Source organism: Ensifer sp., from assembly GCF_031989085.1.
GTDB lineage: Bacteria > Pseudomonadota > Alphaproteobacteria > Rhizobiales > Rhizobiaceae > Ensifer.
Genome location: NZ_DALZXU010000008.1, coordinates 1 through 57,671, shown reverse-complemented (window position 1 = coordinate 57,671; position 57,671 = coordinate 1). Strand labels below are relative to the sequence as shown.

The following is a 57,671-nucleotide window of genomic DNA, read 5'->3' as shown; positions in this document are numbered from 1 at the left end:
TCAACAGACGCCGGCGGAATGCTGGATCCAGCCTATCGGCTTCTGTCAGCCTGCCGAACAGATCTTGCCCGAACACGTCATCAGTCGCGTACACCTATCGCCTGCCTTCAACGCGACGAAGTAGCCGTGCTGAAGGCAAGATGCTGAAATTCGACCATCCAACCAAGACGCATGTGACGGCGCTCCTGCATCACCCGTTGGCGGCAGATCCACCCGAAACAATCCCAAATCGCGGCACGTCTCTGCGCCAATCCCCGGTCGGCCCTCGGCGTAAATCAACACCACGACCTCTGTTTTGACTTGCAAGAATTGCTTTAGTTACACTAAAGTTTCCTCGGGCTAGCAAAATTCGGACATACAAGATGAGCTTCAACGATCGGGAGGTGCCGCAGAAGGGATCCCCTCTTTTTCCACCTGCCGTTTCACTCGGGCGTGCACTTCGACAGCGGCGCAAGGAAATCGGCAAGACGATGAGGCAGGTTGCGCGCGAGGCGGGCCTTAGCGAGGGTTTTGTCAGTCAGGTAGAGCGCGGTCTTTCGACGCCCTCTCTGATCTCGCTTTGCAACCTCGCTTCCAGTCTGGAGGCGAGTGTCGAGGCCTTTCTGCCGCAAGTGCCGCAGCGGTCCCATTCCGTGGTCTCGCATGCGAGCGAGCGCCACAACTACAGTATCGAGGCGGAAGAGCGGGTGTACCAACTGCTGCAGCGCGGTTTTCCCGGTGCACTTCTCAACAGCTGTATCACGCACATGCCTCCCGGATACGTCTCGGATGTGACGCGCCACGAGGGCGAAGACTTCCTCTATGTCATCGAGGGCGAGATGCTCTACGAGGTCGGCGACCGCAAGTATCAGCTCACGGCAGGGGACACGCTGCACTTTCCCGCATCCTTGCCGCACCGTGCGCGCAATGTCGGGCACGGCGAGGCGCGGGAACTTTGGGTCGGCACGACGCGGATCATACCGGAGCGGTGATGGGGGCGCGGCAGCCACATCAGTTCTCCCAGAAATTATCATGAGACCGATTGACAAACGCCCTCAATAAACTTTAGCGTGACTAAAGTTTCGAGGTGGAGTGGTGGAGGCCGCTCCGACGGGAAGCCGCTTCGCCGGTGCGGTGTCTGTGTCACAGGACCGGGCCGGAAAGCGGACTAGCATTTCAAACAACGCAACGCGGGGGCAGGCGGTGAAAGGTGAAACCCTTCACGCCTGAAGGAGGAAAAATGCGCGTGAAAAAATTGATAAACGGCGCGGCGCTCGTGCTGGCGTTGGCAACTGGCCAGGCTCTGGCCGAAACGCCGAAGAACACGCTCGTCGTGGCCGATGCCATCGACGACATCATCACGCTTGATCCGGGCGAGGTCTCGGAGGTTGGCGGCGTGCTTGCGGCAAATCAGATCTACCAGCCGCTTCTGACGGCAGCGACCGACGATTCCAGCAAGATCATCGGCGTGCTCGCCGAAAGCTGGACGGCGTCGCCGGACGGCAAGACCCATACCTTCAAGATGCGTCCGGGACTGAAATTCGCCTCAGGCAATCCGGTGACGGCGAGGGACGCGGAATATTCGCTGCGGCGCGTCGTGCAGATGAAGTCGCGCTCTGCCTTCATCCTCACCCAGTTCGGCTTCACGCCGGAGAACGTCAAGGATCGCATCAAGGCGACCGACGACATGACGCTGGTCATCGAGATCGGTGACACCTATGCGCCGTCGTTCCTTTATTACTGCCTGTCTTCCTATGTCGGCGGCATCGTCGATTCCAAGCTGGTGCAGGAGCACGAGGTCAATGGCGACTTCGGCAATGCCTGGCTGAAGGTTGAGAACTCCGCCGGTTCCGGTCCGTATGTGCTGTCCCGCTGGGAGCCCAAGCAGTCAATCATGTTGACCCGCAATCCCAATTATACCGGCGAGACCGGTGGCCTGGAGCGGATCTTCCTCCAGCACATTCCCGAAAGCGCCGCACAGCGCCTGTTGCTCGAAAAGGGCGACATCGACATCGCCAACAAACTCGGGCCGGATGATTTCGGCGCAATCGAGGAGAACCCGGACGTCGGCTTCGTCGACGGTCGTTCCGGAACCATCTATTACATGGGCCTGAACGTCAGGAACGAGCACCTGGCCAAGCCCAAGGTCGTGCAGGCGCTGAAGTATCTGGTCGACTACCAGGGCATCGCTGACACGATTTCGCGTGGCACGGTGGAAGTCCACCAGACGCTGGTGCCGAAGGGTTTCCTCGGCGAAATCGACTACAATCCGTACAAGCTCGATATCGAGAAGGCGAAGGCGCTGTTGGGCGAGGCCGGAATTTCGGGTGAGCTCACGCTGGACACCGTTGTCTGGAACACGCCGCCCTACACTGACTTCGCCCAGGCGATCCAGGCGACGATGGCGCAGGCCGGCGTCAAGCTGAACCTTGAAGTGGTCGACGGTCAGCAGTGGCTGGAGCGCTATCGCTCGTCAAACCTCGACATCTGGCTCGGCCTGTGGGGGCCGGACTATCCCGACCCGCATTCCAACGTCAAGGCCTTTGCCGTGAACAAGCAGGATGCGCCGGACGGTTCCGCCGGCCTTGCCGATCGATTTGGCTGGGCGGCCGGAAGCCTGTCGCAGGATGCGATGGCGGCCGTGCGCGAGCAGGATACGGACAAGCGACGGGCGATGTATGAAACCTTGCAGAAGGCACACACCGACACTTCGCCCTTCCTCTACATGTTCCAGCAGGTCAGAAAGGTCGGCGTGCGCAGTTCGATCAAGGGGGTCGTACTCGGGCAGACCTTCGCCGACGACCGGTACTGGAACGTAACCAAGTAACCGTCCGAACCCATGTTTCGGCCGCGAACGGTGCTCCGGCGCCGGTCGCGGCCGAGGTCAATCGCGGTCAAGCCAACGGAGTGGTTCGTGCCGGCAGTTCTCATCAACCGGGTTCTCGGTGTCACCGGCCGGATCCTCACGCTTCTCCTCACCGTGGGCATCACGCTCATTGGCCTGGTGGCACTCACCTTTTGCATCGGCCGCGTTGTGCCGATCGATCCGGTCCTGTCGGTGGTCGGACAGAAGGCAAGCGAGGAGGTCTACCAGCGCGTCTTCCTCGAAATGGGCCTCGACAAGCCGCTCTGGCAGCAGTTTGTCGTCTATGCCGGAAAGCTCGTTCGGGGCGATTTTGGCACCTCTTTCGTCACCAACCGGCCCGTGCTCTCGGACCTTGCCGGCTTCTTTCCCGCGACGTTGGAGCTTGCGACGCTCGGCCTTCTGGCCGGCACGCTCATCGGCGTGCCGGCGGGCGTGGCCGCTGCCTATTGGCACGACAAATGGCCCGACTACGTGATCCGCTTTGTCGGCCTCATCGGCTATTCCGTGCCGATCTTCTGGCTTGGACTGGTCGGTCTCTTCGTCTTTTATTCCCGGCTCGACTGGGTGGCCGGTCCTGGCCAGGTCGACGTCTTCTATCAGGGCATCGTCAAACCGTTGACCGGCTCGCTGTTGATCGACTCGCTTCTATCTGGCGAGTGGGAGGTCTTCGGCAATGCCTTGAGCCATATCGTGCTGCCGGCAGCGCTGCTCGGCTACTACAGCCTCGCCTACATCTCGCGCATGACGCGTTCGATGATGCTCGACCAGCTGTCGCGGGAATATGTGTTGACGGCCCGCCTCAAGGGGGCGACCGAATATCGCGCGGTGATGCTGCATGCTCTGCGAAATGCCGCCATCCCGCTCGTCACGGTGATCGCCCTTTCCTACGGCGGCCTGCTGGAAGGCTCCGTGCTCGTCGAGACGGTCTTCGCCTGGCCGGGTATCGGCAACTACATAGCCTCATCGCTCTTCAGGGCCGACATCAACGCCGTGCTCGGCGGCACGGTGCTGGTCGGCGCCGTGTTCATCCTGCTCAACATGGTCTCGGACGTCGTCTACCAGATGCTCGATCCGCGCTCCAACCTTCGTCGCCGGTAGGAGGCCGCCATAACCGCCATCAATCTCACCCATGCCGAGACCCGCCGCCAGCTTCGGCGTGCGCGCCTCGGTGAATTCACCACGTTCGCCCGCCGTTTCGCCGGTAATCCGCTTGGCATGATCGGCCTTGTCATCCTCGGTGTGCTGCTGGCGAGCGCAGTCTTCGCGCCCCTTCTTGCGACCCATGATCCCTACCTGCCAGATCTCGTGCACCGCCTTTCGCCGCCGAGTTTTGAGAACTGGCTCGGCACGGACGAGCTGGGTCGTGATATCTTCTCCCGCATCCTCTATGGCGCCCGGCTGACCCTGCTCATCGTGGGGCTGGTGGTGGCGACATCCGCGCCGATCGGCCTCATCATCGGCGCGGTGGCGGGAACGTCTGGCGGCTGGGTCGATGCGGTGTTCATGCGCATCACCGACGTTTTCCTTGCCGTTCCGAAACTGCTGCTGGCGCTTGCTTTCGTGGCGGCTCTCGGGCCCGGAATCGTCAATGCGGCGCTGGCGATCACGCTCACCGCCTGGCCGCCCTATGCGCGGCTCGCGCGGGCCGAAGCACTGATCGTGCGCGATAGTGACTATGTCAACGCCGTCAGGCTGGCCGGCGGCTCAGAGTTCCGCATCGTCTTGCGCCATATCATGCCGATGTGCCTCTCCTCGGTGATCGTGCGCATGACGCTCGACATGGCGGGCATTATCCTGACAGCCGCCGGCCTCGGCTTCATCGGCCTCGGCGCGCAGCCGCCGCTGCCCGAATGGGGCGCAATGATCTCGACCGGCCGCAAATTCATCTTCGATCAATGGTGGGTGGCAACGATGCCTGGACTTGCGATCTTCATCGTTAGCCTCGGCTTCAACCTTCTGGGCGATGCCATGCGCGACCTGCTCGACCCGCACTTGAGGAGGCGCGCATGAGCCAGACGCTTGTCACCGTGGAAAACCTGCGCATCGCCTTTGCCGGCGAGGGCGGCACGATGATCGAGGCGGTCAATGGCGTCTCCTTCGAAGTCGGCCGGGAAAAGCTCGGCATCGTCGGCGAAAGCGGCTCGGGAAAGAGCCTCTCCAGTCGCGCCCTGATGGGCGTTCTGCCGGAGCATGCGCGCGTCTCGGCCGATGTCATGTCCTTTGCCGGCATAGACCTGCTTTCGGCCTCCCCGCGGGTGCGCCGGCAGCTGCGTGGCAATCGCATGGGCATGATCCTGCAGGATCCGAAATTCTCGCTCAACCCGGTGATGCGCGTCGGCAAGCAGATCGCCGAGGCGATCCGGCTCGGTGCCCGATCGCTGCCGTCAGCAAAAGTGCGCCAGAAAGTGCTCGAGGTGTTGGAGGCGGTGCATATCCGAGCGCCGGAACGGGTCTACGACCTCTATCCACACGAACTCTCTGGCGGCATGGGCCAGCGGGTGATGATCGCCATGATGGTGGTGCGCGAGCCCGAACTGCTGATCGCCGACGAACCCACGTCCGCCCTCGACGTCACGGTGCAGGTGCAGGTGCTCGAGATCATGGATGAACTGGTCAGGCGCCGTGGCATGGGCCTTGTCTTCATCAGCCACGACCTCAACCTCGTCTCGCGCTTCTGCGACCGGGTACTGGTCATGTATGCCGGCCGGATCGTCGAGACGCTGGATGCGCGACGCATGCACGAGGCGGTACATCCCTATACGCGGGGGCTGCTCGCCTGCCTGCCAGCCATCGATGGGCCGCTGACACCACTGCCAACTCTCGCGCGCGACGCGAGCTGGGGAGAGGCCCGCCTATGATCCGCATCGAAAATCTCAGCGTCCATTTCGGCAGCGCCGTGGCGGTGCACAACGTCAGCCTCTCGGTGGAAAGCGGCGAGAGCTTCGGTCTCGTCGGTGAAAGCGGCTCGGGCAAATCCACCGTCTTGCGCACGGTCATGGGTCTCAATCGCCAATGGACCGGTGATATCCACATCGGCGATATTGATCTGCGCAAGGGAATGCGGCGCGACCTCGTGCGCGTGGCGCAGATGGTGTTCCAGGACCCCTATGCCTCGCTGCATCCCCGCTACACGATCGGCCAGGCCATCGCCGAGCCGATGCTGATCAATCGCATGTCGGATGTGGATGCCCGCACGGTCGAGCTTCTGGAGATGATCGGGCTGACGGCAGCACACCGGTTTCGCTTCCCGCACGAATTGTCCGGAGGCCAACGCCAGCGCGTGGCGATAGCCCGCGCCCTGTCGCTGTCGCCTAAGGTGCTCCTGCTCGACGAGCCGACCTCGGCGCTGGACGTCTCGGTACAGGCCGAAATCCTCAATCTCCTCAACCGCCTTCGTCGAGAGCTTAACCTGACCTTTGTCATCGTCAGCCACGACCTCGCCGTCATCTCCTATATGTGCGATCGATTGATGGTGATGCAGAACGCCCGCGCAGTCGAAACACTGACGCGCGCACAATTGCGCGCCGGCGACATGCAGCACGACTATACCCGCACGCTCTTCCGGGCGAGCCATCGCGATCGCGCGGGCGCTGATGCTTCGGCCGAAGCTGTTCGTCATGGATGAGACCACGACGACGCTTCCCCAACGCTAGTCCAGAATGGGTTGATGCGGATCCGGACGTTGGCAGCGGACGGGATTGCCGTAGTGGTGATCGAAGAAAGAGCGAGAGAGGCCACGATAGAACCGGCAAGCGGCATTTGCGCCAAATGCATTGCCTTTCTGCGATTGGCTCCGCATACGATGCACTGCGGCTCATTTTTCGCTGGTGCAGGCGTTGGGCTGATCGAACGACCTGACTGCGCTCCGGGTTGTTCAGGTCTTCTTGCCTCGTTTCGACAAAAAGGTAAGCGTCTCCACCGAATAGAGAGCGCCATTGCGAGGCCGATGGCGCGGAGACCGCGCCGGACCATCCCGGCCTATCCTGCAACTGTTCACTCCACCCTGAGAATACGATGGTTGGCGTCTATGTCCGGTCGTCGAAGCCAGCCGTGTGATCGCGCCCCCGTCGGTCGTCTCAACCAGATCAAAGCCTCGCCAGACTCGTGAAAATTCTCATCGCCTATGTCGGCGGTTTCTCCGTTGACGAAGAGTGGTTTAGCTACTACAAAAATATATAGACTATAAGTTTATAGTGGATACAGCATGTGGAGATGCTGAGTGGGCCGACTGGGCGGAGGAATCGAGCGCGTCGGGCGGTCCGCAGGAAAGCGTAGTCCAAGAGGTTGGAACGTGTGTCCGTGATCGGCACAATTGGGGGGAGTGAGTGATGTCATCGACGAAAGTGTTGGAAGGAGCCGGCCAGAGCCCGGAATTCGAGGGTGCGGCGAGCGACGGGACCGGGCACACGCTGCGGCGGCGGCTCCAGGTTTCGCATGTGGTGTGCCTGGCGATGGCCGATGCCTCGCCCGCAATGGCCGTCCTGCTGCTGACGGCCGGCGTTTTCCAGGTTGGTGGGACGTTCGGGGTCGGGGCGATGCTGATCCTCAGCGTCGTCGTGGTCCTGATCGCCATGTGCCTCGGCGAACTGGCATCGGCCTATCCGTCGACCGGCGGCTCCTATTCGATGGTCCGCAGCGCCTTGCCGGAGCCGCTCGCCTGGATCACGCTCTTCAATTTCGTAACGCAGGGGATCGTCATCCCGGCGTCGCTGCTCCTCGGGATTCCGATCTTCCTGAAGAACATGCTGCCATGGATCACCGTTCCAAATGAGGTCATCGCATTCGTGCTGCTGGCGATCTCTGGCGCCATCGCGATCACCAAGGTCGAAATCGGCGCGAAGGTGAACATCGCCATTCTTTTCGTGCAGCTCATCGTCGTCGGGCTCATCGTGCTGGCGGCCATCGTCGCCCCCGTCCAGAACCCGATCGACGTGGTGTTCCATCCGGTGGTTCTGGAAAACGGCCAGCTCGTGCCCCTGACCCTCGGCATCGCGCTGGCGACGCTCGCCCCCGCCTTCAACGTGCTCAACGGTTATGATGCCGTCTGCGGCTTCGTCGAGGAGCTCGTCGGAGGTGCGCGTGACGTCGGCCGAGCCGTTGTCTATGCGGCAATCCTGGCCTCGATCCTCATCACCATCCCGCTCTTTGCAGGCGTCATTGCGGCGCCCGACCTGGTCGCCTTCCTGCAGTCGGACGCGCCGATCGTGTCCGCGGTGGAAAGCGCGCTCGGCCCTTGGGCAAGCACGATCGTCAACATCGGTGTCATTGCAGCGCTCTTCAACGCTGCTCTCACGCTCCAGATGTACTTTGCCCGCGGCGTCTTTGCATCGGCGCGAGACGGCCTCTGGCCGCCGGCGGTCGGCAACAAGCTTGCCGAGCTCAACCGCTTCCGTTCGCCGGGCTGGGGCGTTGCCGCTCTGCTCGTGCCTTCGGCCTTCCTGATCATGATGTCGAGCCTCGACTGGCTCATCATGTTCGCCGGCACCATGATCGCGACGGTGTACTTCTTCGTCGGGATCGCCGCCTTCTGGAGCCGCATCACTCAGAAGGATGTCCATCGGCCCTTCCGGATGCCGTTCTGGCCGCTTCCGCCCATCATCGTCGTCGCCTTTACCGGCTATGCCCTTGTCTCCCAGACCACTGACTTCCTGATCGGTGAGCTGGTGCTCGCCGGTGCCGCCGTCGGGCTTTGGGCGTTGTCGAAGCTCTGGCGCAAGGAGGCCTGAGCAACATACATCGCAAGCCGCCGACAGTTTGACCCGCCGCACATCTCGTTGCGGCGGGTTTTTGTTAGCCTGATTGTGTAGGGGGAGGCGTGGAGGCAGGCCTGCTGACAAGCGCAGGAGCGGATGTCAGCACTCGGGCAGATTGACGGCGAGGCCGCCGATCGACGTTTCCTTGTACTTGTCTGCCATGTCCTGCCCGGTCTGGCGCATCGTTTCGATGCAGTTGTCGAGCGGCATGAAATGCTGGCCGTCGCCGCGAAGCGCAAGACTTGCAGCCGAAACGGCCTTGATGGCGCCAAGGCCGTTTCGTTCGATGCATGGCACCTGCACGAGCCCCGCGACCGGATCGCAGGTCATGCCGAGGTGATGTTCGAGCGCGATTTCCGCGGCGTTCTCCACCTGCTCGTTGGTTCCGCCCAGTGCCGCGCACAGCCCTGCAGCGGCCATGGCGGAGGCCGAACCGACCTCGGCCTGACAACCGCACTCCGCCCCGGAAATGGAAGCGCGGTGCTTGATCAGCCCGCCGATGGCGGCTGCAGTCAGAAGAAACTGGCGCGCGCGGGCGGCACTGGCTCCGATACAATGGTCGCGATAGTAGCGCAGCACGGCGGGTACGACGCCGGCCGCGCCATTGGTCGGCGCCGTCACGACGCGCCCGCCGGCCGCGTTCTCCTCGTTGACGGCCATTGCGTAGACCAGCAGCCAGTCGGTGGCCGCATGCGGCTGGACCTGGTTGCTTCCCCTTTCGCTCAGCAATTGCTGGTGCAGGCCGCGGGCGCGGCGTCGGACCGATAATCCCCCGGGAAGTATTCCGTCGTGGCGAAGACCCCGATCAAGGCAGGCGTTCATTGCCGCCTGCAAACGCTCGAGCCCCGGCTCAAGCTCGGGACCGTGGCGGGCGCGCTCGTTTGCCTCTTTCATCGCGGCGATCGAAAGGCCTGTGCCTTTCCCCATCCGCAACATTTCGACCGCGGAGGTGAAGGGATAGGGTACGTCTGCGGGCACGCTGTCGCGTGACGATGACTGTCCGGAAAGTTCGTCTTCGCTGACGACGAAACCGCCGCCGATGGAGTAGAAGACCTGCCGCAACAGGATCTCGCCGGAAGGATAGAACGCGGTGAAGACCATGCCATTGGCATGGCCCGGCAGCGGCGGTCCATAGTCGAAGACGAGATCGTGATCCGGGTCGAAGGCAACAGGGCCGCCTGCGGGCACGGTTATCGTCCTGTTGACCCGCAGCTGCGCAACCATGGCTTCAGCCTGGTCGGGATCGAGCGTTTCCGGCAGGCATCCCATGAGCCCGAGAAACACCGCACGGTCGGTTGCATGGCCCTTGCCGGTAAAGGCGAGGGAGCCGTGCAGAGACACGGCGAGCCGCGTACAGCCTGCCCGGTCGGGAAGGGTCGTGAGCGCGGTAAGGAAACGAGAGGCGGCAACCATCGGCCCCATCGTGTGCGACGAGGATGGACCGATGCCGATCTTGAAGATGTCGAAAACGGATAGAAACATGGGGGTTCCCTGACAGGATCGCCCCCGGCGGTGTGCCGGGGGCGATCGTTTCATTCGGCGGCTTCAGCGTAGCTTTCGAGCGGCGGGCAACTGCAGATCAGGTTGCGATCGCCGTGGACATTGTCGATCCGGTTGACCGGCGGCCAGTATTTGTCCGCCCGGAAGGCGCCAGCCGGGAAGCAGGCAGCCTCGCGGCTATAGGGCCGGTTCCATTCTCCGACGAGGTCCTCGACGGTGTGCGGCGCACGCTTCAGGGGATTGTCCTCAGCATCGAGCGTGCCTGCCGCAATCGCGTCCACTTCTGCGGCAATGCCCAGCATGGCGGAAATGAAGCGGTCGAGTTCGGCCTTGGGTTCGCTTTCCGTCGGTTCCACCATCAACGTGCCGGCAACGGGCCAGCTCATGGTCGGTGCATGGAAGCCGCAATCGACCAGGCGCTTGGCGATGTCGTCCACGTTCACGCCGGCGCGCTCCTTCAGCACCCGGGTGTCGAGAATGCACTCGTGCGCGACGTGGCCTGAGGCCGAGCTGTAGAGGATCGGGTAGGCGGCAGCCAGCCGTCGGGCGATGTAGTTGGCGTTGAGGATCGCGGTCTTGGTCGCCTGGGTCAGGCCTTCGCCACCCATCAACAGGCAATAGGCCCAGGAGATGAGCAGGACCGAGGCCGAGCCGAATGTGGCCGACGAGACGGCGAAGTCTCCCGACGCCGGATTTCCCGGCAGATGCGGGACGAGATGGGCCTTGACGCCGATCGGTCCCATGCCGGGCCCGCCGCCGCCATGCGGGATCGCGAAGGTCTTGTGCAGATTGAGATGGCTGACGTCCCCGCCAATGTCGCCTGGCCGGGCAAGCCCGACCATCGCGTTCATGTTGGCGCCGTCGATATAGACCTGTCCGCCATGGGCATGGGTAATGTCGCAGATCTCACGCACCGTGGTCTCGAAAACGCCGTGGGTCGAAGGATAGGTGATCATGCAGGCGGCAAGGTTTGCGGAATGGGCCTGCGCCTTGGCACGGAAATCAGCGACGTCGATGTTGCCGTCGGGCGCAACGCCGACGACGACCACCTTCATGCCGGCCATCTGCGCCGAAGCCGGATTGGTGCCGTGCGCGGACGTCGGGATCAGGCAGACGTCGCGGTGAGCATCGCCGCGCGCCTCGTGGTAGCGACGGATCGCAAGCAGCCCCGCATATTCGCCCTGCGCACCCGAATTGGGCTGCATGGAAAAGCCGTCATAACCGGTGATCTGGCACAGCTTCGCTTCGAGGTCGGCCAGCATCTCGGCATAGCCTTCAGCCTGGTCGGCGGGGGCGTAGGGATGCAGGTTTGCGAATTCCGGCCAGCTCAGCGCCATCATTTCGGCCGTGGCGTTGAGCTTCATCGTGCAGGAGCCGAGCGGGATCATGGCCCGGTCGAGCGCCAGATCCCGGTCGGCGAGGCGGCGCATGTACCGCGTCATTTCCGCTTCCGCGCGGTTCATGTGGAAGACCGGGTGGGTCATGAAGCTCGACGTGCGCAACAGCGTCTCGGGCAAGCGGTACTCGTGGGCCAGTACGTCATCCGCCATCCCGCCGCCGAAGGCGCGCCAGATCGCTTCGGTGTGGCTGCGCCGCGTCGTCTCGTCGAATGCAATGCCGATCCGCGTGTCGCCGATCGCCCTGAGGTTGATGCCTTCGCGCAGCGCCGATGCCATGATGGCATCGCGGCGCGGGCCGCATTCAACCGAGACGGTGTCGAAGAAGGTCGCCGGTTCGATGCCGAAGCCGAGCGTTTCAAGCCCCTTGACCAGTCTTGCCATCTTGCGGTGGATGCGCTCGGCGACGGCGCGCAGTCCGTCCGGGCCGTGAAAGACGCCGTACATCGATGCCATCACCGCGAGCAGCGCCTGGGCGGTGCAGACATTCGACGTCGCCTTCTCGCGGCGGATATGCTGCTCGCGCGTCTGGAGCGACAGCCGATAGGCGCGATTGCCGCGGGCGTCGATCGAAACGCCGACGATGCGACCCGGCATCGATCGGGTCAGGTTGGCGCGCACGGCCATATAGGCCGCATGCGGTCCGCCATAGCCCATCGGCACGCCGAAGCGTTGGCTGGATCCGATGGCGATATCCGCGCCCATTTCGCCGGGTGGTTTGAGCAATGTCAGCGCCAGAGGATCGGCAGCGACGGCGGCCAGGGCCCCTGCCTGTTTCAAGGCAGCGATCGGGCCGGTGAAATCCTGAACATGGCCGTAGGTGCCGGGATACTGGAACAGGGCGCCGAAAACGCGCGACGGATCAAGATCCTTGAAGGGATCGCCGACGATCACCTCCCAGCCGAGCGGGTTGGCGCGGGTCGTGACCACGGCGATGGTTTGCGGGTGGCAATGATGGTCGATGAAAAAGGCGCGCGCCTTCGTGCGCGATGCACGTTCGCACAGCGCCATCGCCTCGGCGGCGGCAGTGCCCTCGTCGAGCAGCGAGGCATTGGCGACGTCGAGCCCGGTCAGGTCGGCCATCATGGTCTGGTAGTTGAGCAGAGCTTCGAGCCTGCCCTGACTGATTTCCGGCTGGTAGGGTGTGTAGGCCGTATACCAGGCCGGGTTTTCGAATATGTTGCGCTGAATGGCCGGCGGCGTGACCGTTCCATGGTAGCCCTGGCCAATGAAGCTGGCATTGGGCGTGTTCTTGGAGGCCACGTTGCGCAGGCGTTCCAGAACGCCGCGCTCGGAGAGCGCCTTGCCCCAGGCGAGCGGGCGCGCCTGCCGGATGTCCGCGGGCACGACCGCGTCGATGAAGGTGTCGAGGCTTTCGGCCCCGACCGTTTGCAGCATCTCTGCCATTTCCTGCGGGGACGGGCCGATGTGGCGGCGGTTTGCGAAGTCGTAGGGCGCGTAGCCTGTCGGTTTGTAGCTCATCCCTATCTCCTCAACCGACCAGCGCCAGATAGGCCGCTTCATCCATCAGCGCCGCCGCGTCATCTGCATTGGCAAGTCGCAGCTTGAAGAACCAGCCGTCGCCCTGAGGCGACCTGTTGATCAGCGAGGGATCGGCGAGGATTTCCTCGTTGACCGCAACGATCTCGCCGGCCAGCGGGCAGTAGACGTCGGATGCGGCCTTGACGGACTCCACGGTCGATGCGGCTCCGCCCTTGTCCAGTACCGCGCCGACTTCGGGCAACTCGACGAAAACGAGGTCGCCCAGTTGTTCGGCGGCATGCCGGGTGATGCCGACGGTCGCGACATCGCCCTCCATGGCGAGCCATTCATGGTCTTCGGTAAATTTCAGCATGTCAGGGTTCCTCAGCTACGCTTGTAGCGTTGGGTGATGAAGGGTAACGGAGAGACGAAGACGGCAAGGCGCTTGCCGCGGACCTCGGCAAAGAGGGGCGTGTCTGTTCCGGAATGATCGGTAGCGACAAATCCCATAGCCACCGGTGCGTTGACGGAGGGACCGAAGCCACCGGAGGTGACCCGTCCGACCGGCTCACCGCCGCTTTCGTCTGCAAAAAGGACTGCGCCCTCGCGGATCGGTGCGCGCCCGTCAGGCCGCAGCCCGACCCGGCGTCGCGCAGCGCCCGTCTCCAGTTCCGGCAGGATTATGTCGGCGCCGGGAAAGCCGCCGGCGCGCGCTCCACCCGTTCGCCTCACCTTCTGGATCGCCCATTCGAGCGCGCCCTGCGCCGGGGTGGTGGCCGCGTCGATGTCATGGCCGTAGAGACACAGGCCCGATTCGAGCCGCAGGCTGTCGCGTGCGCCGAGCCCGACGGGACGAACCCGCATGTCGGCGAGAAGCGCCTCGGCGAGCGCCACGGCGTGGCTGGCGGCGACCGATATCTCGTAGCCGTCCTCGCCGGTGTATCCTGCGCGTGCCACGATGCAGGACACGCCCAGAAGCGTGACATCGGCCACGTCCATGAAACGCATGTCCGCCACTTCAGGCGCAAGAACCGAAAGAACAGCCTCGGCGTCAGGGCCCTGCAGCGCGATCAGGGCGCGATCGGTCAATTCCTCGATCTCGCAATCATCGGAGAGGTGCGCACACAGATGGGCAATGTCCTCGACCTTGCAGGCGGCGTTGACGACGAGGAACAGATGGTCGCCACGGTTGGCGATCATCAGGTCGTCGAGGATCCCGCCATCCTGCGCGGTGAAGAGCCCGTAGCGCTGGCGTCCCGGCTTGAGCCCGAGGATGTCGACGGGCACCAGCCGTTCGAGCGCCAAGGCGGCGTCCTCGACCCTGCCGGCCTTCGGGCGCAGAATGACCTGCCCCATATGGCTGACGTCGAATAGGCCGGCCGCCGCGCGGCAGTGCAAATGTTCCTTCAGGACCCCGTCGGGGAACTGGACCGGCATCTCGTATCCGGCGAAGGACACCATCCGGCCGCCATGCGCGATGTTGAAGGCGGTGAGCGGCGTTTGCCGCAAGTCTTCTGTCAAGGTCATCAAAAGGCTCCGAAAGAGGGAAAACGCGGGGCCGCCGAGCACGCAAGACACGTGCACCGACGGCGCAACGTCACGTCTGGCGTTGGGTGGCCACGGCTGCGTGGCAGGCGTCCTTCACCGCTTCGCCCATTCCCGGATGGGCGTGGGACGTCATGGCGAGATCGTGCAATGTCACGCCGAGGCGAAGCGCCAGAACGAGCTCCTGCAGCAACTCGCCGGCGCCATGTCCGAGGATGTGCGCGCCGAGGAGCCTGCCGGTCTCGGCGCAGCCGATTACCTTGACGAAGCCGTCGGTTGCCCCGATCGCACGGGCGCGGCCATTGGCAAGAAAGCTGGATTTGCCGACAAGGATGGAGCGACCGGCAGCGGCGTCTTCCGTCAGGCCGACGGCTGCGATCTCCGGGGCGGTATAGACCACGCCCGGAACGAGGCCGTAGTCGGGAGCGTCATGCGGATCGCCCGCAAGCGCTGCGATGCAGGCGGCTGCGTCCTCTTCCGCCCTGTGCGCCAGCATCGGTCCGGGCACCGCATCGCCGATGGCGAGAATGCCGGGGATGCTGGTGCGGAACTGCGCGTCGACAGCGATGAAACCTTTGGTGTCAAGTTTCACGCCGAGGCTTTCGAGCCCAAGACCACCTGTGCGCGGTCGCCGGCCGATCGCCACCAGAACGGCGTCGGCCTCCAGAATTTCAACCGCGCCGGAAGAGCGGTTCTCGATCTCGACCCTGGCCGTCGCGCCGGCGGCCGCAACCGTTTTGACGGCAGCGTTCAGCTTGAATCCAATGCCGTGGCGGGAGAAAATCCGCTGCGCAGCCTTGGCGATCTCGCCGTCGATGCCAGGCAGGATGCGGTCGACATACTCGACGACCGTGACCTGAGAGCCAAGGCGCGACCAGATCTGGCCGATCTCGAGGCCGATCACGCCTGCCCCGACGATCACCAGTCGATCCGGTACGCTCTCGAGCGACAGGGCGCCGGTTGACGAGAGGACGCGCTTTTCGTCGAAGGCAACGCCGGGCAAGGCGGCCGGTTCGGAGCCCGTGGCAATCAGGATGTGATGGGTCGCGATTTCACGCTCGCCCACCGTGACCCGCCCCGGGCCTGTGATGTTTGCCCGCCCATGGATGAACTCGACACCGGCCTTCTTGAACAGGAAGGCGATGCCTTTGTTGAGGTCGGAAATCACCCGCTCCTTGCGCGCCATCATGCGCGCCAGGTCAAAGCTTGCGGTGGCGGTTTCAATGCCGTGATCGGCGAGCGACTTCAGTTCGGCCCAGTGTTCGCTCGACGACAACAGTGCCTTGGAGGGAATGCAGCCGACATTCAGGCAGGTGCCGCCCGGGGTCGCGCGTTCGTCGATGCAGGCCACCCGCATGCCGGCAGCGGCGGCGCGCAGGGCCGCGACATAGCCGCCGGGTCCGGCGCCGATGACGACGAGGTCGAAATCAGACATCCGCCTTGCCTCCATAGATCGGAAACGCGAGGCAGAGCGCTGCGACCTTCTCGTGAACCGTGGCCTCGACGGCAGCGTTCGTGCCGGCGCGCAGACTGTCGAGGACGTCGCCGATCAGATGGCCGATCCGGCGAAATTCCTCAGGTCCGAAACCGCGCGAGCAGCCGGCCGCGGTGCCGAGGCGGATGCCTGATGTCACCGTCGGTTTTTCCGGATCGCCGGGCACGCCGTTCTTGTTGCAGGTGATGCCGGCGCGCTCGAGCGCATCGGCCGCCTCGTTGCCCTTCAGGCCGAGTGGGCGCAGATCCACCAGCATCAGGTGATTGTCTGTGCCGCCGGAGACGATCGCCGCGCCGCGCTCGACCAGAACCTCGGCGAGAGCCTTGGCGCTTGCGACGACCCGCCCTGCATAGTCAGTGAAATCCGGCTGCAGGGCTTCGGCGAAGGCGACGGCCTTGGCGGCGATCACATGCATCAGCGGGCCGCCCTGCAGGCCGGGAAAGACCGCCGCATTGATCTTCTTGGCGATTGCCTCGTCATTGGTCAGGATGATGCCGCCGCGCGGCCCGCGCAGCGTCTTGTGCGTGGTCGACGTCACCACATGGGCGTGCGGCATCGGGCTCGGATGGTGGCCGGTGGCGACGAGGCCCGCGATATGGGCCATGTCGACCATCAGCATGGCGCCGACGCTGTCGGCGATCGCCCTGAAACGGGCAAAGTCGATGATGCGGGAATAGGCCGAGGCGCCCGCGATGATCAGCTTGGGGCGTTCTGCCTCCGCCAGCGATGCAACCTCGTCATAGTCGATCCGGCCTTCCGGCGTCAGACCGTAGGTGATCGCACGAAACCACTTGCCGGAAAGCGCTGGACGGGCGCCATGGGTCAGGTGGCCGCCGGCATCCAGCGACATGCCGAGGATGGTGTCGCCCGGCTGCAGCAACGCCAGCATCACCGCGCCGTTTGCCTGCGCGCCCGAATGCGGCTGCACGTTGGCAAATGCGGCGCCGAAGAGCTGCTTGACGCGATCGATGGCAAGCTGCTCGACCACATCGACCTCGCCGCAGCCGCCGTAGTAACGCTTGCCCGGATAACCCTCGGCATATTTGTTGGTCAGGACCGAACCCTGCGCTGCCATCACCCGAAGGCTCGCGTGGTTTTCCGAGGCAATCAGTTCGATCTCGTTTTCCTGGCGACGCCCCTCGGCCTGAATGGCCTGCCAGAGGGCCGGGTCGAAAGCGGAAAGTGGGGCGTTGGCGTCTGTCATGTCTTGTCCTCCGATTGATAACGGGCAGCGCAGGCCGACCGCTCGTTTTCAAGAGGATATTGAATTCCGATCATTGTTGAACTTCATAGTTCTCATGTTAGCATGAGGCATACTTATGCTAGGATCGATGATGCAGAATATTCCGACTGAGTTGATGCGCAGCTTCGTCAAGGCGATCGACGGAGGCAGTTTTACGCGCGCCGCGCAGATGGTGGGGCGCACCCAGTCCGCAGTGAGCCTGCAGATCAAACGGCTGGAGGACGTCGTCGGGGTGCGGCTGTTCCAGCGCGACGCGCATAATCTGAAACTGACGGTTCAGGGCCGAACCTTCGCGCAATATGCACGGCGGATACTGGCCCTGAACGATGAGGTCCTGGCCCTGATGCAAAGCCCTGAAGTCTCCGGACGGGTCCGGCTCGGCGCGCCGAGCGAATATACCGACTCGCTTCTGCCGCACCTGCTCGGGCGTTTCGCCCAGGCCCACCCCAATGTCATGCTCGAAGTGACCAGTGATCTCAGCAAGAACCTTCTGACGCGTCAGAAGAACGGCGAGTTCGATCTGGTCGTTGCCTTGCACGACGACGCACAGGCAGGCGGTGGCAAACCCGTTCATACGGAGCCGTTGATCTGGTTTACCAGCGCGGATCACTTCGGGCACATGCAAAGCCCTCTGCCGCTGGTGCTGGCGCCGCCGCCCTGTGTCTACCGCCGGCGCATGCTGCAGCAGCTGAACCGGGAGACGAAGCCCTGCCGGATCGCCTATCTCAGTTCCAGCCACAGCGCCGTGCTTGCCGCCGTCAGGGCCGGGCTAGGCGTTACCGCGATGGCCAAGAGCACCCTTCCGGGTGACGTGCGGCTGCTCGGAGCGGCCGACGGCCTGGAATCGCTCGGTCATCTGGAAGTGCGCCTGCACCGCCTGCCGACTGCTGAGTCCACCGAGGCAATCGACTACCTCGAGACCTATATCGCCGAGCATCTGGGGCAGGCCGGAGATGCCGGTTCAATTCCCGCCTGAACCGTCCTGCAATTCACTGGGAAAAGAGGCTTTTCAGCGCCTTGAGGTCGGTGCGCAGGCGCTGGTCGATATCCTCGTCATTGCGATTGTCGTCGGCGATGAACTGGAAGAACCGGATATTCTGCAGTGAAAAAAGGCAATCGGCGAGGGCTGCGCTATCGACCGTCTGCGGGATCAGCCCGCGCGACTGGAACTCTTCGACCATGACGCGCATCAGGTCGACGAGAACGCGATCCAGTTCGAGATAGGTCCGACCGAAGTCGCTGCTGCCTTCCTGGATGCTGGCCGAAAGAACCTCCCGCCACGTCGATTTCGCCAGATAGCTCATGGCATGGCGGCGCAGGATCTGGCCGAAGGTGGCAACCGCGTCGATCACGTCGGTCGGCTTGCGCGCGATCATGGTTTTCAATTGCTGGATGAGCAACTGGTCGCTTTCGCTGACGAGTGCGAGGAGAAGGCCCGCCTTGCTGTCGAAATAGTTGTAGACGGTGACGGCAGAGACATCCGCGTCCTTGGCGATCAGTTCGATCGTGGTCGGGGCATAACCGTCTGTCTGGAACCGCACCTTGGCGACTTCCAGAATGCGTTCACGGCGGTCCGCCTTCTGTCGTTCTCTCAATCCCATCGAATTCATTTCGCCTGCCTTTTCCTCCCGTCCATGGCTTGTGCCTCCAATTTCCTTAATGCGCAACAAAAATGATGTTGACAAGAATTTATAGTCACATAAACTTTTTATGCTCTACAAAATTATGGGGAACCGAAATGAGCATTTCCAGACGTTCTTTCTGCTTGCTGGCAACGGCGACGGTTGTGGCGGGCTTTAGCCTGTCGGCGCCGGCCCTTGCCGATAATCTCAAGGTTGCAATCGTCCTGCCGGGCGTGAAGACGGACAAGTCGTTCAATCAGGCAGGTTATGAAGGGGTGGAACACGCGGCCAAGGAACTCGGCCTCGAGTTCGCCTACAGCGAAAAGGTCGCCCAGCCGGACCAGCCTGAAGCGCTCGCCGACTATGCGCGGCGCGGCTATTCCGTGGTGATAGGCCATGGCGGCGAATTCCAGGATTCGGTCGCCAAGGTTGCATCCCGCTTTCCCGATACCAGGTTCGTCGTCGTCAATGGTACGGAGCCGGGCGGCAACGTCGCGATCATGAGCTTCGATTTCCCGGCGCTCGGCTATGTCATGGGCTATGTCGCGGGCAAGGTGTCCGAGACCGGAAAGGGCGGTTACATCGGCGCTCAGAAGCTCAAGTTCTACGTCGATCTCGGCAATGGTTATGCCAAGGGCTTCAAGGCAGCACGCCCCGACGGCGAGGTGATGACGGCCTGGACGAACGATTGGGACGATGTCGCCAAGGGCAAGGAAGCAGCACTCAACGAAATCAGCCAGGGCGCTGACGTCGTCTTCCCGTCGATGGACAATGCCGTGGTCGGCAGCCTGCAGGGCGTGAAGGAAAAAGGCAAAAAAGCGATCGGCATCTATTACGATGCGATCTCCGACTGGCCCGACACCGTGATCCAGTCTGCGATCTTCGACATGCGCGGCGCGCTTCTGACGCTGCTCGGCGAAGCCAAGGCGGGCAAGCTTGAGGGCAAGGCCTATATCTACGGCCTCGAAACGCCGGCGGCCGCCCGTATCGGCACCTATTCCTCAGCCGTGCCTTCAGCGGTGCAGGACGAGGCGGCTGGTATCATCGAGAAGATCAAGTCGGGCGAAATCGACGTCCACTGACGCGCGGGCCGCGCATTTGCCGCGCGGGGAGGGCGGTTCGTCCTCCTCGCGCATCCCGTCACTCGCAGGTTTGCTGGATTGTGCCATGACCGCGCAAGGACTTCGGCTGGAAAAAATTACCAAGACGTTCGGCGACTTCAAGGCGCTGGACGGGATCGATCTGACGGTGCCCCAAGGCACCGTGCACGCCATTCTCGGCGAGAACGGCGCTGGCAAGACGACGCTGATGAACATTCTCTACGGGCTGTACCAGCCCGATGGCGGGCGCATCCTGTTGGATGGAGCGCCGCAGAAGATCGGCTCGCCGCGCCGGGCAATGGATCTCGGCATCGGCATGATCCACCAGCACCTGATGCTGGTGGAAACGTTGACCGTCGTCGAGAACGTGGTGCTCGGCCTGCCTGGGCAGGGGATGCGGCTTTCCCTCGACGAGCATGCGCGCAAGCTGTCCGCGCTTGCAGACAGTTTCGGCTTCGATATCGATCCGCATCAGGCGGTGTGGAAGCTGCCGATGGGCATGCGCCAGCGTGTGGAGATCCTGAAGGTTCTCTATCGCGACGCCCGCATCATCATCCTGGACGAGCCGACCAGCGTGCTCGCGCCCAACGAGGTCGACGCCTTCCTTGAGGGACTGCGGCGGCTGAGGGCGGCAGGCAAGACCATCATCTTCATCAGCCACAAGCTGGACGAGGTAGCGGCAGTGGCCGACCGGGTAACGGTGCTGCGCCGTGGCGCCGTCTCGGCGAACCTGCCGGTCGCTGGCACGCCGCCCGCCGAAATGGCGCGCATGATGGTCGGGCGCGACGTCGTCCTGACGACACTTGAAAAATCGCCGATGACGTCTGACGCGGTGCTCGTCAGCGTGCGTGATCTGAAAGCCCGGGACAACCGTGGCACCGAGGCGCTGAAGGGTGTGTCGTTCGACATCCACGCGGGCGAAATCCTCGGGGTTGCCGGGGTCGACGGCAATGGCCAGGCGGAGCTTGCCGAGGCGCTGACGGGTTTGCGCCCGGTCGAAGCCGGCACGGTGAAGCTCGCCGGCGAGGATATCACCGCCGCCGGGGTCTATGAGCGCCGCCACCGGCTCGGCATTTCATTCGTGCCGGAGGATCGTCACGGCACAGGTCTCGTCCTCGACCTGCCGGTCTACCAGAACGCGATGATCCGCGATTTCCGCGAGGAACCGTTCTCCTCCGGCGGCTTGCTGAAGACGGCCGGCGCGAAAGCGGTGACCGAGGATTGGGTGCGGCGTTACGACGTGCGCCTGCAATCGGTCGATCAGGCGATCCGCTTTCTGTCGGGCGGCAACCAGCAGAAGCTGATCTTCGCCCGCGAGGTGGAGTGCCGTCCGCGGCTGCTGGTGATCATGCAGCCCTGCAAGGGGCTTGATGTCGGTGCCATCGAGGCCGTGCACCGGACCGTTCTTGCCGAACGGGAGCGTGGCACGGCGATCCTCTACATCTCGACGGAACTGGAACACATTCTCAGCGTCTGCGACCGCGTGGCGGTCATGTGCGCAGGCCGGATCACCGGCATCATCGCACCCGAGGAGGCGACACCCGACCGGGTCGGCGCGCTCCTCGGCGGGCTTGCAGAGGCGGAGGTGGCATGATGTTGCTGGTCATTCAATATATCTACGTGTTGCGTCCGGTCTGGGCGGTGCTGGCGGCACTTCTTGCAGGTGCCGGCCTGATCGCCGTCGCCGGGGTCAACCCCGTGGACGCCTACGGCGCCCTCTTCGGCGGCGCCTTCCTCGACTATTACGGCCTTGCCAGCACGCTGGCGAAGATGTCGCCGATCCTGCTCGCGGGCCTTGCCGTCATCGTGCCGCTCCGGGTGGGGCTGCTCAATATCGGCGCCGAAGGCCAGATCTACATGGGCGGTCTGTTCTCGTCGATGGCGGCGCTGCTGCTGCCGGAGATGTCGCCCCTCCTGCAGGTGCCGCTCTGCGTCCTTGCGGGTGCCCTCGGCGGCGGTCTGTGGGGTCTCATTCCCGGTTACCTGAAGGCCTATCGCGGCATCAATGAAGTCATCATCACCATCCTTCTCAACTTCATTGCCATCAATCTGGTGAGCTATGTCGCGGGCGGGCCGATGATGCAGGAGGGCGCGCCCTATCCCTATTCGCAGGAGATCCGCGAGGGGCTGTGGCTGCCCTACATCATGCCGCAGACGGACGCCCATCTCGGCGTGGTCGCCGGGATCGCGCTCTGCCTTGCAGCCTGGTTCGTCTTTCGCTTCACCACGGTCGGCTTCGGCCTGGGCATGATCGGCAAGAACCCGGCAGCCGCCACCTATTCCGGCATCCGCGTCCGGCACAATGTCGTCGCGGTGATGTTCGTTGCCGGTGCCATCGGCGGTCTTGCCGGTACCTTCGAGGTGCTGGGACTGAAACATCGGCTCTATCATCTCTTCTCGCCGGGCTATGGTTTCGACGGCATCGTCGTTGCCTTCCTTGCGCAGCTTTCCCCGCTGATGGCGCCGATTGCCGCCTTCTTCCTCAGCGGGCTCAAGGTCGGTGGCCTCATCATGCAACGGGCCGTCGGCCTCGAGAGCACGGTCGTCGAGGCGATCCAGGGCCTTGTCATCATCTTCGTTGCCGCAAGCCTTGCCTTCCGGTTCGACCGGGGCAACTGGCGCCGGCTCCTCGAGCGCCGCCGCCTGCTGGACGCCGGCCTTGCCGAGGGCTTTGCAAACAATTCCGGAGGCAAGTCATGAACCTGTTGGGCGATATGTCCGCTTGGGTGGATTTCCTGTCCACCGTTCTCAGATTGTCGATCCCGATCGTCTTCGCCGCGCTCGGCGGGGTGCTTTCGGAGCGCGCAGGAGTATTCAACGTCTCGCTGGAAGGCTGCATCCTGGGCGGCGCCTTCGGAGCGGCGACAGGAGCGTACCTGACGGGCACGCCGGTTGGCGGTCTCGTCGTGGGCCTGCTCTTTGCGGTGGCCATCGGCTGCGTGCTTGCAGGGCTTGCCGTCAACCTCGGCATCAACCAGCTGATGACGGGCATCGCCATCAACATCCTCGTGCTGGGTCTGACTTCCTATCTTGCGCGCCTCATCCTCGGAGCCGATGCGACCACGACCTTGCCGGGTTTTTCACCGCTGGCGATCCCCGTCCTTTCGTCCATTCCGGTCATTGGGCCCGTGCTCTTTAACCAGGATCCGCTGGCCTACCTCATGTATCTGGCCGTGCCGCTGACCTACTGGTTCCTGTTCCGCACGCCTTTTGGACTGATCGTGCGGGCCATCGGCGACTATCCGGTTGCCGCCGATACGGTCGGCGTCAGCGTGCCGGCGGTTCGTGCGCTCTGCGTCATCGGGAGCTGCGTGCTCGGCGGGCTCGGCGGCTGCTATCTCGTGCTTTGCCAGGTGTTCGTGTTCACAGAGAACATGAGTGCCGGCAAGGGCTGGATCGCGCTTGCTGCCGTGATCCTCGGGCGCTGGAACCCGGCGCTGGTGTTTGCCGCCTGCATCTTCTTTGCCTTTTCGGAAGCGCTGCAACTGCGCCTGCAGTTCAACAATCCGGATGTGCCCTACCAGCTCTTCTCGATGGTGCCGTTCATCGCGTCCTTCATCGCGCTCGTCGTCTTCGCCGGCCGCGTGCGGCCGCCAGCGGCCATCGGCAACAAATACGTCCGGGGCGGCAAGTAACGCCCCTTCTCTTCACCCACCTGAAATGGAACGATAATGACCAGCAATTCCTATGAGACCGGTCGTCTGAACCTGCCGTTTGTCGGCATCTGCACCTTCGGCAAATATCCCTACCAGCCGGACTGGGATGCGATCGACGCCGACGTGGCCATCCTCGGCGCCCCCTTCGACTGCGGCACCCAGTGGCGCGCCGGCACCCGCTTCGGACCGCGCTCGATCCGCGAAGCCTCCACCCTCTTCTCTTTCGGCCATGGCGGCGCCTATGACCATGAGGACGACGTCACCTATCTGCCGAGCGGCGAGGTCTCCATCGTCGATATCGGCGATGCCGACATCGTCCACACCGACACGATGAAGAGCCATGCCAACATCGAGTTCGGCGTGCGCAAGATCCTGGAGGCCGGCGCATTGCCGGTGGTGCTGGGCGGTGATCATTCGATCAACATCCCCTGCGTCAACGCCTTTGCCGAGGACTGCGAAAAGAACGGCCCGATCCATATCGTGCAGATCGACGCCCATCTCGATTTCGTCGACGAGCGCCATGGCGTGCGCTACGGCCATGGCAACCCGATGCGGCGTGCAGCGGAAAAGCCCTATGTCAGCGGCCTGTCGCAGCTCGGCATCCGCAATGTCTCCTCCACCGCCAGGGAAGGCTACGAGGATGCCCGCAAGATGGGCTCCGACATCCTGTCGGTGCGCCAGATCCGGGCGCTGGGCACGGATGGCGTCGTCGAGCGCGTGCCGGCCGGCGTCCGCTACTATGTCACCATCGACATCGACGGCTTCGATCCGTCGATCGCGCCGGGCACCGGCACGCCGTCGCATGGCGGCTTCATCTATTACGAGGTGCTGGAGATCCTGGCGGCACTCGCCAAGCGCGGGACCATCGTCGGCATCGATCTGGTCGAGGTCGCCCCCGACTACGACCACACCGGCGGCACATCCATTCTGGCCGCCCAGGTTCTCATGAACCTCATCGGCCGCGTCATGCAGGCAAGGAAAGGCTGAACCATGGGACGACTTCACTACGATTTTTCCGGCGAGCACGTGCTCGTCACCGGCGCGAGCCGGGGTATCGGCCGCGCGGTGGCGGAAGGCTTCGCGAGCGCAGGCGCCGATGTCACCATCCTGTCCTCCGGTTCGGGCATCCATGAGACTGCCGCCGAAATGTCGGCGCAGTTCGGCCGCAAGGTGGAAGCACTTGAATGCGACATCACCGACAGTGCCGCGGTGAAGGCCGCGCTCGCACCACTCGGGCGCATCGACGTCCTCGTCAACAATGCCGGGCTTGAGCGTATCACGCCGCTGCTCGATCCCGATCCGGCAATCGAGGACACGTTCCGCCGCATCACCGACATCAATACCAACGGCACCTTCTACGTCACGCGCAATGCGGTGCCGCACATGGTGGAGGGCGGACGCATCATCGTCACCGCCTCGATCTGGAGCCGCGTCGCGGTGCCGGAATTTGCCGCCTACATCACCTCCAAGCACGCCAATCTCGGCTTCACCCGGGTGATGGCGAAGGAGCTCGGGTCGAAGGGCATCCGCGTCAACGCGGTCTGCCCCGGCTGGGTGCGCACCGAAGCCGCCATGCTGTCCCTGAAGAACATGTCTCTGCGCACCGGTCGCAGCGAGGAGGACCTTCTGGCCGAAATCGTCGGCGCGCAGGTGCTGCCCGGCCTGCTTGAGCCCGAGGATCTCGCCGCTCCCTATCTCTTCCTTGCTTCCGATGGGGCAAAGGACATGACCGGCCAGGGACTGATGCTCGATCGCGGTGAGGTGATGGCATGACCCGGCGCGTTCTCGTCACGGGCGCCTATCGCGGCATCGGTGCCGCCTGCGCGCTTGCCTTTGCAGCCACCGGTTCGCGCGTCGCGCTCGCCGATATCCGCCAGCCCGATGATACGGCAGTATCGGCCGCCAAGGCCGGTGCTGCGGAAACGCTGGCGCTTGCCTGCGACGTCTCCGACGAAAACGCCGTCCTTGCTGTCGGCGAAGCGGTCGAGAAGGCGTTCGGCGGCATCGATGTGGTCGTGCACTGCGCGGGCGTCATCCACGAGGCGCCATTGCTGGAAACGCCGGTCGCCGATTTCGACCGTGTGATCGCCATCAACCTGCGCGGCAGCTTCCTTGTCGGCAAAATGGCGATCAGCCTGATGGATGGCTCGGCGGAAGCGCCCGGCCGGGTGATCATGATCGCTTCGGACATGGCCTATTACGGCCGCGAGACCTTCTCGCCCTATGTTGCCTCCAAGCACGGTGTCCTCGGCCTGGTCCGCTCCTGGGCGAAGGAGTTTGCGCCGCGCATCCTCGTCAACGCCATCTGCCCCGGGCCGATCGATACCGAAATGCTTGGCGCTGCCAACATGAGCGCCGAGTGGCGCGCGCGCGAGCTCGCCATTCCGCTCGCCCGCTTCGGCAAGCCGGAGGAAATCGGCGAACTGGCGCTGTTCCTTGCCGGTTCCGGCGGGCGCTACTTCACCGGCCAGGGTGTCGGCAGCAATGGCGGGAGCATCATGCCATGATCAGGAACCCCATTCCCTGGCCGAACGGCGCGAAGTGCGCCGCTTGCATAACCTTCGATATGGATGCCGACAGCCTCATCCATATCGCCCACCCCGAAGATGGCCATAGCCGCGTCGCCGGGATCTCCATGCTGCAGTATGGGCCGAAGGTGGCGATCCCGCGCATCGTCGAAACCTACCGGCAGCTCGGCATCAAGCAGACCTTTTTCGTGCCCGCCTGGTGCATAGAGAAGTACCCGGAGGCGATCGAGGCCATTCTGGAAGGCGGCCACGAACTTGCCCATCACGGCTTCCTGCACGAGCATCCGCGCGAGCTGTCGGATGAGGACGAGGCCTATTGGCTGGATCGCAGCATCGAGGTGATCGTGAAGGCGAGCGGCCGCCGGCCGCGAGGCTGGCGAGCGCCGCTCTACAATTTCTCGCACCGCTCGGCCGACCTTTTGGTCTCGCGCGGGTTCGAGTACGACGCCTCGCTGATGGGAGACGATATTCCCTATCTCCTGGAATGCGACGCCGGACAGCTGGTGGAGCTGCCCTCGCACTGGGGGCTCGATGACTGGCCGCAATATGTCCAGTCCATGGACCTCGACTACATGATGCCCATCCGCGCGCCCGAACAGGGTTTTGCCGCCTTCGCGCAGGAGTTCGAGGCCGCCTACCGCTACGGCGCGCTCTGGGTGCCGGTGGTACATCCCTTCGCCACCGGTCGCCTTGCCCGTTGGGACGTGGTGCACCGGTTCCTCGAGCAGGTTCTCCAGCGCGGCGACGTCTGGTTCGCGCCGATGGAGGAGATCGCTGCGCATGTGCGCACGGTCGTCGACAAGGGGCTGTGGTCGCCGCGGATCGATCGGCTGCCCTATTACGCCGAACCCGTTCGGGTTCGGTGACGCTAGCGAGATAAGACGTTTGACGGAAGGAGGCGAGATTTGCTGCGCGGCATCGGCTTTGTGGTGGCAGGCAAAGGTGAAAAGGACGCGGACGGCGAAACGGCCGCCTGCCTCGTCCTAGCCCGCTATGCAATGCGGATGCTGCGTGGCGCCGCAACCTTCCTGATTTCGTCCGTTCGGCGGATGTTGCGCCGCGATCGAGGATTTCGGGACTGAGGCATCCCTCAGTCCCGACCTGTCAGAGCCCGCGTCTTTGCGCACGCCACGCACGGATATCCTCGGCGCTCGCCTTGCCGCCGCGCGGACCATGGATCGTGACGGAGCGCGAGGCGGCGGCGATGGAAAAATCGAGCGCCTCGGTAAAGGACTGCCCTTGGGTCAGGCACCAGGTCAAAGCTCCGCCGAACGTATCTCCGGCACCCGTCACGTCGACGACGTCGACCGGGTAGCCGTTTGCCTCAAGGCGCGTCTCGCCGTCATGGGCCTGCGCACCGTCGGCGGCCAGAGTACGCACCACCCAACCGATCTCGTGGTCCTGTATCCAGCCGGCGATGCGGGTGATGTCGTCATGGCCGAAGGCGGCGCGGAAGCCGACCTGGTTGAAGATGACGACGGCAGCGCCCCTGAGATAGGGCAGGTCTTCCGGAGCGCATCCGCCGACATCGAGGTCGAAGATCGCGCGGCGTTCGTGGCGCCTGAGATCGGCAACGAGATCGGCCTGCTTCAGCACGCCGCCGTCGGTCTGCGCATGCAGCCGGCGCACCCGGTAGAGTGTCGTGTAGAGGAAGCCTGGCTGGCGCAGGGCTGCAAGCGTTGCCGGGGGGAGCCACATTGGCTGCTCACCCATCTCGACCGTCAAGACGACGTGCTCGCCGTCGATGAGGAAGATGAGATTGCGCGATTCCGCAACGGCGCGATCGGTCAGCATGTGGTCGGCAGCGACGTCGTTCTTTTTCAGGTCGTCGATGAGGCGACGCGAGAGCGGGCTGTCGTTAAGCAGTGAAATGAACTGGGTGTCGCCCCCCAGCGCCGCGTGCACGACGGCGGCGTTGGCAATGGAGCCACCGATTTCGGCCGGCAATTCGCGGACCATGCCCTTGTCTGCCCGTCCGGGCCAGCGGTCGGCCGTGTAGTATTCGTCGAGCGCGACATCACCGATGAAAAAGGCAGTCATGTCGGCTGCCCTTGCATGACCTGCACTCGGCGTGATCCCCCTTCGACCGGCACCCACGGGCTCTCGCCCAGGCCACAGACCGCCATCCAGTAATAGGGCGTCGGGCCGGCGGCACCCCGGCAGGCGTCGTGCCAGACACCCCGGTTCATCACCACCGCCTTGCCCGGCGTGATGATGAACGCCTCGATGTCGGCGGCAACGGGAGCATCGGCGGCCGATGCGGGTGCAACCGCAAGAACGATCGCTTCGCCGGCGCAGAAAATCGCCTCCTCGGTCAGCAGATGCCGTTCCATCGCGGCGCACGACCATGGCGCTCCCGGCGCACGCGTGATGCCGAGACGGGGCGAACCTTCTACCAGCGGGATACGGGTGAAGCCATCATGCCATCCATCGCCCGTCGTCCAGATCACCTGTGCGTCGAGATCGTCGACGAGGTCATAGACCTTGCCGTAGCGGGCAAAATTCTCAGGCGTCACGGGGCTCGCCGCAACGGTGTCGGTGCTCATGCTGCGCTCCGTGCGGTGCGCACGACGCGCATAAGCCGCGCCACATGGCCCGCCTCAACCCGGCCGGTATCCTTATGGTCGTGCTTGAACCAGCTTCCGACGACGGCGCCGTCCGCATGCGCGAGCTGCTCGACGGCATTTGCTTCCGTGAGGCCGGCGCCGATGAGAAGCGGCACGGTTCCACCGGTGGCCGCGCGGAAGCGCGCCACCTTGTCCATATCAGTCGGCTGGCCGGTGGCATCCGACGTCACCACGAGGCCATCACAGCGCGCCGCCCCCAGGCGGACGTCGTCTTCTTCGGATCGCCCCGAAAGAACCGGTTGATACTTGAACCGCACGCCACCCAGCAACAGTGCCGGCACGCCGGCGCGCCTGGCAGCAAGGTCGGCGGCAAACGTGGCATCGTTTTCCGGCGGCAGGTGCCCGGCGACGGAATCCACCTGAATGAAGGAGACGGGGAAGCGCGCCGCAAGCGCGAAGGCCCGCGCATCGTCGCGCAGCACGTTGACGCCGATCCGTGCGCCGAGGTCGAGGGTGCACAGCCGCTCGAGCACGCGCTCGACATCGTCGGCATCGCCAAAGTAGTTTTCGACCACCAGCCCGTCGACACCTTCGCCGGCCATGATGCGGGCCTCTTCTTCGGCCTGGGCGCATTTTGCGGCGGGTCCGTCGCCGGTCAGGTGCAGCATGCCGAGGATGGGTTTCGGGGTTGTGAAAGTGTCGCCAAAACGGCTCATGTCAGTTCTCCTGGGTCGCGCCGCCTTCATGCGGGCGCGGTATCGCGCCCCCAGCGCGTTGCGAATTTCATCTGGACGGCCGGCGAGTAGACGATCGACGTGCGCTCGACCAACTGGTCGTCGGCATCGAGCACGTCTCCGCTGGCGCAAAGATAGCCCGGCACTGAAGGCGCCGGGGCAAAGACCTCCCGAAGACGATCGGACGGCGGCACGACGGTGAGCAGCAGTTCCGAGCGAAGGGGATGGCGGTCGTAATCGCGGCGCAGCACCTCGTAGAGGGATTGCGCGCCGAAATCGTAGGCATCGATGCCGGGGTAGAGGGCAAGATCGAGCTGCGAGGTGTCGACATTGAGCCAGCTGATCGTCTCGCCGTTCGCAAGGCCCCGGGCACGCACCAGGAAGAGCTCGCCGTTTTCCACCCGGTGTTCCAGCACCCGTGTTACCGGGCGCTGGCCCTGGCGCCGGGCGAGCTCCGTGAAGCTGCCGAAGTTCCAGATGTTGTGGCTGATCGGCCGATGCGAGACGATGGTGCCGCGACCGCGCACCTGCTGAACCAATCCTTCCGACACCAGGAGCGCCATCGCGTTGCGGACGGTGGTCCTGGCGATGCCGAACTGGTCGCGCAACTGGTTCTCCGAGGGGATGGCTTCCCCTTCGGAGAAGTCACCGCTCAGAATGGCGGCACGCAGGGCCCGGTAGAGTTGCCGGTAGAGCTGTTCGCTCGAAAAGGAATCGAGGCGAAAGCGCGACAGCCGATCATCCGGGCTTTCGGTCGTTGCGTTGGCGTCTGGCGTGGAAGGATGGGTCAAGGCAGGCTCCGGCAAGGGGTTACTTCGTGGCTCCGTTTATCTTGAACTCCTCGACACCCGCCTCTTTCAAGCCGTGGCGGTCGAGGATCTGTGCATAAGTGCCGTCTGCCTTCAGCGCATCGAGCGTTGCATGCACCGCATCGCGCAACTCGCCATTCGCCTTGGCGAAGGCGATGCCGTAGTGGTTGATCTCTCCGACGTCGCCGATCTGGTAGAACTTGCCCGGTTCCTGCTTGATCAGGTCGAGAAGTCCCTCAAGCCCGATGACCGAGGCCTGGGCGCGGCCCTGGCGGATTTGCATGATGTGCTCGGCCTGGGTCGGGATCTGGATGACGGTGATCAGCTTGTCGGCCGGGCAGATCGACTTTCCAAGCTCTTCCGCCCAGGTGACCCAGCTCGTGCCGGTGGCCACGGCGACCGTCTTTCCGCAAAGGTCGGCCTCGGTCTTGATCTCACTCTGATGATCGAGCGTCGTGTAAAAGACGTTGCCGGTCTTGAAGTAGTCGATGAAGTCGAGCTGGCCCTGGCGCTCGACCTTGTCGGAAAAGGCAGTGATGATCATGTCCGAACGGCCGGTGACGACCTGCGGAATGAGCTGCGGAAATTCGACGTTCTGGAATTCTGCCGTGAGGCCGAGGCGTTCGGCGATCGCCTTGGCAAGATCGATGTCGAAGCCCTTGAGCTCGGTCGAACCGGCGTCGCTGTATTCCATCGGCGGATAGGCAAGGCTGATGGTGAAATTGAGCTTTCCGGCCGAGCGAACCGCTTCGGGCAGGGCGGCCGCGAGCTTTTCGTCGGCGGCGTGGGCGGCCACGCCGGATGCGAGGCTGATGAATGTGGCTGAGGCGAGCCCCAGGACCATCGGCAACAGTCGTTTCATTTCCGTTCTCCCTTTTTTGAACTTTGTTGATCAGGCCAGCACGCGGCTGAGGAAACTGCGCACGCGCGGGTCGCCGGGGTCGCTCAGGACCTGCTGGGGCGCGCCCATCTCGCGGATTTCGCCGTCGATCATCACCACGACGCGGTCTGCCACCTCGCGGGCAAAACCGATCTCGTGTGTCACGACGATCATGGTGGTGCCACCGCGCGCCAGGTTGCGCATCACTTCCAGCACCTCGCCGACGAGTTCGGGGTCGAGGGCGCTGGTCGGCTCGTCGAACAGCATGACGCGCGGTTCCATCGCCAGGGCTCTCGCAATCGCGACGCGCTGCTTCTGGCCGCCGGAAAGCTGCGAGGGGTAGCTTGAGGCCTTGGCGGCCATGCCAACCTGCTCGAGCAGGCCCATGGCGCGGGCTTCGGCCTCGTCACGGCTGAGACCGCGCACGACCATCGGTCCCTCGATGACGTTTCCGAGCACCGTGCGATGGGCGAACAGATTGAAGTGCTGGAACACCATGCCGAGCTGGCTCTGCTGGGCGCGCAAGCGCTTGACCGGCAACTCCTGAAGCGCGCCACGGTGAAGCGCATAGCCCATGATCGAACCATCGACCCAGACATAGCCGCCATTGGGCGTTTCCAGATGGTTGATGCAGCGCAGGAACGTGCTCTTGCCGCTGCCGGATGGACCGAGGATGCAGAGCACCTCGCCATAGGCGACTTCGAGATCCAGGCCCTTCAGGACCTCGTGGCTGCCAAAACTCTTGCGGATACCGACCGCCTTGACTGCGAGGCTCATGCTTCCCCCCTTGCGGCCGGCCGGCGCACCCAGGCCCAGAACCCGCGGCGATCGCTGCTGGCTGTGGCGGCGTCGCGGCCGAAGTGACGTTCGAGATAATATTGGCCGATCGAAAGCACGGTGGTTCCGGCCAGATACCAGACGGCGCAGACGAACAGGAGTTCGATCACCGCACCGTTGATGAAGTAGATGCGCTGTGCGGCGTTCAGCATCTCGCCCATGGCGATCGTGGCGGCCAGCGAGGAGAATTTCAGCATGCCGATGGCGCTGTTGCCGAGCACCGGCAGGATCAGGCGCACCGTCTGGGGCAGGATGATGCGTCGCATGGTCTGGCCCGGCGTCATGCCGAGCGTGTGGGCCGCTTCCTTCTGACCGCGGTCGACGGAGCCGATACCACCGCGCACCACCTCGGTGAGATAGGAGCCTTCGTTGACGCCGAGCCCCAGGACGGCTGCCACGAACGGCGTGACGACATCCACCATGCGCTCATCGACGAGGCCCGGAATATAAAGGCGAGGAAAGACCAGCGCGATGTTGAACCAGATGAGCAACTGCAGCAGCACCGGCGTGCCGCGGAAGATCCAGACATAGAGCCACGCTGCAAAGCGCAGGATCGGGTTTTCCGAAAGCCGCATGATGCCGAAGGCAAAGCCAAGGGCCACGCCGAGCACCAACGCGCAGGCCGAAATCAGCAGTGTCCAGCCAAATCCGGTGACGATGACGCCGGCGGTCAGGAACTGCCCGACGACGGTCCACTGGATCTGCCCGACCGCGAAGGCCCGGCCGATGACGGCAAGCAGCAGCAGGACGAGGCCGCCGCTGATCCAGCGGCCGGGGTGCCGCAGGCGACGGACGGTCACATCCGGGCCGGGCAGATCGGTCAGCGTCAGGGCTGCGGGTGAAGAGTGAGGCAAATGAGGCATGAAATCCACTTGTAGGGTTAGGCCTACAACTTACTACGGACGCTTTCGCCTGGTGTCAAGCGACATTGTGAGCGCCTTCCGGGAGAGGCGCGACGCCGCTGGACGCGGAAAAAATGCGGCGATCCGGATATCAGCGCGTCCGCCGCCTGCTTTCCGTGATCGCTTGCGCCAGCGTTTCGGCTGCGCGGGAGGGCTTGTTGCGAGGATAGGCAATATGGAAAATGTCCTCGAAGGTCAGGCGCTCGGGGGCGAGCACGCGCAGCCGGCCGGTGCGAACCCATTCGTCGGCATAGTGATCGGGAAGGAAGCCGATATAGGCGCCGGACAGGAGGAGGAGCAGCGTCCCTTCCATGTGCGGCGTCGCCGCGGCCCAGTTGAAGTTCACGCCGCAGATCGTTTGCTTGAGCATGTAGGTACGCCCGGCGAAGGATTGGGATTCGAGCTCGCCGTCGGTCAGTTCCGCGTCCGGCCGGGCAAAGAGCGGATGGCCCACGGCACAGTAGAGTTTCTGCACCTCGGAAAAGACCACCTGGCTGCGGAAATGCGCGGTGACGTTGCCGACGGACGGCATCAGGACGATCTGGTAGGAACCGTTCAGCAGGCCCTGGTTCAGCACCTGCGGCGCGGCGACGTCGATTTCCAGATGTACGCGCGGGGCCTGGGCGTGAAAGGCGGCCAGTGCGCCCTGGAGGTCGAGGTCGCGATTGGTGATCATCGCATCGACGGTGCCGAAGCTCAGGCTGCCCGTCAGTTCCCCTTGCGCCTCGCCGATGCGGCTTTGAAACTTTTCAAGCGAGCCGAACAGTTCGAGCGTGGCGTCGTAGACGAGCCGTCCTTCGTCGGTGAGTTCGAAGCCGCTGCGCCCGCGACTGCAGAGGCGCAGGCCCAGCCGTTCCTCCAGATGACGCATATGGGTGGAGATGGTCGCCTGCGTCATGCCGAGAGCGGATTGGGCGGCGGAGAAGCCGCCGTGCTGAACGACGGAGGCGAAGACGCGCAACAGCCTGAGCTCGGCGTCGCCAAGCGAGAGATTGAGAACGCGGTGTCGAACCTTGTTGATCATCCATTGATAAATGCACAAGTGAACATGTAATCATAGATACTTTTAAATGTTTTGGCCTTTGGCACACTCCTTCTCACCTTTGGAGGAGGGGACATGACCAGCAATTCCTATGAGACCGGTCGTCTGAACCTGCCGTTTGTCGGCATCTGCACCTTCGGCAAATATCCCTACCAGCCGGACTGGGATGCGATCGACGCCGACGTGGCCATCCTCGGCGCCCCCTTCGACTGCGGCACCCAGTGGCGCGCCGGCACCCGCTTCGGACCGCGCTCGATCCGCGAAGCCTCCACCCTCTTCTCTTTCGGCCATGGCGGCGCCTATGACCATGAGGACGACGTCACCTATCTGCCGAGCGGCGAGGTCTCCATCGTCGATATCGGCGATGCCGACATCGTCCACACCGACACGATGAAGAGCCATGCCAACATCGAGTTCGGCGTGCGCAAGATCCTGGAGGCCGGCGCATTGCCGGTGGTGCTGGGCGGTGATCATTCGATCAACATCCCCTGCGTCAACGCCTTTGCCGAGGACTGCGAAAAGAACGGCCCGATCCATATCGTGCAGATCGACGCCCATCTCGATTTCGTCGACGAGCGCCATGGCGTGCGCTACGGCCATGGCAACCCGATGCGGCGTGCAGCGGAAAAGCCCTATGTCAGCGGCCTGTCGCAGCTCGGCATCCGCAATGTCTCCTCCACCGCCAGGGAAGGCTACGAGGATGCCCGCAAGATGGGCTCCGACATCCTGTCGGTGCGCCAGATCCGGGCGCTGGGCACGGATGGCGTCGTCGAGCGCGTGCCGGCCGGCGTCCGCTACTATGTCACCATCGACATCGACGGCTTCGATCCGTCGATCGCGCCGGGCACCGGCACGCCGTCGCATGGCGGCTTCATCTATTACGAGGTGCTGGAGATCCTGGCGGCACTCGCCAAGCGCGGGACCATCGTCGGCATCGATCTGGTCGAGGTCGCCCCCGACTACGACCACACCGGCGGCACATCCATTCTGGCCGCCCAGGTTCTCATGAACCTCATCGGCCGCGTCATGCAGGCAAGAGCCGGAAACCGCTGATCGAAGACACCCGGAAGGGCCGGCATGCCCACGGCTGCCGACGAGGAGGAAAAGACATGGACGAAAGCGTCCGCAACTATCTGGATCACTATGGTGTCAGCGATGCGACGCGGCGTTTTTTGGCAAAACCGCAGAAGATGTTCATCGGCGGCGCCTGGGTCGACAGCGGCAATGGCGCGACTTTCGATATTTTCGAGCCGTCGACCACCGGCCTGATCACCTGCGCGCCGTCCGGCACCACCGATGATCTCGACCGGGCCGTGCGCGCCGCCCGCGCGCAGTTCGATGGCGGCGCCTGGCGCCTCCTGAAGCCGCTCGAGCGCGAGCGGCTGCTGCATCGCCTTGCCGATCTCATCGAGACCCACGCCGACGAACTGGCGGAGATCGAAGCCATCGACATGGGCAAATCGGTAACCTTTGCCCGGGAGATCGACATTCAGGGCACGGTCGATACCTTTCGCTACTTCGCCGGCTGGCCGACAAAGCTGCATGGCCGCACCGTCGAGCCGTCCATTCCCGGCAACTACCTCGCCTATACGCGCAAGGAGCCGCTCGGCGTCGTCGCCGCCATCGTACCGTGGAATTTCCCGCTGCAGACCATGGCGTGGAAGCTCGCGGCCGCCCTTGCTGTCGGCTGCACCGTCATCGTCAAGCCGGCGGAACTGACCTCGCTGTCCACGCTGCGCTTTGCCGAACTGGTGCAGGAGGCCGGCATTCCCGATGGCGTGGTCAATGTTGTCACCGGTCGCGGCAGCGTTATCGGCGCAGCGATGTCGACCCATCCCGGCATCGACAAGGTCACCTTCACCGGCTCGACCCCGGTCGGGCAGGAGGTCGGCCGCGCGGCTGTCGGCAACCTCAAGCATGTCACGCTGGAACTCGGTGGAAAATCGCCGGTGCTGGTGCTCGACGATGCCGACCTGCAAAGTGCTGCCCGCGCGGTGGCGAACGGTGTGTTCTTCAACTCCGGCCAGGTCTGCGATGCGGGCACCCGTGTCTACGTCCAGAAATCCGTTCACGACGCTTTCCTCGAAGAGCTGGTTGCAGTCACGCGCACGCTGACGCTCGCGCCCGGCCTCGACCGCGATTGCTACATCGGCCCGATGGTCTCGGCGCAGCAGAAAAAGGTCGTGTCCGACTATATCGAAGCCGGCCGTCGCGGGGGCGCCCAGCTGATCCATGGCGGGGGCAATCCCGACCGGCCCGGCCATTTCGTCGAGCCGGCGATCTTTGCCCATTGCAGACCGCAGATGACCATCGTGCGCGAAGAGATCTTCGGGCCGGTTCTGGTCACCAGCCCCTTCGAGACGCTGGATGAGGCGGTTTCGCTGGCGAACGACACACCGTTCGGCCTGGCCGCCGCGATCTACTCCAACGATCTCGCGCGCGTGCACACGCTCATCCCGCGCCTGCATGCGGGCTCCGTCTACGTCAATGCGCACAGCACGATCGATCCGTCCATGCCCTTCGGCGGCTTCAAGGCTTCGGGCTTCGGCAAGGACCTCGGCCCCGAACAGCTCGACTACCTGATGGAGACGAAGGCCGTGTGGATCACGCTGCCGTAGTTGTCGGGCGGCTACGGAAAATTCTGCGGGTCGCCGCCCATGGGCGGCCCGGTTCACGAGACCGTCGGCTGATGGAGCCGCATTTGCTCGCGGAAAGACGCCAAAGGCGCGACGCGACAGGGGAACGAACTATGGAAAACGATGTTGCCTGGCAGAACGAACTGGGACGCCGCGCCCGTATCTATGAAGACATCGAGGCCGGTCACCGCTTCGAAGGCACGATGAGCAGGCTCGACTATGCCGGCATGACCGTGCTGACGCTCGTGCTGGTCCTCGGCTTCTGGTTCTGGGGGGCGTGAGATGACCGATCATGTTGCCGGCGGCGGGCTTGCCGCCGCAGAAATCCAACGCCAGGAAGCGTCCGAAAATCGTGCCGCCGCCGAACGCGGCGATGCACCGCTCCTGCCGTCCGAACGGCTCTGGGGCTTCTGGGAGTTCACCTATGCCAATTCGGCGCTTGCCATCGCCACCTGGGCGTTCCTGATCGGCGGTTCCGTCGGTCTGTTCGTCGGGCCGAAGGAGGGCATTGCAGCCATCATCATCGGCAATATCGTCGGCGTCATGCTGACGGCGCTGGCCACCACGCCCCTTTCCGGCCGCTACGGCATCGAGCAGTTCGTCGCGCTGCGCAGCCAGTTCGGCTACAACGGCAGCCGCATCGTCTACGTGCTGGCTGTGGTGGTGCTGACCATGGGCTGGCTCGCGGTGCTGGCCATGATGTTCGGCCGCTCGATCGACGGATTGACGGCGCTGAGTTCCGGCGAGGCCGCCAATCCCACCGGCGTTAAGATGATCATCGCCGCCGTGGGCGCCATCCTCGTCACCTGGTTCATCGTCGCCAAGGGGCCGACCTCGATCAAGTTCTTCAACATGGTCGTCTCGCCGGCACTGGTGATCCTGATGATCGTGATGCTCTACCTCATCCTTCAGCATCGTTCCTTCGGCGAACTGCTGGCGATGCCGGCGCTCTCGCCCCCCTTCGAAGACAACACGCTCAATTTCATGATCGCCGTCGAGGTGAACCTCGCCGCCGGTTTCTCGTGGTGGCCCTATATCGGCAACCTCGCCCGCCTGACGAAGAACGAACGCACCGCCTTCTGGCCGAACATTCTCGGCATCTTCGGTGCCGCAGCTCTCGGCGAAATCGTTGGTCTTCTCGCCGCCGTTGCGCTTGGAGACAGCGACCCGACGATCTGGATGACCAAGATCGCAGGCCCGATCATCGGCATCATCGCTCTGCTGTTCGTGGCTTTTGCCAACATGACCTCGATGGCAAACATCCTCTACACGTCCATCGTCGGTCTGCGCCAGGTGGGAACCGCCACCATTCGAGCCATCTCGTGGGGTGCGATCCTTCTTCTCTTCTGCGTCATCCCGCTCGGCCTCGTGGTCTTTTATCCGCAGATGTACGACGGCTTCTTCATCTTCCTCGTGTGGACCTCGGCCCTCAACTCCGCGCTCGCCGGCATCGGCATTGCCGACTACTTCTTCCTGCGCGGCCAGAAACTCGACATGCGCAGCCTGCATGGGCCGCAGGAGAAGGGCCCCTATCGCTTCTGGGGCGGCTTCAATCCCATCGGCCTTTTTGCCCTGGCGGTCGGCTTCGGCGTCTACGTGCTGGTGTTCAATCCGCAGACGCTCGAAAGCCTTCCGGCCTTCAAGTACCTCACCGCCTCCGTGCCATCCTGCCTTGCGGCCGGCGCGGTCCACTATGTCCTGACCCGGCTTTTCGCCCGCGGGCGCGGTTGGGGCCTCTATCCGTAACATCGGGATGTCAGCCATGAGCGAGACCTACGACTACATCATCATCGGCGCCGGATCGGCCGGCTGCGTGCTTGCCAACCGTCTTTCGGAAGATCCCGCAGTTAAGGTGCTGGTGCTCGAATATGGCGGCAGCGACAAGTCGATCTTCATCCAGATGCCGACGGCGCTGTCCATCCCGATGAACGGCACCAAGTACAACTGGAAATACATGACCCTGCCTGAACCCGGTCTCGACGGCCGGCAGGTTCACTGCCCGCGCGGAAAGGTCCTGGGCGGCTCCTCATCGATCAACGGGCTGGTCTACATGCGGGGGCACGCCCGCGATTTCGACGAGTGGGAGGAACTTGGCGCGCGTGGCTGGCGCTATGCCAATTGCCTGCCCTATTTCCAGCGCGCCGAGAGCTGGCAGGACGGGGGTGACGCCTATCGCGGCGCTTCCGGCCCGCTTGCGACCAATGCCGGCAACCGGATGCGCAACCCGCTCTACAAGGCTTTCGTCGATGCGGGCCACGAGGCGGGCTACATCACGACGCACGATCCGAACGGTCAAATGCAGGAAGGCTTCGGCCCCATGCACATGACCGTCAAGGACGGCGTGCGCTGGTCGACGGCCAATGCCTATCTGAAACCGGCGATGAGCCGGCCCAATCTCACCGTCGTTACCCATGCGATGACGCGGCGCGTGCTGCTGGAGGGCAAGCGCGCCGTCGGCGTCGAATATGAACAGGGCGGCGGGGAGCGGATCGTGGTGAAGGCGAGCCGCGAGGTGCTGATTTCCTCCGGCCCGATTGGGTCGCCGCACCTGCTGCAACGCTCAGGCATCGGCCCGGCCGCGGTGCTGCAAAAGGCGGGCGTCCAGGTGCTGCACGACCTGCCCGGCGTCGGCGAGAACCTGCAGGATCACTCCGAGGTCTACATCCAGTACGCCTGCAAGGAGCCGATCACGCTCAATGGCAAGATGGGCCTTCTGAGCAAAGCCCTGATCGGTGCCGAATGGCTGCTTTTCAAGAAGGGGCTTTCTGTCTCCAACCATTTCGAGAGCGGCGGCTTCATTCGCTCCGACGCGTCCCTCCAGTGGCCGGACATCCAGTTCCACTTCCTGCCGGCGGCGATGCGCTATGACGGCAAGAAGCCGCTCGACGGCCATGGTTTCATGGTGTTGACGGGACCGAACAAGCCGAAGAGCCGCGGCTATGTGCGGCTGCGCTCGCCCGAAGCGCACGAGCAGCCGGACATTCTCTTCAACTACCTCGATCGCGAGGAGGACCGCGAAGGCTTCCGCCGCTGCCTGCGACTGACACGCGAGATTGTCGCCCAGCCGGCCTTCGACCGCTTCCGTGGCGACGAAATCGCCCCGGGGACGAATGTTCGCACGGATGACGAGATCGACGCCTGGGTGCGCGAAACCATGGAAAGCACCTACCACCCCTGTGGCTCCTGCCGCATGGGCGAGGACGAGATGGCCGTCGTCGACAGCGAGCTGCGGGTGCGCGGCATCGCCGGTCTGCGGGTCATCGACAGCTCCGTCTTCCCGGCAGAGCCGAACGCCAACCTCAACGCGCCGACGATCATGCTCGCCGAGCGTGGCTCGGACCTGGTGCGCGGCAGGCCGCTGCTTGCCGCCTCCAACGCGCAGGTCGGCATCGCGCCCGGCGTCGGCGTCACCCAGCGTAGCGGCAAGCCGCTGCGGGCGCTGCGGCACTGAGGCCGCCTGCGATGGTGCGCGGCATCGGCTACATCGTCGCCCGGCGTGATCCCGATGATCCCGAGGAGCCGCGCAATTGGGCGCTCTTGATAGAGACGTTCTTGCGCGGCTTGTTCGCCCGCCTTGCGGGCGGGCACCCCTTGCCGCGTCGACGCCGGGCTCAACGCCGCGACAGCGCCTCGGCGAAGCGGCCGAGATAGGAGCGCATGCGCTCCGCCGGCACGCCGGCATAACCGAGGATGAGTGCACCCGGCCTTTGGGTTGCAATGACATAGTCGGAGAGCGGGTAGCATTGCAGGCCCGCCTCCAGCACATCGCGCTGGACGGCCCGGTCATCGCGCCCGTTCGCAAGCCAGGCGAGCGCGTTGAGGCCGCTTTCGGAACAGTCGATCCGGGCGAGCCCCGCAAGAGCAGTCTGTCCCGCCTCGAGAAAAGCGCTGCGCCGCTCGCCATAAAGGCCGCGCATGCGCCGCAGGTGGCTGGCGAAATGCCCGCCACCGATAAATTCAGCGAGGGCAAGCTGCGTCTCGACCGGCACGCTGCGGTGGATCAGGCCAGAAAGCGTGCGAAACGTCTCGACGAGTGGCAACGGCAACACGAGATAGCCGACGCGGATGCCGGGATAGAGCGCCTTGCTGAAACTGCCCGCATAGATCACCCGTCCATGGCTGTCGATCGAGCGTATCGAGGGGAGGGGCGCGCCGTCGTAGCGAAACTCGCTGTCATAGTCGTCCTCGATGATCCAGCTGTCGTTCGCGCGTGCCCATTCGAGAAGGGCAAGCCGGCGCGGCAGAGAGAGCGTGACGCCGAGCGGGTGATGGCGCGACGGCATGACGAAGGCGAGCCGCGCGCCGGGGTGGCATGCAATCGCGCCGGGGACGTCCATTCCGTCGGCATCGACATCGGCGAGGCAGAGATTGAGGCCGAGCGTGCGGAAAAGGTTGGAGGTGGTGACCGGGCCCGGATCTTCGAACCAGACACCGTCGCCCGGATCGGCCAGCGCCAGCGCGGCAAGCGTGAAGGCGGCGTGTCCGCCGGGTGTAATGACGATCTGTTCGGGATCGCAGGGATCGCGCCGGTGCAAGGCGAGGTATTCTGCGATCCGCTGACGCAGAACGAGCTCTCCCGCGACATCGCCGTAGCCCATGCCGACCTTGCCGCCACGGGCTGCCGCGTTCCAGCATTTGCGCCAGATTGCGAACGGAAACTGGTCGAACGCCGGCTGGTTGGGCAGGAAGGGTTTGGGTTCGACGCGGCCGATCTCCGCCGAAACGCCGCGCGACAGGGCGCCGATCCGCGACAGCCGGGGCGATGCATCGTCATCTGCCTGCGCCGATCGTGCCGGTTTCGGTCGAAGAGGCAGGGCGGCCGAAACATAGGTGCCGGCTCCCTGCCGCGCCTCGAGATAGCCCTCCGCTTTCAGATTTTCCAGCACACGTATGAGCGTCTGGCGCGACAGGCCCAGCTCTTCGGCAAGAATGCGACTTGCCGGCAAACGCGTGCCGGCGCGCAAGTGCCCCTGCAGGATCGCCGTGCGCAGCTGGTCCTGCACCTGCCTGAATTTCGGCAGGGCGATGCCCGCGTCCAGGCGAAGGAAGGGCAGGATGGGGCCCTCGAGCTGTTTGGCCAAGGCTAATCTCCAGAATTGGTACAGTCGAATGCATGATAATGGACGTTTGGTTGTTGTCCAATTGTTACATGCTCCGTCTACACGAAACGCACCGATGCCGCCCCGATGGATGCAGACAGAGTGCGGGGGAACCGGAGTGCAGCGAACCCGATTGCGGCCGACTGCCGATTAACGACTGCAAGCCAACGCTCAACGGCCGTCACCGACGGCAAACAGGAGGACTTCATGAAGACGCGCCTATCTTACTCCGCCCGCTCGGTTTTCGTCTCCACGCTTGCCATCGCAGCCGCGCTGCCGAGCCTTGCGCGCGCAGAAGCGCCGCAGGCCCTCGTCGATGCCGCCACGAAGGAAGGCATGCTCACCGTCATCGCCCTGCCGCACGACTGGTGCAATTACGGCGAGGTCATCGAAAGCTTCAAGGCGAAGTATCCGGGCATCACCGTCAACGAGCTCAATCCGGATGCCGGTACGGCCGACGAGCTGGAGGCCATCCGCTCCAACAAGGGCAACACGGGCTCGCAGGCGCCCGACGTCGTCGATCTTGGCCTTGCCTTTGCGCCTGCGGCCAGGAAGGAAGGCCTGTTGCAGCCCTACAAGGTGGCGACCTGGGGCGAGATCCCGGACAACATCAAGGATGCGGACGGCTATTGGTACGGCGACTACTATGGCGTCATGGCCTTCGGCATCAACAAGGACCTGGTCCAGACCTCGCCGGCCGACTGGTCCGACCTGACCAAGGCGGAATACGCCGGTTCCGTCGCGCTCACGGGCGATCCGCGCTCATCGGCCCAGGCGATCCTGGCGCTGATGTCGGCGGGCATTTCGCGCGGCGCGGAGCCGGGAGCCCAATCCGGCGCCAAGGGCCTGGAGCTTTTCGCGGAACTGAACAAGGCCGGCAATTTCGTGCCGGTGCTCGGCAAGGCCGGCACGATCGCGCAGGGCCAGACGCCGATCATCGCCGCCTGGGACTACAACCTGCTCGCCTGGCGCGATGCCCTCAACGGCAACCCGCCGATGGATGTCATCGTCCCGGCGAGCGGCGTCGTCGCCGGCGTCTATGTCCAGGCGATCTCGGCTTACGCCCCGCACCCGAACGCCGCCAAGCTCTGGATGGAATATCTCTATTCCGACGAGGGCCAGACCGGCTGGCTGAAGGGCTACTGCCACCCGGCGCGTTTCAACGCCATGCTCAAGGCCGGAAAATTCCCGCAGGAACTGCTCGACAAGCTGCCGCCGGCTGAAGCCTACGAAAAGGCGATCTTTCCGACCGTCGAGGCACTGGATGCCAACAAGGGCGCCATTGTCGAAGGTTGGGACAAGGTGGTCGGCGCCAACGTGAAGTAAGCCCATCCGTCCGCAGGCCTTGGGTTTTTCTCGAGGCCTGCGGACACAACGCTCCCAGGAAACAATCCGATGACGACAAGCGCCGCTCTCCTGCCGGCGGCCTTGCGGCCGCGGCAGTTCCTCAACTGGCTCGGGGTCGCTCCGTTCTTCCTCTTTGCCACGCTGTTCCTGATCTTGCCGACGCTCAATATCGTCATCGGCGCATTCCGTAATCCGCAAGGACAGGTGACGCTCGACAATCTTGGCAAGCTCCTGTCACCTTCCATCCGATCCGCCTTCTGGATCTCGATCGAACTCAGCCTGCTGACGGCGGCGCTCGGCTGTTTTTTCGGCTTCCTCATTGCTGCCGCGATCACACTCGGCGACCTTCCGCGCTGGCTTCGTAACGGCATCCTTACCTTTTCGGGTGTCGCCTCGAATTTCGCCGGCGTGCCGCTCGCCTTCGCCTTCATTGCCACGCTCGGCCGGCTCGGCTTCGTCACGATGCTGCTGCGCAACTGGTTCGGCATCAATCTCTACGGCTCCGGCTTCAGCATCGTCTCCTTTCTGGGGCTGGCGCTCACCTATCTCTATTTCCAGATCCCGCTGATGGTGCTGATCATCACGCCTGCGCTGGAGGGCTTGCGCCGCGAATGGCGGGAGGCGGCAGAAAGCCTCGGTGCCAGCGGGGCGCAATACTGGCGGATGGTGGCGCTGCCGGTTCTGTGGCCTTCGCTGCTCGGCACGCTTGCGCTGCTCTTTGCCAACGCCTTTGGAGCGGTTGCCACCGCCATCGCGCTCACCGGCTCCTCGCTCTCCATCGCGCCGATCGTGCTGTTCGCGCAGATCCGCGGCGACGTGCTCAACGATCCGCATCTCGGCTATGCCATCGCCTTCGGGATGATCCTTCTGACCGCGATCGCCAACACCATTTACATCTTCTTGCGCATGCGCGCCGAACGGTGGGTCAAATGACGAGAAAGCGCCTCTGGTCCTGGTTTGCCGTCGCACTCGGCGGTCTCTATTTCCTGTTGCCGCTCGCCGGCATGGTCGATTTCTCGATGCGCATGAAGCGGGGCGAGTACAGTTTCGAAGCGTACCGGATCGTGCTCGCCGATCCGCAGTTCCAGCAGACCTTCGGCTATTCGGTCCTGCTCGCCCTCTTGACCATCGTGCTCGGTATCCTCCTTGTCGTGCCGACGGCCTATTTCGTGCGGCTCAGGCTTCCCGGACTGCGACCGATCATCGAATTCATCACGCTTCTGCCGCTGGTCATTCCGCCCATCGTCATCGTCTTCGGATACATCCGCATCTACAACACCTCCTCGGTCCTGCCGCTCACGGGGACCTGGTGGGGCACCAATCTCCTTTTGCTGTTCGGCTATGCGACGCTGGCGCTGCCCTACATGTATCGGTCGGTGGATACGGGCCTGCGCACCATCGATATCGCCAGCCTCACCGAGGCGGCGCAGTCGCTCGGTGCCGGTTGGGCGCGGATCCTTGCCGTGGTCATCCTGCCGAATGTCTTCGTCTCGGTGCTGTCGGGCGCGTTCCTGACGCTTGCGATCGTCATTGGCGAATATGTCTTCGCCGCGCTGTTGAACGTCAACTCTTTCGGCCCCTACATGGTCTGGATGGGCGGCAACCGGGCCTATGAGCCTTCGGCGCTTGCCGTCGTCGCCTTCGCCATCACCTGGGCCTGCATGGGGCTGATCCAGATCGTCACCCGCTTTTCCAGATTTTCCACCGTGAGACGCTGACCATGGCCTATCTCGACATTCACCACCTGCAAAAGTCCTTCGGCGCGCACCGCGTCGTGAAAGACTTCACCCTCGGCATCGAAAAAGGCGAATTCGTCTCGTTTCTCGGCCCGTCCGGTTGCGGCAAGACGACGGTGCTGCGAATGGTGGCCGGCTTCGAGACGCCGACATTGGGCACGATCCGCATCGGCGACCGCGACGTGACCGGCCTTCCCGCCAACCGGCGCAAGATCGGCATGGTCTTCCAGGCCTATGCGCTTTTTCCCAACCTGACGGTTGAGGAAAACATCGGTTTCGGACTCAAGGTGGCCGGCGAAGGCAAGGCTGCGATCGCCAGGCGCGTGGGGGAAGTGCTGGAACTGATCGGCCTGGCGCAACTTGGCAGCCGCTACCCCTTCCAGCTCTCTGGTGGCCAGCAGCAGCGCGTGGCGCTCGCGCGGGCACTTGCGCCGCGCCCGCAGGTGTTGCTGCTCGACGAACCGCTTTCGGCACTCGATGCAAAGATCCGCGTCAGCCTGCGCGAGGAGATCCGCCGTATCCAGCAGGAACTTGGCATCACCACGATCTTCGTCACGCACGATCAGGAAGAGGCGCTGTCGATATCGGACCGCATCGTAGTCATGCATCAGGGCATTGCCGACCAGGTCGGCACGCCCTTCGAAATTTACAATCGCCCGGCGACGCGCTTCGTGGCGGAGTTCGTCGGAACGCTCAATCTCGTCGATGCCGACGTGGTCGATGCGGCGAGCGGCAGGGTGCGGGTGGGGGAGGTTGCCGTTGCGCTGAACCGCCCGTTGGTTGCTCGCGCCGGCGAGCGCATCAGCCTGGCTTTGCGACCGGAGACGGTGTCGCTCGGGCGCACCGAAGGACGCGATGTCGTGCTTTCGGGTCGCATCGCCGAGGTGCATTTCCTCGGGTCGGTGATCCGAATTAGTGTCGCGGTCGGCGGCCAGATCCTGTCCCTCGACACGTTCAATCAGCCCGACCGGCCACCGCCGGCCGTCGGCGCCCCGGTCGAGGTCAGCATCGCGCGTAGCGACCTTCTCGTGGTCGCTGCCTGATGGTCAGCGCATCGTAATCTTCAAGGAGGAGCCGGCATCGTGACGGATATGCGATGGGGTCATGGATCGCCCCCTGACTGGCGGGCAAGAATAGCGGCGCTTTCTTCGGAGAAGCGCGGCGCGCTCGCCGCGCGGGCGCGCGCAGCGCCCCTCTTTGCCCATGCCTATGCTTTCCATCTCAACATGCGTTTCGGAGGCATGGCACCGCTCGACCTTGCCGAATTCGCATCGGCGCAAGGTCTGTCCGGCCTCAAGCTGCATGTCGATGATGGGGAAGGGTCGAGCCTTGGCCGGATGGGCGACGGCGCGCTTGCCGTCTTCGCCGATCAGGTGAGGGCGCGGGGGCTGGAACTCCATGTCGAAACCAGCACCACCGAGGCGTCAGGTCTTTCCGACGCGGTGCGTATCGCCCTTGCCGCAGGCGCGACCTCCCTGCGCTGCTATCCGCGCTACGAGGGGCGGGTGTCGCAGATCATCGCCTGGACCATCGCCGATCTCAGGCGCCTGGCCGAATTCGATCCGCAGGGCCGGTTGCGTTACACGCTGGAACAGCACGAAGACCTGAAATCCGAAGAACTCGTCCGTATCATCGAGGCCGTCGACAATCCGCGCCTCGGCCTGCTGTTCGACTTCGGCAACATGATCAACGCCTATGAATTGCCCATGCCGGCCCTTGCGCTGCAGGCGCCGCATATCACCGAAGCGCATGTCAAGGATTGCCTGGTGCAGCCGGATCGCGGCGGCTGGGCCCATCTCGCCTGCCTGTCCAACGAAGGTCACCTGCCGCTCGAGGCGATGTTCGTGGAACTGCTGCTGCTCGGCGAGGACCGGCCGCAGGTCGTCTCCTTCGGGCTTGAGGAGGAGGAAGGCTACTTCGCGCCCGCCCTGCGCTTCCCTGCGGAGGCGGCCGATCCCTTCATTCCCGCCCGCTCCGCCAGTTTTACCGATCTGGGCGACGGCGATCTTGCGGCGCGCCTGTGGCGGGAGGCGGCGGTCGCCCGTCAGCAGGTCAAAACCATCAGGGCGATGCTCGAGGAGATCGCCGCCGAAGCCGAAGGTGTCAAAGCATGACCGAAGCCGTTTCCTGTCCTCCAGCCTTTCTCGCCCTTGCCCATGCCATGGCGGATGCCGCCGCCGAAACGATCCGTCCCTGGTTCCGCAAGCGTATCGCCGTCGACGCCAAGGCCGATGCCAGCCCGGTGACCATCGCCGATCGCGATGCCGAAACGGTCATGCGCCGGATGATCGAGGCTGCATTTCCGCAGCACGGCATCCGGGGCGAGGAATTCGGCGCCTGCCGGACCGATGCCGAATGGGTCTGGGTGCTCGACCCTATCGACGGCACGAAGTCCTTCCTCTCAGGCTCGCTGGCCTTCGGCACGCAGATCGCGCTGCTTCATCGCGGCAAACCCGTTCTCGGCCTGATCAACCAGCCAATCACCGGCGAGCGCTGGCTTGCCAGCGGCAGCAGAGCGACTCTCGATCGAGAGCCGATCCGCACCAGCGAGAAAACCCGGCTCGACGAAGCCATTCTTTACACCTCCGCCCTCGAACAATTCGATCACGCGCGCCATACCCGCTTTGAGGCACTTGCCGCAAAGGTCCGCTTCACCCGCTTTTCGCACGATTGCTACGCCGCGGGCCTGCTGGCCCTCGGTGGCATCGACCTTCTCCTCGAGAGCAACGTGTTCGACTATGACATCCTCCCGCAACTCCCGATCATAGAAGCCGCAGGCGGTATCGTCACCGACTGGGATGGGCGGCCGCTTGTCGACGCGTCGCGCTATGACGCCGTTCTCATGGCGGCGAACAAGGAACTTCATCGGGCAGCGTTGGAAGCGCTGCGCCGAGATTGACAGCCGGGACTGACGGCAGGTGCAGGCATCTGTTCGTGCGAGGTTTCCATGGCGGTGGCTCAGTCTTGCGTGGTGGCGGAGAAGGAGCGCGCGCCGGATCTGCCCAGCCGCGGCGTCGCGCTTCGCAAGGTCGTGCCGGCGCCACGATGAACCTCTTTCGGCGACTAGCAATTCGGTGCTCTGCGGTCGACCTTCGTGACGGGTAGGCCTGGCAGAGGCGAGGATTTCCGCTGGACGTAAAGTTGCCAGGGTGTTCAGATTGCACCGGGCGGCGGAGCTCGCGGTGGGCGGGCCATGCTCTGCGGGTGGGACAAGACATTGGTCGCGACCACAAGCACACAGCCGTAAGAGGGCAAGTCATGGTGCAGATGCCGCATGCCGAACCGTCCTCCCGCTCGACTGCGGGTACTCTGCGCCCTGATGTGATCGCGGGTCTGACCGCCGCGGCGGTGGTGTTGCCGAAGGCCATGGCTTACGCGACGGTTGCCGGCCTTCCTGTGAGCGTCGGGCTCTACACCGCCTTCGTGCCGATGATTGTCTATGCCCTGCTCGGGACATCTCGGGTGCTCAGCGTCAGTTCGACGACCACCCTTGCGATCTTGACCGCGAGCCAGCTTGCGCTTGTCGTGCCGGATGGAGATGCCGGGCGATTGATCACGGCGACGGCCACGCTTGCGGCGCTTACCGGAGTGCTCTTGATTGCAGCGTCACTCCTGCGACTGGGCTTCGTGGCCAACTTCATTTCGTCGCCGGTGCTGACCGGTTTCAAGGCCGGGATCGGCCTGGTCATCGTGCTCGACCAGGTGCCGAAGTTGTTCGGGATCCACTTCGACAAGGAGGGCTTCTTCCGGGATATCCTGAACGTCGTCCACCATCTGCCCGAAACGTCTCTCATCACATTTGCGGTTGGGGTGACGGCGCTGGTGTCCCTCTTGCTCCTGGAAAAGCGTTGGCCGCACTCGCCCGCTCCGCTCGCCATCGTGGCGGCGGGGATCGCCGTTTCCTGGCTCGCCGGACTTGGGCAGGCCGGCGTTGCAACGGTCGGACACATTCCGCAGGCTCTGCCGTCGCTGGTGCTGCCGGATCTAAATCTGATCCTGCAGCTCGTTCCGGGCGCCTGTGGCATCGCGCTGATGAGTTTCACCGAGACGATTGCGGCCGGACGTGCCTTCGCCGTCGCGGGTGAGCCGCCCATCCACCCAAATCGCGAACTCGTGGCAACGGGTGCTGCAAACCTCGCTGGCGGGCTCTTCGGTGCGATGCCGGCAGGCGGCGGCACATCGCAGACGGCGGTCGTGCGTGCCGTCGGTGGACGCACGCAGAAGGCGTCGCTGGTGACCGCCGGGGCCGCGGCGGCGACGATGCTCGTTCTTGCGCCGTTGCTCGGGCTCTTGCCGCAGGCCGTGCTTGCGGCCATCGTCATCGTCTACTCCGTCGGGCTTATCAAGCCGTCAGAGTTCGCCTCCATCCGCAAGGTTCGCCGGATGGAGTTTCGCTGGGCGCTAGCCGCCTTCCTCGGCGTGCTCCTGTTCGGCACGCTCCAGGGCATCCTCGTCGCCATCATCCTTTCGCTTGTCGGCCTCTCCAGCCAGGCGGCCAACCCGCGCATCCATGTGGTCGGGCGCAAACGCGGTGAAGATGTGCTGCGTCCGCTTTCGGCAGAGCACCCCGACGACGAGACGTTCGAAGGTCTGCTGATCCTGCGCCCGGAGGGCAGGCTCTTCTTCGTCAACGCCCAGCAGGTGGGCGACCGTATTCGTTCACTGGCCAACGAACACAAGCCGCGCGTTCTGATGCTCGACCTCAGTCGTGTTGTCGATATCGAGTATTCGGCGCTTCAGATGATCATGGATGGCGAGCGCAGCCTGGCGCGAGCGGGCGTCGAGCTGTGGCTTGCAGGCCTCAATCCGGATGTACTCGCCTATATCAGGGCGTCAGGGTTTGCCGATCAGCTCGGCCCGGGCCGCATGTTTTCCAACACCCGCGCGGGCATCCGCCATCATCAGAATAGCCATGTCGCCGCGCCGTCGCAGCCGGCAACGGCCGCGATCTGACGCCTCGCAACGACGTTTACCCGATCCCGATACAATCCGTTTGCGTGCGAAACATCGCCGTCTGTCCATGGAGGTACCCGGCCCACGCGATCCACGATCGTGTGCAGGAAGTAAAAACAGAACAGTTTTGGCTCGACGTTCTAGCAGTAAAACAAAAATCTCATTCTTTCCGGATGTTGTCGGACTTTTTGAAGGTGTCGGATATCATAGTATTTTACTGTAAATAACACCTTGAAACGAGTGTGTAAGGGTGTATTCTCGCTAAAATGGCGATGAGCATTTAGTCAGATCTGGTTCCCGATTTTCGAGTAATGGGGCAAACACTATGGTTGACTGGTTCGTAAATACGCTTCGAACTTATCCCGAAATTGCAATATTTCTCTCACTGGCGCTTGGGTACTACTTCGGATCGTTCACCTACAAGGGCCTCGGCCTAGGTGCGGTAACGGCGACGCTGATCGCTGCCGTGATCATCGGCCAGCTCGGGATCACCATTTCGCCACCGCTCAAGGCCACGTTCTTTCTGATGTTCCTGTTCGCGATCGGCTATGGCGTCGGGCCTCAATTCGTCCGGGGCATCGCCAAGGATGGCTTGCCGCAGGCGTTGTTCGCTGCGGTCGTGTGCGTCTTCTGCCTTGGGGCGCCCTACATTGCCGCCAAGATAGCCGGTTACGATGTCGGCTCGGCACTGGGGCTCTATGCCGGTTCGCAGACGATCTCGGCGTCGATGGGATTGGGAACGGATGCCATCAACCGCCTTGGCCTCGCACCGGAAGAAACCAAGCGTCTTCTCGACGCCATGCCGGTCGCCTATGCCGTCACCTATATTTTCGGCACGATCGGATCGGCAATCGTGCTGGCGTTGATCGGTCCTGCGCTGATGGGTATCGACCTTGAGGCCGAATGCAAACGCTACGAGGCGGAGCAGGGCGGCAAGAAGGAAGTGGGCGGCGCCGGAACTGCCTGGCATCACTACGAGCTGCGCGCCTACCGCGTGCGCGAGGGCGGGCCGGTCGTCGGCAAGACGGCGCATGAAGCCGAGTCCATGATCCCGGAGCAGCGGATCTTCATCGAGCGTATTCGTCGCGGCGGAAAGATCGAGGATGCAACGGCCAACACCGTGATCCAGGCAGGCGATATCGTTGCCGTGGCCGGCCGGCGCGAAGTGCTGGTCAGCCTGATCGGTCATGCGGCCGAGGAAGTCGACGACCGCGAGTTGCTGGCCGTGCCGGTCGAGGGGGTCGATGTCCTTGTCACGACCAAGGAAGCGAACGGCAAGACGCTGGCGGAGCTGGCACAATGGCCAACGTCCCGCGGCGTGTTCCTGCGCCGGATTGCCCGGGGTGCCACGGCGACGGAAATCCCGATCCTTCCAAACACGCAGATCCACCGTGGCGATATCCTGACCATCGTCGGGCGCACGCAGGACACCGCGGCTGCCGCCAAGGCCCTGGGCGTGGCCGACCGGCCGACCGACGTTGCCGATGTTGCCTTCATCGGGGCTGCGATCGCCATCGGTGCACTGATCGGCGCACTCGTCTACAAGGTCGGGGATGTGCCGTTTACGCTCTCCACGTCAGGGGGCGCGTTGATTTCCGGGCTGTTCTTCGGCTGGTTGCGATCCGTGCGGCCGAAATTCGGGCGCATACCGACCTCGACCGTCTGGTTCATGAATTCGGTCGGCCTCAATGTCTTCATTGCCGTGGTCGGGATCTCGTCAGGCCCGGGTTTCGTCGCCGGCCTGCAACAACTCGGCTTCAGCCTGTTTCTGTGGGGCATATTCGCAACGACCGTGCCGCTCATACTGGCAATGTATGTCGGGAAATATGTGTTCCGGTTCCATCCCGCCATTTTGCTCGGATGCTGCTCCGGCGCACGCACGACGACCGCGTCGCTCGGCATGATCAACGATCGCGCCAAGAGCCAGATCCCCGGGCTCGGCTATACCGTGACCTATGCCGTCGGCAACACCTTGCTGACGATCTGGGGCATGGTGCTTGTGATGATGATGACCTAGGGCACGTCCAGGGCAGGCCCCGAGGGGGACGGTCCCCTCGGAATGCGCATAAAAGCAGACAGATAGACAGTCCGTGCAGGTCCGATCCATTCGGAAACGTTCTGGCGGCCCCGTTTCGAGGCAGCGGGGATCGTCTTTCTGCGCGCGGAGAAAACAGATGTTCAGCGCGGTCTTTGCGACCGGAATTCTAGCTGCCGCCTAGCGAGAACCAAGCATCGGTGGCAGCGGGCAGCCCTTTCAAAACTGTATTGGGAGCGCGTTATGTCGAACGAGACCGCACATGTTGATCAGTTTCTGCTCATCCATTCCGCACGTGCAGACAATTGGCGCGAGATCACCACGCTCGCCGATGCCTGGGCCGCGAAACGTGGCGAGCGGGCGACGCTGGAAGCGGCGATCGCCGCGGTCAAACCGGCCGAGGAGTACCACGCATATCCGGGCGGGCGATTGCTGTCGGCGCTGTCGGAGCGCATCGCCACCGATGATGCCGGCGGCGCCGCGAAGCTCGCGCGGCGCATCTCGAACGGGTTGCTGACCCACTCTTATCGCGGCCGTCCGAGCGAGTGGGACGTGCACGAGGAGATGCCGGCGAGCGAAGTGACGGACATCATGCCCCCGGGAACCGGCGAGCCGGGCGGGCGGCGACCGTATTTCGAAGTGCTTTACGTCAACAGCCAGCCGGCGGCGCGCTGGGAAGCCTTCGCAGCCGAGATCCGCAGGCTGCGCCGACCGGAGGATGGCTTCATCTATGAGCCTGTTCTGGTGGGTTCGTTCGAGGATGCCTTCTGCGCGGCCGCGTTGAACCCCGCCATCATTGCCGTCGTGCTCGCCGAGGGATTTCCGTACCGCTCGCGCCACGACGCGCCGGTGCTTCGCTCGGTGCTCGATCCGCTCGGAGAGGCCGAGGGACCAGATATGTCTGCGCTGCGCCTCGCGCGTGGCTTGAAGCAGATCCGGCCGGAACTCGACGTCTATCTGCTATCGGACCGCCAGGTCGAAAAGATCGCCGGCGACCCGACGGCCGATGCCGTCAGGCGCGTGTTCTATGCCGTCGAGGAACCGCTGGAGCTGCACCTCGCCATCCTTGAAGGCGTGCAGGCGCGCTATGAAACGCCCTTCTTCGACAATCTGAAGAAATACGCGCGCCGGCCGATCGGCACATTCCATGCATTGCCGATTGCCCGCGGCAAGTCCGTCTTCAAGTCGGACTGGATCCGCGACATGGGGGAATTCTATGGTCTCAACCTGTTCCTGGCGGAAAGCAGTGCGACCACGGGCGGCCTCGACAGCCTGCTGGAGCCAACCGGCACCATCAAGCGCTCCCAGGAGCTGGCTGCCCGGGCGTTTGGCGCCGATCACGTCTTCTTCGTGACCAACGGCACGTCCACCTCCAACAAGATGGCCGTGCAGGCGTTGCTGGCGCCGGGCGATATCGCTGTGGTCGATCGCAACTGCCACAAGTCGCACCACTACGGCATGGTCCTGACAGGCGCCCAACCCTACTACGTCGAAGCGTTTCCGATGACGGAGTACTCGATGTATGGCGCCGTGCCGCTTGCGACGATCAAGCGCGCGTTGCTGGCGCTGAGGGCCGAAGGACGCCTCGACCGACTGAAACTGCTCGACCTAACCAACTGCACGTTCGACGGCCATATGTACAATGTCCGGCGGGTGATGGAGGAATGCCTTGCCATCAAGCCGGACCTCATCTTCCTCTGGGACGAGGCGTGGTCGGGATTTGCCCGGTTTTCGCCCTTCCTGCGGCCGCGCACCGCCATGGGGGCGGCGGCGGATATCGAGGACTGGCTGCGCGATCCGGCCTCGGTCAGCGCCTATGAGAAGCAGCGCGCCGAGCTCGGCAAGGACCCTTCCGACAAAGCTCTGCTCGCCGCTCGCCTGATCCCCGATCCGCGTCTTGTGCGCCTGCGGGTCTACCAGACCAATTCCACCCACAAATCCATGTCGGCGATCCGCCAGGGCTCCATGCTTTTGGTCAAGGACGTCGATTTTCACGATGTCGAGGCGCAGTTCCACGAGGCGGTCTTCACCCACGCCTCGACCAGCCCGAACCAGCAGCTGATCGCCAGCCTGGATGTCGCACGCCGGCAGATGGAGCTCGACGGCTACGGCCTGGTGATGAACGCGATCGAGATCGCCCTGAAGATCCGCAGGGCGATCAACGAACACCCGCTGATCTCGAAATACTTCCGTGTGCTTGGCGCCGATCAGATGATCCCGGCGCAGTATCGCCAGTCCGGATTCCAGGACTACCTGGCGCCCGGCTCCACCTGGGCAACCGCCGTCAAGGCGATGAAGGAGGACGAGTTCTACCTCGATCCCACCCGCATGACGCTGGTCTGCGGCACGGCCGGTTTCGACGGGACGCAGTTCAAGGGGCTGCTCGCCAACGAGTACGATATCCAGCTGAACAAGACGTCGCGCAACAGCGTGCTGCTGCAATCCAACATCAACAACACCCGCAGCGATATTGCGCACCTCGTTCGCGTCCTGGTCGAGATCTGCCACGATATCGAGAAGCGGCTTGCCGACGGCGGGGACGAAGAGCGCGCTTCGTTTGCTGCGCGGGTAAAGTCGCTGATGACCGACGTGCCGGATCTTCCGAATTTCAGCCACTTCCATGAGCAGTATCGCGGCGATGCGGGCCGGACGACGCCGGAGGGCGATATGCGTGCCGCCTTCTTCCACGCCTACGACGCATCGGTGTGCGAATACGTGCCGCTTAACGGCGCCGAGTGCGACAAGAGGCTGAAGCAGGGGCCGGAAATGGTCTCGGCCAACTTCGTCATTCCCTATCCGCCCGGTTTCCCGATCATGGTGCCGGGTCAGGTGTTGACGCAGGAAACGATCGACTTCATGCGCAAGCTCGATGTGAAGGAGATCCATGGCTACGAGAAGGCGCGCGGCCTGAAGCTGGTCAAGCCCGACGCCGTCGCCGCCAAGGCGAAGCGTCAGTCAAAGGCGAAGTAGCGCCGGGATGTGGCGTTGCTCCCTTGCTTTGGCGGGGTATTGGTTTGGCAGTGCCTGCGTTTCCTTCGATGGACGCAGGTAACTGATGCGAGGAGGCGGCTGACCGAGGCGGCGTTCGTCAAAACGGTTTGCTCCGTCATCTCGGTTTTGCAGGCGCGTGGGCGGTGGGAGCGGACGCGACATAGCCTTTGATCTGGGCGAGGGGGACTGGTCGGGAGATGATTTGGGTCGAGCAATTTCTGATCAAATATCCCGAGCTTGCGGTCTTCCTTGCAATCAGCATCGGATACCTGATCGGCGGCTTCAAGGTTGGTGGCTTCAGCCTGGGGCCGGTAACCGGCTCGCTGTTTGCCGGCATCCTGATCGGACAGTTTGCCGATGTCCCGATTGCCGGCATGGCGAAATCGTTCCTGTTCCTGCTGTTTCTCTTCGGCATCGGCTACTCGGTCGGGCCGCAATTCCTGCAGGCATTGAAGCGCGACGGCATGAAACCGGTCGTGCTTGCGGTCGTCGTCTGTGTCACGGGCCTCTTCACGGCCGTCGTCGTTGCCAAATTCCTTGGTCTTGATCCGGGCTTTGCGGCCGGCCTCCTGTCGGGATCGCTGACCGAAAGCCCGGCGATGGGTACGGCAACGGAAGCGATCAATGCGCTGCCGTTGCCGGAGGCGGATCGCACGCGCTTCGTGGCGCATATCGCTGTCGCCGACGCGGTCTGCTACGTCTTCGGCGCGGTTGGCGTCATTCTCTTCTGCAGTGTCGTCGGCCCCCGGCTGCTTGGCATCGACCTCGTTGCCGAGGCGCTGAAGCTGGAGAAGGAATATGGCATTACGCGCAAGGCGGCTGGTGTTTCTTCCGCCTGGCACAGGTTCGAGATTCGCGCCTATCAGATCGCGGAAGGCGCGCCGGTCGCAGGCCAGTCGATCGCCGCCGCCGAGGCGGCGTTTCCGCAGCACAGGCTTTTCATTCAGCGCCTGCGCCGGGGCGGCACGATCATCGAGGCGGCCCCGGATGTGGTGATCAAGCCCGGTGACATCGTCGCGGTCTCAGGGACGAGAGAGGCGCTGGTCACTGTGCTTGGGCCGCGCGCCGAAGAGATCGAGGACCGCGAACTGCTCGATGTCCCGGTATCGATCTGCGATGTTCTGCTGACAAACCCTGATCTCAAGGGACAAAGCATCGCCGATCTCGCCAAGGAAAGCTGGACCCGCAGCGTTTATCTGCGCTCGCTTACGCGTGGGGGCCAGGATATTCCGATCGCGCCGGGGATCACGGTCGAACGCGGCGATATCCTGCGCCTTGTCGGGCCGGAGGCGGTCGTCTCGAAGGCCGCCGAGCGCGTCGGCGTCGTGGTCGCGCCGCCGGCGGCGACAGATTTTCTTGTGCTCGGCCTTGCAATTTTCCTCGGCGGCCTCGTCGGCGTTCTCGTCACATTTCCCATCGGCGACATGCGGATCTCGCTGAGCACGAGCGTTGGCACACTGCTTGCCGGGTTGGTGGTGGGGCACCTGCGCACGCGCTTCCCGCTGTTCGGCCGGATACCGGACGCTGCGGTATCGCTGATGACCTCGCTCGGTCTTGCCGCCTTCGTGGCGATGACCGGCCTTCACGCCGGCCCGGTGTTTGTCTCTGCCATCGCGGAGGCGGGGATCGGGCTTCTTTTCGGCGGTATGATCGTCACCATGATGCCGATGATCGTGGGCCTCTATTTCGGCCGCTATGTGCTTGGCATGAACCCGATCCTGCTGCTGGGCGGCCTCGCCGGAGCGCAGACGATGACAGCCGGCATGGCGGCCGTCCAGGACCGGTCCGGCAGCACTGTCGCCGTCCTTGGCTACACGCCTGCGGTCCCGATCGGCCATATCCTGCTGACGACCTGGGGCACTGTAATCGTCGGTATCGTCGCCGGATGAAAATCTGCGGGTTCCATCGGTCGGCGGCGACGCGCTGCACGAGGAGCATCGGACACACGTGCGACAGGGCGCCTTCGAGGGTGTCATGCTCTTGGCTGTCACGCTTGCAGCGTGGCTCAAACGGAGTGCGGGAAAGCTTTGGAGATTGTCGGTTGTCGCCGTTTCGTGTGTCCAGGGTCCGCATCGTGTATCAACTTCATTGCCAGCATCGAAACCCGTCAGACGATTGGAATGCGGGTATCAGATCTGCTGCCGCTGATGTGTCCGGCCGCCTCGCACGCGCAGATAGACTGATCACGAGCCGCGCCGGACCGACAAAGGCATTGTTGACGTAAAAAGGTATTTGGTATACCAAAACTTCAAGGGGTCGGGAGGACCTCTTTGAAGTTGGGAGGACCAAATGAAGAAATCCGTTTCACTCGCATGCATCATGGCAGCCGCATTCGGCGTTGCCGCTCCGGCATCGGCTTTCGAGCCCGACCGTCCGGTTGAGTTCATCGTCACGGCTGGCCCCGGCGGCGGCACGGACATCTTCGCCCGCACGATCCAGGCGATCATCGGCAAGTACGAACTGATGAAGGCGCCAGTCGTCGTCACCAACAAGGGCAGCGCCGGCGGCGCCGAAGGCTTCGTGTACGCGGCGACCAACAAGGGCGACGCCTACAAGCTCGCATTCGGTACCAACAACGCCTACCTTCTGCCGGTTCGCGCCAAGGTGCCTTACAAGGCTGAAGACCTGACCCCGGTTGCAGCGCTCGCCTCCGACGAATTCGTTCTCTGGGTCAACGGCAAGGAAGAATTCAACACCGCGGCGGAGTTCGTCAGCAAGGCCAAGGAAACGCCCGACGCCATGAAGGTTGGCGGCAGCCAGTCGAAGGACGTCGACCACATTCTGACCGTGATGATCAATGAGGCGACGGGATCGAAACTCGGATATATCCCCTTCAAGAGCGGCGGCGAGGCCGTTGTGCAACTGGCGGGCCGGCACGTGGCCGCCAACGTCAACAACCCGAGCGAGAACCTCGGCCAGTGGCAGGCCGGCATGGTC

General features: G+C 63.7%; 49 protein-coding genes. 33 read left to right on the top strand and 16 right to left on the bottom strand.

The annotated features are described in order from the left end of the window. Positions 1-362 precede the first annotated feature (362 nt). The 7 genes from RTP54_RS25175 to RTP54_RS25145 all read left to right on the top strand — a co-directional run bounded on the left by RTP54_RS25175 (position 363) and on the right by RTP54_RS25145 (position 8,571). Positions 363-971, top strand: coding sequence for a helix-turn-helix domain-containing protein (locus tag RTP54_RS25175; protein ID WP_112817827.1), 609 nt, complete (start codon positions 363-365; stop codon positions 969-971). A 248-nt stretch (positions 972-1,219) separates the two neighbouring features. Next, positions 1,220-2,806, top strand: a complete 1,587-nt coding sequence (locus tag RTP54_RS25170; RefSeq protein ID WP_312366314.1) for an ABC transporter substrate-binding protein — start codon at positions 1,220-1,222, stop codon at positions 2,804-2,806. Positions 2,807-2,893: 87 nt separating this feature from the next. After that, positions 2,894-3,943: an ABC transporter permease gene (locus tag RTP54_RS25165; RefSeq protein WP_312366312.1), complete on the top strand. Its 1,050-nt coding sequence runs from the start codon at positions 2,894-2,896 to the stop codon at positions 3,941-3,943. 18 nt (positions 3,944-3,961) lie between these two features. Continuing rightward, positions 3,962-4,855 (top strand): nickel transporter permease, encoded by an 894-nt coding sequence (gene nikC / locus RTP54_RS25160; RefSeq protein ID WP_409517216.1) that lies wholly within the window; start codon positions 3,962-3,964, stop codon positions 4,853-4,855. Further along, positions 4,852-5,703, top strand: a complete 852-nt coding sequence (locus RTP54_RS25155; protein ID WP_312366311.1) for an ABC transporter ATP-binding protein — start codon at positions 4,852-4,854, stop codon at positions 5,701-5,703. The genes nikC and RTP54_RS25155 overlap by 4 nt, the downstream gene beginning before the upstream one ends. Continuing rightward, positions 5,700-6,470 carry an ABC transporter ATP-binding protein gene (locus tag RTP54_RS25150; RefSeq protein WP_312366309.1) on the top strand — a complete coding sequence of 257 codons (771 nt, stop codon included), beginning with the start codon at positions 5,700-5,702 and terminating at the stop codon, positions 6,468-6,470. The genes RTP54_RS25155 and RTP54_RS25150 overlap by 4 nt, the downstream gene beginning before the upstream one ends. Before the next feature lie 703 nt (positions 6,471-7,173). Beyond that, on the top strand, positions 7,174-8,571 hold the full coding sequence (locus RTP54_RS25145; protein ID WP_312366308.1) for an APC family permease: 1,398 nt from the start codon (positions 7,174-7,176) through the stop codon (positions 8,569-8,571). Positions 8,572-8,697: 126 nt separating this feature from the next. Here RTP54_RS25145 and RTP54_RS25140 read toward each other — a convergent pair whose 3' ends face one another. From RTP54_RS25140 to glyA, 6 genes are all read right to left on the bottom strand, one after another. Continuing rightward, positions 8,698-10,080: an L-serine ammonia-lyase gene (locus tag RTP54_RS25140; protein WP_312366307.1), complete on the bottom strand. Its 1,383-nt coding sequence runs from the start codon at positions 10,078-10,080 to the stop codon at positions 8,698-8,700. Between the two features lie 50 nt (positions 10,081-10,130). Beyond that, a complete protein-coding gene (gene gcvP / locus RTP54_RS25135) occupies positions 10,131-12,977 on the bottom strand; it encodes an aminomethyl-transferring glycine dehydrogenase (RefSeq protein ID WP_312366305.1) in 2,847 nt (948 codons plus the stop codon). Between the two features lie 10 nt (positions 12,978-12,987). After that, the gene (gene gcvH / locus RTP54_RS25130) at positions 12,988-13,350 is read right to left on the bottom strand and encodes a glycine cleavage system protein GcvH (protein ID WP_112805662.1); all 363 of its coding nucleotides are present in this window, start codon (positions 13,348-13,350) and stop codon (positions 12,988-12,990) included. Positions 13,351-13,361: 11 nt separating this feature from the next. Further along, positions 13,362-14,504 carry a glycine cleavage system aminomethyltransferase GcvT gene (gcvT, locus tag RTP54_RS25125; RefSeq protein WP_312366303.1) on the bottom strand — a complete coding sequence of 381 codons (1,143 nt, stop codon included), beginning with the start codon at positions 14,502-14,504 and terminating at the stop codon, positions 13,362-13,364. 70 nt (positions 14,505-14,574) lie between these two features. Beyond that, positions 14,575-15,957, bottom strand: coding sequence for a dihydrolipoyl dehydrogenase (gene lpdA / locus RTP54_RS25120; RefSeq protein ID WP_312366301.1), 1,383 nt, complete (start codon positions 15,955-15,957; stop codon positions 14,575-14,577). After that, positions 15,950-17,221, bottom strand: coding sequence for a serine hydroxymethyltransferase (gene glyA, locus RTP54_RS25115; RefSeq protein ID WP_312366299.1), 1,272 nt, complete (start codon positions 17,219-17,221; stop codon positions 15,950-15,952). Before glyA ends, lpdA begins: the two co-directional genes overlap by 8 nt. 130 nt (positions 17,222-17,351) lie before the next feature. On the opposite strand from glyA, the gene RTP54_RS25110 reads away from it, so the two are divergent. Next, positions 17,352-18,236 carry a LysR substrate-binding domain-containing protein gene (locus RTP54_RS25110; protein ID WP_112805694.1) on the top strand — a complete coding sequence of 295 codons (885 nt, stop codon included), beginning with the start codon at positions 17,352-17,354 and terminating at the stop codon, positions 18,234-18,236. Positions 18,237-18,249: 13 nt separating this feature from the next. Here RTP54_RS25110 and RTP54_RS25105 read toward each other — a convergent pair whose 3' ends face one another. After that, complete coding sequence (locus tag RTP54_RS25105) at positions 18,250-18,870, bottom strand: TetR/AcrR family transcriptional regulator (RefSeq protein WP_112805670.1); 621 nt, start codon at positions 18,868-18,870, stop codon at positions 18,250-18,252. A 128-nt stretch (positions 18,871-18,998) separates the two neighbouring features. Here RTP54_RS25105 and RTP54_RS25100 point away from each other — a divergent pair, with 128 nt between their 5' ends. The 9 genes from RTP54_RS25100 to RTP54_RS25060 all read left to right on the top strand — a co-directional run bounded on the left by RTP54_RS25100 (position 18,999) and on the right by RTP54_RS25060 (position 27,248). Next, positions 18,999-19,964 carry a BMP family protein gene (locus RTP54_RS25100; protein ID WP_312366294.1) on the top strand — a complete coding sequence of 322 codons (966 nt, stop codon included), beginning with the start codon at positions 18,999-19,001 and terminating at the stop codon, positions 19,962-19,964. 85 nt (positions 19,965-20,049) lie between these two features. Further along, positions 20,050-21,576, top strand: a complete 1,527-nt coding sequence (locus RTP54_RS25095) for an ABC transporter ATP-binding protein (protein WP_312366292.1) — start codon at positions 20,050-20,052, stop codon at positions 21,574-21,576. Then, positions 21,576-22,682: an ABC transporter permease gene (locus RTP54_RS25090; RefSeq protein ID WP_312366290.1), complete on the top strand. Its 1,107-nt coding sequence runs from the start codon at positions 21,576-21,578 to the stop codon at positions 22,680-22,682. Before RTP54_RS25095 ends, RTP54_RS25090 begins: the two co-directional genes overlap by 1 nt. Then, positions 22,679-23,617, top strand: coding sequence for an ABC transporter permease (locus RTP54_RS25085; protein ID WP_312366288.1), 939 nt, complete (start codon positions 22,679-22,681; stop codon positions 23,615-23,617). Before RTP54_RS25090 ends, RTP54_RS25085 begins: the two co-directional genes overlap by 4 nt. Positions 23,618-23,653: 36 nt before the next feature. After that, positions 23,654-24,625: an agmatinase gene (gene speB, locus RTP54_RS25080; RefSeq protein WP_312366287.1), complete on the top strand. Its 972-nt coding sequence runs from the start codon at positions 23,654-23,656 to the stop codon at positions 24,623-24,625. 3 nt (positions 24,626-24,628) lie between these two features. After that, positions 24,629-25,411 carry an SDR family oxidoreductase gene (locus tag RTP54_RS25075; protein WP_312366286.1) on the top strand — a complete coding sequence of 261 codons (783 nt, stop codon included), beginning with the start codon at positions 24,629-24,631 and terminating at the stop codon, positions 25,409-25,411. Beyond that, positions 25,408-26,145, top strand: coding sequence for an SDR family oxidoreductase (locus RTP54_RS25070; protein WP_312366285.1), 738 nt, complete (start codon positions 25,408-25,410; stop codon positions 26,143-26,145). Before RTP54_RS25075 ends, RTP54_RS25070 begins: the two co-directional genes overlap by 4 nt. Continuing rightward, positions 26,142-27,032: a polysaccharide deacetylase gene (locus RTP54_RS25065; protein ID WP_312366284.1), complete on the top strand. Its 891-nt coding sequence runs from the start codon at positions 26,142-26,144 to the stop codon at positions 27,030-27,032. Before RTP54_RS25070 ends, RTP54_RS25065 begins: the two co-directional genes overlap by 4 nt. Positions 27,033-27,071: 39 nt before the next feature. Then, complete coding sequence (locus tag RTP54_RS25060) at positions 27,072-27,248, top strand: hypothetical protein (protein WP_312366282.1); 177 nt, start codon at positions 27,072-27,074, stop codon at positions 27,246-27,248. A gap of 22 nt (positions 27,249-27,270) precedes the next feature. Here RTP54_RS25060 and RTP54_RS25055 read toward each other — a convergent pair whose 3' ends face one another. The 8 genes from RTP54_RS25055 to RTP54_RS25020 all read right to left on the bottom strand — a co-directional run bounded on the left by RTP54_RS25055 (position 27,271) and on the right by RTP54_RS25020 (position 33,919). Continuing rightward, complete coding sequence (locus RTP54_RS25055) at positions 27,271-28,206, bottom strand: carbohydrate kinase family protein (RefSeq protein WP_312366280.1); 936 nt, start codon at positions 28,204-28,206, stop codon at positions 27,271-27,273. After that, positions 28,203-28,712, bottom strand: a complete 510-nt coding sequence (locus tag RTP54_RS25050; protein ID WP_312366278.1) for an ureidoglycolate lyase — start codon at positions 28,710-28,712, stop codon at positions 28,203-28,205. Before RTP54_RS25050 ends, RTP54_RS25055 begins: the two co-directional genes overlap by 4 nt. Next, complete coding sequence (locus RTP54_RS25045; protein ID WP_312366276.1) at positions 28,709-29,449, bottom strand: BtpA/SgcQ family protein; 741 nt, start codon at positions 29,447-29,449, stop codon at positions 28,709-28,711. Before RTP54_RS25045 ends, RTP54_RS25050 begins: the two co-directional genes overlap by 4 nt. 26 nt (positions 29,450-29,475) lie before the next feature. Further along, complete coding sequence (locus tag RTP54_RS25040; protein WP_162719550.1) at positions 29,476-30,258, bottom strand: GntR family transcriptional regulator; 783 nt, start codon at positions 30,256-30,258, stop codon at positions 29,476-29,478. Between the two features lie 19 nt (positions 30,259-30,277). Continuing rightward, the gene (locus RTP54_RS25035; RefSeq protein WP_112818183.1) at positions 30,278-31,138 is read right to left on the bottom strand and encodes an ABC transporter substrate-binding protein; all 861 of its coding nucleotides are present in this window, start codon (positions 31,136-31,138) and stop codon (positions 30,278-30,280) included. A gap of 30 nt (positions 31,139-31,168) precedes the next feature. Then, on the bottom strand, positions 31,169-31,933 hold the full coding sequence (locus RTP54_RS25030) for an amino acid ABC transporter ATP-binding protein (RefSeq protein ID WP_112812305.1): 765 nt from the start codon (positions 31,931-31,933) through the stop codon (positions 31,169-31,171). Continuing rightward, complete coding sequence (locus RTP54_RS25025; RefSeq protein WP_112812307.1) at positions 31,930-32,856, bottom strand: amino acid ABC transporter permease; 927 nt, start codon at positions 32,854-32,856, stop codon at positions 31,930-31,932. Before RTP54_RS25025 ends, RTP54_RS25030 begins: the two co-directional genes overlap by 4 nt. Positions 32,857-32,986: 130 nt before the next feature. Beyond that, positions 32,987-33,919 carry a LysR family transcriptional regulator gene (locus RTP54_RS25020; RefSeq protein ID WP_112818184.1) on the bottom strand — a complete coding sequence of 311 codons (933 nt, stop codon included), beginning with the start codon at positions 33,917-33,919 and terminating at the stop codon, positions 32,987-32,989. 93 nt (positions 33,920-34,012) lie between these two features. Between RTP54_RS25020 and speB (RTP54_RS25015) the strand changes: the two genes are divergently transcribed. The 5 genes from speB (RTP54_RS25015) to betA all read left to right on the top strand — a co-directional run bounded on the left by speB (RTP54_RS25015) (position 34,013) and on the right by betA (position 40,024). Continuing rightward, complete coding sequence (gene speB / locus RTP54_RS25015; protein WP_312366270.1) at positions 34,013-34,990, top strand: agmatinase; 978 nt, start codon at positions 34,013-34,015, stop codon at positions 34,988-34,990. Between the two features lie 56 nt (positions 34,991-35,046). After that, complete coding sequence (locus tag RTP54_RS25010) at positions 35,047-36,555, top strand: aldehyde dehydrogenase family protein (protein WP_312366268.1); 1,509 nt, start codon at positions 35,047-35,049, stop codon at positions 36,553-36,555. A 131-nt stretch (positions 36,556-36,686) separates the two neighbouring features. Continuing rightward, positions 36,687-36,854, top strand: coding sequence for a hypothetical protein (locus RTP54_RS25005; protein WP_112812243.1), 168 nt, complete (start codon positions 36,687-36,689; stop codon positions 36,852-36,854). A gap of 1 nt (position 36,855) precedes the next feature. Then, complete coding sequence (locus RTP54_RS25000; protein WP_112812244.1) at positions 36,856-38,319, top strand: cytosine permease; 1,464 nt, start codon at positions 36,856-36,858, stop codon at positions 38,317-38,319. Positions 38,320-38,335: 16 nt separating this feature from the next. Continuing rightward, positions 38,336-40,024 (top strand): choline dehydrogenase, encoded by a 1,689-nt coding sequence (gene betA, locus RTP54_RS24995; RefSeq protein WP_312366267.1) that lies wholly within the window; start codon positions 38,336-38,338, stop codon positions 40,022-40,024. 160 nt (positions 40,025-40,184) lie between these two features. On the opposite strand, the gene RTP54_RS24990 is transcribed toward betA, so the two are convergent. Beyond that, positions 40,185-41,654, bottom strand: coding sequence for a PLP-dependent aminotransferase family protein (locus RTP54_RS24990; protein WP_312366265.1), 1,470 nt, complete (start codon positions 41,652-41,654; stop codon positions 40,185-40,187). Positions 41,655-41,879: 225 nt separating this feature from the next. Here RTP54_RS24990 and RTP54_RS24985 point away from each other — a divergent pair, with 225 nt between their 5' ends. From RTP54_RS24985 to RTP54_RS24935, 11 genes are all read left to right on the top strand, one after another. Then, a complete protein-coding gene (locus RTP54_RS24985; RefSeq protein WP_312366264.1) occupies positions 41,880-42,998 on the top strand; it encodes an ABC transporter substrate-binding protein in 1,119 nt (372 codons plus the stop codon). 69 nt (positions 42,999-43,067) lie between these two features. After that, entirely contained in the window at positions 43,068-43,952 is an 885-nt protein-coding gene (locus RTP54_RS24980) for an ABC transporter permease subunit (protein ID WP_312366262.1), read from the top strand. Then, positions 43,949-44,737 carry an ABC transporter permease subunit gene (locus RTP54_RS24975; RefSeq protein WP_312366260.1) on the top strand — a complete coding sequence of 263 codons (789 nt, stop codon included), beginning with the start codon at positions 43,949-43,951 and terminating at the stop codon, positions 44,735-44,737. Before RTP54_RS24980 ends, RTP54_RS24975 begins: the two co-directional genes overlap by 4 nt. 2 nt (positions 44,738-44,739) lie before the next feature. After that, the gene (locus RTP54_RS24970) at positions 44,740-45,798 is read left to right on the top strand and encodes an ABC transporter ATP-binding protein (protein WP_312366258.1); all 1,059 of its coding nucleotides are present in this window, start codon (positions 44,740-44,742) and stop codon (positions 45,796-45,798) included. Positions 45,799-45,846: 48 nt separating this feature from the next. After that, positions 45,847-46,869, top strand: coding sequence for a TIM barrel protein (locus RTP54_RS24965; RefSeq protein ID WP_312366600.1), 1,023 nt, complete (start codon positions 45,847-45,849; stop codon positions 46,867-46,869). Continuing rightward, positions 46,866-47,654, top strand: coding sequence for an inositol monophosphatase family protein (locus RTP54_RS24960; protein ID WP_312366256.1), 789 nt, complete (start codon positions 46,866-46,868; stop codon positions 47,652-47,654). Before RTP54_RS24965 ends, RTP54_RS24960 begins: the two co-directional genes overlap by 4 nt. 359 nt (positions 47,655-48,013) lie before the next feature. Continuing rightward, positions 48,014-49,708: a SulP family inorganic anion transporter gene (locus RTP54_RS24955; protein WP_409517211.1), complete on the top strand. Its 1,695-nt coding sequence runs from the start codon at positions 48,014-48,016 to the stop codon at positions 49,706-49,708. Between the two features lie 325 nt (positions 49,709-50,033). Beyond that, positions 50,034-51,725 (top strand): aspartate-alanine antiporter, encoded by a 1,692-nt coding sequence (aspT, locus tag RTP54_RS24950; RefSeq protein WP_112812253.1) that lies wholly within the window; start codon positions 50,034-50,036, stop codon positions 51,723-51,725. A gap of 261 nt (positions 51,726-51,986) precedes the next feature. Next, entirely contained in the window at positions 51,987-54,713 is a 2,727-nt protein-coding gene (locus tag RTP54_RS24945) for a decarboxylase (protein WP_312366254.1), read from the top strand. 218 nt (positions 54,714-54,931) lie between these two features. After that, positions 54,932-56,623: an aspartate-alanine antiporter gene (gene aspT, locus RTP54_RS24940; protein WP_112833496.1), complete on the top strand. Its 1,692-nt coding sequence runs from the start codon at positions 54,932-54,934 to the stop codon at positions 56,621-56,623. A 400-nt stretch (positions 56,624-57,023) separates the two neighbouring features. Further along, positions 57,024-57,671, top strand: a 648-nt coding sequence (locus RTP54_RS24935; protein ID WP_312366253.1) for a tripartite tricarboxylate transporter substrate-binding protein, incomplete at its 3' end; no start/stop codon positions are given.

Coding starts and splice junctions, on each gene's coding strand:
- RTP54_RS25055 (WP_312366280.1), bottom strand. CDS start 28,206: ATGACTGCCTTTTTCATCGGTGATGTCGCGCTCGACGAATACTACACG.
- RTP54_RS25075 (WP_312366286.1), top strand. CDS start 24,629: ATGGGACGACTTCACTACGATTTTTCCGGCGAGCACGTGCTCGTCACC.
- RTP54_RS25095 (WP_312366292.1), top strand. CDS start 20,050: ATGACCGCGCAAGGACTTCGGCTGGAAAAAATTACCAAGACGTTCGGC.
- RTP54_RS24985 (WP_312366264.1), top strand. CDS start 41,880: ATGAAGACGCGCCTATCTTACTCCGCCCGCTCGGTTTTCGTCTCCACG.
- RTP54_RS24975 (WP_312366260.1), top strand. CDS start 43,949: ATGACGAGAAAGCGCCTCTGGTCCTGGTTTGCCGTCGCACTCGGCGGT.
- RTP54_RS25155 (WP_312366311.1), top strand. CDS start 4,852: ATGAGCCAGACGCTTGTCACCGTGGAAAACCTGCGCATCGCCTTTGCC.
- RTP54_RS25005 (WP_112812243.1), top strand. CDS start 36,687: ATGGAAAACGATGTTGCCTGGCAGAACGAACTGGGACGCCGCGCCCGT.
- RTP54_RS24945 (WP_312366254.1), top strand. CDS start 51,987: ATGTCGAACGAGACCGCACATGTTGATCAGTTTCTGCTCATCCATTCC.
- speB (WP_312366287.1), top strand. CDS start 23,654: ATGACCAGCAATTCCTATGAGACCGGTCGTCTGAACCTGCCGTTTGTC.
- RTP54_RS24960 (WP_312366256.1), top strand. CDS start 46,866: ATGACCGAAGCCGTTTCCTGTCCTCCAGCCTTTCTCGCCCTTGCCCAT.
- aspT (WP_112812253.1), top strand. CDS start 50,034: ATGGTTGACTGGTTCGTAAATACGCTTCGAACTTATCCCGAAATTGCA.
- RTP54_RS24955 (WP_409517211.1), top strand. CDS start 48,014: ATGGTGCAGATGCCGCATGCCGAACCGTCCTCCCGCTCGACTGCGGGT.
- gcvP (WP_312366305.1), bottom strand. CDS start 12,977: ATGAGCTACAAACCGACAGGCTACGCGCCCTACGACTTCGCAAACCGC.
- RTP54_RS25020 (WP_112818184.1), bottom strand. CDS start 33,919: ATGATCAACAAGGTTCGACACCGCGTTCTCAATCTCTCGCTTGGCGAC.
- RTP54_RS24965 (WP_312366600.1), top strand. CDS start 45,847: ATGCGATGGGGTCATGGATCGCCCCCTGACTGGCGGGCAAGAATAGCG.
- RTP54_RS25175 (WP_112817827.1), top strand. CDS start 363: ATGAGCTTCAACGATCGGGAGGTGCCGCAGAAGGGATCCCCTCTTTTT.
- lpdA (WP_312366301.1), bottom strand. CDS start 15,957: ATGTCTGATTTCGACCTCGTCGTCATCGGCGCCGGACCCGGCGGCTAT.
- betA (WP_312366267.1), top strand. CDS start 38,336: ATGAGCGAGACCTACGACTACATCATCATCGGCGCCGGATCGGCCGGC.
- RTP54_RS25140 (WP_312366307.1), bottom strand. CDS start 10,080: ATGTTTCTATCCGTTTTCGACATCTTCAAGATCGGCATCGGTCCATCC.
- RTP54_RS25000 (WP_112812244.1), top strand. CDS start 36,856: ATGACCGATCATGTTGCCGGCGGCGGGCTTGCCGCCGCAGAAATCCAA.
- RTP54_RS25145 (WP_312366308.1), top strand. CDS start 7,174: ATGTCATCGACGAAAGTGTTGGAAGGAGCCGGCCAGAGCCCGGAATTC.
- RTP54_RS25030 (WP_112812305.1), bottom strand. CDS start 31,933: ATGAGCCTCGCAGTCAAGGCGGTCGGTATCCGCAAGAGTTTTGGCAGC.
- RTP54_RS25045 (WP_312366276.1), bottom strand. CDS start 29,449: ATGAGCCGTTTTGGCGACACTTTCACAACCCCGAAACCCATCCTCGGC.
- RTP54_RS25010 (WP_312366268.1), top strand. CDS start 35,047: ATGGACGAAAGCGTCCGCAACTATCTGGATCACTATGGTGTCAGCGAT.
- RTP54_RS25105 (WP_112805670.1), bottom strand. CDS start 18,870: ATGAATTCGATGGGATTGAGAGAACGACAGAAGGCGGACCGCCGTGAA.
- RTP54_RS24980 (WP_312366262.1), top strand. CDS start 43,068: ATGACGACAAGCGCCGCTCTCCTGCCGGCGGCCTTGCGGCCGCGGCAG.
- RTP54_RS25065 (WP_312366284.1), top strand. CDS start 26,142: ATGATCAGGAACCCCATTCCCTGGCCGAACGGCGCGAAGTGCGCCGCT.
- gcvH (WP_112805662.1), bottom strand. CDS start 13,350: ATGCTGAAATTTACCGAAGACCATGAATGGCTCGCCATGGAGGGCGAT.
- RTP54_RS24970 (WP_312366258.1), top strand. CDS start 44,740: ATGGCCTATCTCGACATTCACCACCTGCAAAAGTCCTTCGGCGCGCAC.
- RTP54_RS25170 (WP_312366314.1), top strand. CDS start 1,220: ATGCGCGTGAAAAAATTGATAAACGGCGCGGCGCTCGTGCTGGCGTTG.
- RTP54_RS25035 (WP_112818183.1), bottom strand. CDS start 31,138: ATGAAACGACTGTTGCCGATGGTCCTGGGGCTCGCCTCAGCCACATTC.
- gcvT (WP_312366303.1), bottom strand. CDS start 14,504: ATGACCTTGACAGAAGACTTGCGGCAAACGCCGCTCACCGCCTTCAAC.
- RTP54_RS25150 (WP_312366309.1), top strand. CDS start 5,700: ATGATCCGCATCGAAAATCTCAGCGTCCATTTCGGCAGCGCCGTGGCG.
- glyA (WP_312366299.1), bottom strand. CDS start 17,221: ATGACAGACGCCAACGCCCCACTTTCCGCTTTCGACCCGGCCCTCTGG.
- RTP54_RS25100 (WP_312366294.1), top strand. CDS start 18,999: ATGAGCATTTCCAGACGTTCTTTCTGCTTGCTGGCAACGGCGACGGTT.
- RTP54_RS25110 (WP_112805694.1), top strand. CDS start 17,352: ATGCAGAATATTCCGACTGAGTTGATGCGCAGCTTCGTCAAGGCGATC.
- RTP54_RS25090 (WP_312366290.1), top strand. CDS start 21,576: ATGTTGCTGGTCATTCAATATATCTACGTGTTGCGTCCGGTCTGGGCG.
- RTP54_RS25070 (WP_312366285.1), top strand. CDS start 25,408: ATGACCCGGCGCGTTCTCGTCACGGGCGCCTATCGCGGCATCGGTGCC.
- RTP54_RS25085 (WP_312366288.1), top strand. CDS start 22,679: ATGAACCTGTTGGGCGATATGTCCGCTTGGGTGGATTTCCTGTCCACC.
- aspT (WP_112833496.1), top strand. CDS start 54,932: ATGATTTGGGTCGAGCAATTTCTGATCAAATATCCCGAGCTTGCGGTC.
- RTP54_RS25050 (WP_312366278.1), bottom strand. CDS start 28,712: ATGAGCACCGACACCGTTGCGGCGAGCCCCGTGACGCCTGAGAATTTT.
- RTP54_RS25025 (WP_112812307.1), bottom strand. CDS start 32,856: ATGCCTCATTTGCCTCACTCTTCACCCGCAGCCCTGACGCTGACCGAT.
- speB (WP_312366270.1), top strand. CDS start 34,013: ATGACCAGCAATTCCTATGAGACCGGTCGTCTGAACCTGCCGTTTGTC.